We start from the raw sequence: 56,444 nt of genomic DNA, 5'->3' as shown, positions 1-56,444 counted from the left end.
GACAAGACCTTTTGCTTCGAACATCAGCTTGCTTGGTGTCCGAGCCGTCTGGAAATGGAATTCCGGTTGCGGACGTTCTTGTGCAAGCTCGATGACATCCATCTTGTCGAGTTTTTTCTGACGGGACATCGCCATGTTTCGTGTCGAGACACGCGCCTTGTTACGGGCGACGAAATCTTTAAGTTCAGAAATTTCTTGCTGTTGGCGCTTAAAGGCAGACTCCAGCTGTTTCTTTTTCGCTTCATGGACCGTCAAGAAATTATCATAGTCACCAACGTAACGGCTCAAGCCTTGATTTTCCATATGGTAAATCAAGTTGATGACGCTGTTTAAGAATGGAATATCATGCGAAATCAAAATGAACGCGTTCTCGTAATCGTTGAGATACCGTTTCAACCATTCGATGTGTTGCACATCAAGATAGTTGGTCGGCTCATCCAGTAACAAGATATCTGGTTTTTCAAGTAAGAGCTTCGCAAGTAAGATTTTTGTACGCTGACCGCCACTCAATTCATGGACATCACGGTCTAAGCCGATTTCATCGAGCCCAAGTCCGCGGGCGATTTCTTCGACTTTTGCGTCGATCGTATAAAAATCATTATTCGTTAAAATGTCTTGTAAGACACCGACTTCCTCAAGCATCTTTTCGAGTTCTTCGGGCTCGACTTCACCCATCTTCGCATACAGGTCATTGATTTCTTGTTCGATATCGAACAAGTATTGGAATGCCCCTTTTAGCGCATCACGAATCGATAAACCTTTCGCAAGGACGGCATGTTGATCGAGATAACCGACACGAACGTGTTTCGCCCATTCGACTTTCCCTTCATCCGGTTCGAGCTGAGAAGTGATGATGTTCATGAAGGTTGATTTTCCTTCACCGTTTGCTCCGACGAGGCCGATGTGTTCACCCTTTAACAGGCGGAACGAGACATCTTCGAAAATCGCACGATCACCAAAGCCATGGCTTAAGTTTGATACCGTTAAAATACTCATAACTACTCCCTTATTTCATGAATTCAACGCTGTGATTAGACACCTGTACGTTTTTTCTGGTTGTTCGTCTTTTTCGTCTTCTGGCTCGTCATTTGTTTCGTTTCCGTTCCACGAAGACCAGTCGGACGTTTTGTTTGTGATTGTTTTTTTGCTTTCAATTGTTCAATCATCGCTTCTTGAAGTGATAATTTTTTTGGTTGTTCGCTCATGTGTGTTCACCTCGATTAATTCGTTCTTATCTTATAGTATGCCAAAAAAAACGCTTTTTGAAAACGAACTCTACTTAATTCATCCTTTTAACGGACAACCTGACCGAGATAAATGACATAACAATTCCGGTCGATGTCGATTTCGCAGCTGTCACGTTCAAAGGTTCCATGCTCTGGCACAGTCACCTTATCCTTAATTAAATAGCGCATCGCTTGGACGTGGTTCGGGACGGTCATCGTTTTGATAAGTGGTGATGTACTGCTTGGCATGTACCGGCGAAACTCGATGTGAATTTGATGAGGCGGATAAATCCGGTCCTCTGCATCGAGCGGAGAGGCTTCGACGTGATCGACAATCAGCTGATCGTACTCGCCCTCCATTTCGTTGGAGCGTAATTCATACAGTTGGCCTTCGATGATATGAAATTCACATAATTGATGAGCGATGATTTCATCCGGTTCGATTGCGAAACGACTGTATTGATAAATCGACTTATATTCATCTTGATCTTCGACATAATAAGCAAGTGACATCGTGATTCCTCCTTGTAACGGCATGATATGTTCTACTCGGACGATCAGAAAAAAGTTCCGGTACGACAAGGAAACTTTTTTAAGAGAAAAAGCGTATACTTAGAATAACAAATTGTTAAGAAAGGGGTATGAATCGTGAGATGGATGAAACAAGCATCACTTGCGGCGACGCTTTTGATTGGAACGACACTCAGTGGTTGCGGTGCAGACGATGCGCAAGCCGAACGTCCGGATGATCCGGATTGTGACGATTATGAATATGATAATGAAGAAGGCGTCTGGTATTGTGATGATGCAACATCGACCCATTCTGGTTTTTATTACTGGGGAGGCAGTTATTTTGCATCCCGTGCCCTGATGCATAGTGCGATGCGAACGAAAGGCTATACGCCGAAGTCGAACGCAGTCAAAAGTTATAATGCGAAGACAAAAGGATTCGGGACGGGATCGTCGTCTGGTTTCTTTGGCGGATGAGTGAACGAGAGGATTTATATGGTGACATTGAGTCGTTTTGGGATGAGTTGGATGGTGAAATCTATGCGTTGACTGATGTTTTAACGGTTTCGTCGCGGACGCTGGAGCGCTTGCGGGTAGCTGCCCGAGACGTGTATCTGATTTTTGAGAAAGTCGCACCGATTCTACGAACGATGGAAGACGATGCGTTACTCGAGCTCGGGTATCCAAAACAAGCACTTCCCTTTCTCCGTCTAGAGACGATGCGCCCCTTATCAATCATCAGTCGGCTCGACTTCATCGTGACGGATGATCGGATTTCCGTCATGGAGTGGAATGCCGATACGCCGACGTTCATTAAAGAATCGTTTGACGTCAATGACCGGATTGCGCAAAAACGCCATATGATGGCAGTGAACCCGGATGAAGCGGCGAAATTAGCGACAAGCGTCCGTCGCGCCGTCGCAGCAGCGACACATCGAACGAAGCAACGCCCGCATATCGTCTTTACGTCACATGGGGACAATATCGAGGATCGTCTGACGACAGAATACTTGCAAGGGTTCGTGGACGGGGCAGCGTATTGCCCGCTTAACGCCCTTGAAATTCGACCGGAAGATGGATTGTACGACCAGGACGGACGACGGATTGATATTTTATACCGTCAGACCTTTCCGATTGAAATGGCGCTTCTCGATCGCGATGACACGGGACGTGAACTCGGTGTCTTATTGTTACAACTCGTCGAACAAGGATTGCTCGAGATCATCAATCCACCATCGGCATTTCTGATGCAGGCAAAGTCCGTTCTTGCAGTGATTTGGGCACTACATGAAGCAGACCACGCTTATTTAACAGGACGTGATCATCAAATCATAGAACGTTATTTTTTACCAACGTATCTTGAACCAGATGTATTTCTTGAACAGCAGCATGCCTTTGTCGAGAAACCGGTTTTTGGCAGAGAAGGCGATACGGTAACAATCTATCAAGCAGATGGTCGTATCCTGTTATCGAATGAACAGCGTTCCTTTAGTGACCAAGCATCGGTTTATCAGCAGTATCAAGCATTGCCGACGCATGTACTTAGTAATGGAGTGGAAGTGGCCTATATGTTTGGCGTGTTCGTCCTCGGTGGTCGGGCAAGTGCGATTGCTGTCCGAGCAGGCGAGCGAATCACCGGAAATCGTTCTTACTTTTTACCGATTGGACGATTGCAAGATTGAGAGGAGGAGTCAAGATGAAAGCAGCCATTTTAGGAGCAAGCGGTTTAGTTGGACAAGAGTTAGTCGATCAATTATTAGCGAATGATGCGTATGAGGAAGTTCATGTGCTCGTTCGTCGACCCATGAACCGGTTTCATCAAAAGCTGGAAGAATGGGTGATTGATTTTGATCGCGTGACGGAAATCGAGTTGCCGACAGTGGATCACGTCTACTGTGCGCTCGGAACGACGATTAAACAAGCAGGATCGCAAGAGGCATTCCGGCAAGTCGATTACACATATCCGATCGAAGTCGGGCGGGAGCTGCTTGATTTAGGCGCGACACGCTTTGCGCTCATTTCAGCGCTCGGGGCACACCCGAATGCAAAAACGTTCTACAATCGTGTCAAAGGGGACACGGAGAATGGACTACGGGTTCTTGGCTACGAAGCTTTATTGATTTTCCGTCCATCGCTCTTGTTAGGGGAGCGAGAAGAGTTCCGGTTTGGCGAACAGGCGGCGGCTCGTGTCTCGACCATTCTTCGCCCATTATTGAAACGGAGTCCTTATGCACCGATTGAAGCGGGTAAAGTAGCGAAAGCGATGATAGAGCAAACACTCCATGCGCCCCCGGGTATTACCATCGTTGAATCAAAAGACATGCAAAAATGAGCGAACGGATTCCGTTACGCTCTTTTTTTTGCTTAAAATTAATATTTGACTAGTCAAATGATTTACGGTTGAATGATAAGGTGCTGTCTCCTATATAAAAAGAAGTGAGACAATTCAGTTAAAAACGTGTAAATCTTTTAATCGATTACGAGACGCTTATCATTTGGGGAAAGCGGGAAAAAAGGTTTTAGATTATGCACGAATACAATGGTAGACGAAAGGAGCCTTCATTATGGCAGATTTTGATCGCGATCAGGTCTATAAGACTGTTCCGCAAAAAGGGTTCTTCGGAAACCCGAAAGGATTGTTCACACTCTTCTTCACAGAGTTCTGGGAACGATTCTCCTACTACGGGATGCGCGCCATCCTTATATTCTACATGTACGACTCTGTTGCGAACGGTGGACTCGGAATTGATAAAACGACTGCCGCTTCCATCATGGCCGTATATGGTTCACTTGTCTATATGTCGGGAATCATCGGAGGATGGGTCTCCGACCGTCTGTTAGGGACATCACGGACCGTCTTTTATGGTGGTATTCTCATCATGCTCGGACATATTGTGTTAGCTCTACCAGCCGGAATCACGGCATTATTCATCTCGATGGGCTTAATCGTCATCGGGACGGGATTCTTAAAACCGAACGTATCGAACATCGTCGGAGATTTGTACAGCAAAACGGATAACCGCCGTGATGCTGGATTCAGTATCTTCTATATGGGAATCAATGCCGGTGCATTTTTAGCACCACTCGTCGTCGGTAAAGTTTCAGATACGGCAGGATACCATGCTGGTTTCGCACTCGCTGCGGTCGGGATGTTCGCCGGTCTAGTCGTATTCATCCTGACGAAGAAAAAGAATTTAGGTCAAGCCGGAACATACGTCTTGAATCCGCTAGAAGGCGAGGAACGGAAACGTTTCTTTAAAATTGCGACAGTTGTCGTCATTGCGCTAGCAGTTCTCGGAACGATTGCCGCATTGACAGGTTTACTAACGATCGACCGCTTTACGTTGATGGTGACGTTCCTCGGAATCTTGATTCCGATTGCGTATTTCACATTCATGTTACGCAGTCCGAAAATTACAGATGATGAGCGTTCGCGTTTATTCGCCTACATCCCACTCTTTATCGCAGCAGCTGTTTTCTGGGCGATTCAAGAGCAAGGGTCATATGTCTTATCAATCTTTGCAGCTGAACGGACAAATTTATCTTTCTTAGGTTTTGAGATTCAACCGGCTTTCTTCCAGTCATTGAATCCATTGTTCATCATCGTGCTTGCACCAGTCTTTGCAAGCTTTTGGGTTCGACTCGGTGATCGTCAGCCGACGACAATGCAAAAATTCTCGTTCGGTCTGATTTTCGCAGGACTTTCGTTCATCGTCATGATGTTACCTGGACTATTGTTTGGTACAGACACAATCGTTAGTCCGCTCTGGCTCGCACTCAGTTTCTTCCTCGTCGTGATGGGTGAGTTATTACTATCACCAGTCGGTTTATCGGCAACGACGAAACTGGCACCCGCTGCTTTCTCGGCACAAACAATGAGTCTTTGGTTCTTAACGAATGCAACGGGACAGGCCGTCAATGCACAGATCGTTAAATACTACGGGAAAGAAACAGAAGTCGCATACTTCGGAATCACCGGTGTCGTCGCGATTGCACTTGGACTTCTCTTGTTCGCTTTTGCACCAAAACTCCAAAAGTATATGCGTGGTATTCGCTAAGGTCGATTTCACAAAAAAAGACAGGTAACTCGGATTTTTTTTCCGAGTTACCTGTCTTTTTGTTAGTCATTTGTCCGAATATGGCGTAATGATTCTGCGAATAGGGCAACGAGCGTCCCAAGCACCAGTCCGTTCGACATCAGTGTCGTGACGAGTGGAGGGAGATCGGCTGTCGCACCTTTCGGTAAGAGTAAGGCACCAATTCCGACGAGGACCGGTAACCCGACCGTAATCATTGCCGTTTGCCGATTTAAGTCGCGTGCTGCTTCCGTGACGCCGATGATGGCCATTCCGGCAACAATCGGGGCAACCATCGCATAACCGACGGCAACAGGAATTTTTGCAATCAAACCGACGAATGGCGTGACGATACTTAAGAATAAGCAAATGACGTTCGCAATCGCAAACGATTTACGATCCGTGTTATCCGTCGAAGCGATGAATCCGGCTGTTCCGGAAATCGCGACGGGACCGACCGTACCGAACATACCGGCAAAAATCTGTCCGACACCAGCAGTGACACCGGCTGTTCCGACTTGTCCTTTGACGTGTTCGCCACGTTTCGCACTGATGATGCGCTCGATGACTTTGATGTTCGCGAGCACGTTCGTCATCAACAGTAAAGAGATGATTAAGGCTGTCGGGAGAAGGGTCCAGTCCAGATGAATTCCGCCGAACGGGAATAAATCAGGAAGTGTAAAGAATGGACCATCGAAGCTCGGCATCTCGGCGCGTCCAATCAAGGCAAACATGCTCCAACCGACGAGCAGCGTGATGAGTAAGGCATACTGACGCAAACGATCGCTACGTTCGAGATAAAGTGAGATGATGACGGTCAATACGGAAATGACGGCAGGTAACACTTGAATCTTACCGTTTTCCAGGTTGAGTAGCCCTTTCATGACGGAGCCCGACAGTTGGGCAGACAACAGGAGCATATAAACGCCGATGACTTGTGGCGTGAACAAGGGAACGAGTCGTCGTAAAATACCCGTTACTGTCAAAATGATACAGATGATGCCACTTAAGATGAGGAGAAAACCAAGTGATTGGAGTGTGTTCGAGTAACTCCCGTACAATGTAATGCCGATTGAGGAGTAGAGGGCGAAGACACCCCACCAAATCCCGGCCGGCCCTTCCATGATTGGTAGACGGTGACCGAGGAACACTTGGAATAAACTTAAAATCGCAAAAACGAACAGACAACGAGATAGGAAAGCCAATGTGTCCGCGCTCGATAGTTCAAACGATGCGGCAATGGCGAGTGGCGGGGCGATGTTAGTACAGATAATAAACAAAAACCACTGAATCGTGGAGACTACGGTACGTGGCAAAACAAATGATTCCCCTTTCAAAAGAAACGATACTTTTTTCATCTTAAACCAATTATTGAAAAAGCGATAGATACGCTTACATTGACTGAAAATTTAGAAAATAATTTTCATATGTGATTTTTCACATTAGATGGGGTAGGAGTTAAGAGGGAGGAATGAATATGAAAAAGTGGCTCAAGCGAATCAGCATCGGTTTCATCATACTCATCGGGCTTATCATCGGAGCCTTCATGGTCTGGGCGCAATTTGATTATGATCCGTCAAAAGAAGCAAACACATATGTTGAACAACAGATCGGACAGGATTATCAGTTTGGTGATCCGGAGAGTGAAGTCGGATTTGTGTTTTATCAAGGGGCGAAGGTCGATCCGGGTGCCTACAGTTATATCGGGAGTCAGTTAGCGAAGAACGGACATTTTGTCGTCATCCCGAAATTACCGTTTAATATCGCATTACTCGACGCAAACGCGGCCTTATCGATCATCGATGCACATCCGAAAATCAAACGATGGTATGTGATGGGACATTCGTTAGGTGGAAGTGCCGCTTCGACGGTACTTGAGGATAATTCGAAGATTAAAGGAATCATCTTTCTCGCGTCCTATCCGATTGATGCCGTCGATACACCGTCCTTGACGGTCTATGGCGGACGGGATGGCGTCTTACCTGTAGCGGACATCGAAGCAAGTAAAAAAAATCTTCGATCGGACGCGACATTCCATTTCATCGAAGAGGGCAATCACGCGAATTTCGGGATGTACGGCGCACAAAAGGGCGACAACACGAGTCCATTAACACCAAAAGTACAACAAGATGAGGCGATTGAAGCAATTGAGTCATTCCTTTCATCGAATTAAAAAAGCCTTTCCGTCTAGCCATTTTACGAAGCTAGACGGAAAGGTTTTTTACGTTTTAGTCGAGACGACGTGATACCTCGTCGAGTGTCGGTAAAGCAGCCATCGCCCCTTTGACGGACGCGGCAAGCCCGCCGGAAATCGCGGCAAACCGCCCGATGTCCTGCAGTTCATCTTCATCCCAATCGAATGCAAAGGACCGCGTCGCACACTGGTGTAGCAAACCAGACATAAAGGCGTCACCTGCTCCGGTCGTATCGACGGCATCCACCGAAATCGCGTTGATTTCTGCCATCGCACGATTCGTATAGAGTAAGGATCCCTCGCTGCCCCGTGTGACGGCGAGCAACTGAATCGGGTATTCAGCGAGCAGTTCGGCTGCCCCTTCATCCAGGTTCGTTTGGCCGGTCAAGAAGGTCAATTCCTCTTCTGCTAACTTAACGATTTGCGCGTCAGGCAGGACGGACTGAATCGTCGTCCGGGCGACATTGAGATTCGACCATAACGATTCGCGGAGGTTCGGGTCGTAAGAAATCGGGACCTGATGCTCTTTTGCGAGCGCGATGGCACGACGTGTTGCTGCGACGGCATCACCTGAGATTAAGGAAATCGAACCGATGTGAAGTAAATCGGCTTCCGCCAGTGCGTCCGGAACATCTTGTTCATGAAAGCTCATATCGGCACGATACGTGTTGATGAATTCAAAGGACCGTTCGCCGTTTTTAGCATTTGTGACGAGGACAAGCCCCGTTTTATTCGTTGCGTCAAGAACGATGTGATCCGTCTTGACCCCATAGTGGTGGAGTGTATCTTTCAAGAAATGCCCCATCGAGTCATCCCCGACAGCACCGAGAAAATAACTGTCGGCGCCAAGGCGGGCAAGTCCGACGGCGACATTGGCGGGAGCACCGCCGGGATTTTTTTGGAACGTCGTATTGCTGTCGTCGAGTGGAATCAAATCGATTAATGCTTCTCCAAGACTAAAAATTTTCATCATAGTTCGCTCCTTTCTAAATCCGGTCGAATCCGTTCGACATGAAGTGCCATATAGCCGACTTCAGAGTCGGGGACGGTCGTTTTTAATTCCTGTTCGAGCCAAGCGGCCATACTTTCTGCACAACGAAACGCATCCGCGTAACGTGTTTTGACAGCAGATAAAATGACATCATCCATATCGTGGAGTGTCTGCCCCTGCTCAATCCGGGCGAGGACAAGTTTCATATGTGTGAAGAATCGGTAATACGTCATGGAAGTCGTTTCGATCGTTTGACCAAAGAAACTCTCGATTTGTTCACGTAATTCGTTCAACAGAGTAGCAGTTTGTAGTGCCGTCGCCATATTCGGATGTTGTTGGCGGGCGTTAAAGAGGTGAAGTGCGATGTTCGCGGCTTCCTCCTTTGGTAATACAACAGCAAGTGTCTGTTCGATTTGCGCAACCGCCCATTCACCGATTTTGTACTCGGCTGTATATAACAAGCGAATTTCTTCCGCGAGCCGATTGTGGACGACAAGATTTTCACGTGCTAAGCGAACGGCGTGGGCGAGGTGATCCGTCAGACTGACATGGATATAATCATGAAAGGGTGTCTGAAGTTCGCCTTCCGCATAAGAAATGATTTGTTCGGACAAATCAATGATTTCTAATGGGGTCGTCGTTAAGATTTCTTTAAACAGTTCAGCATTTTCGAACGAGGGAATGAACATCTTTTCGATTTTCGAGGGATCGACGGGGTCTTTTTTCTTTTTACCGAAAGCGATCCCCGGTCCCATGATGATGCGTTCTTGTCCTTGTTCTTTTGTGACGATGGCATTGTTGTTGAGTACTTTATGAATAATCAGTCTGACTCCTCCCTTCTCCCTTTATTATACGGGTAACGGTGCTCAGAACAAAACCGACAAATGCGACCCGACGAGTATACTCGAGAGGGTCGCATGTCTTTTTTACTTAAGCGGCTAAATCGGTTTGTTTTTGTTTTCGTGCATCAAGACGCATGAGGATGACAGTCGCGATGAACGCTGTCGCGACAGCAATCGCAAAACCGACAAGGTAGTTGATTAAGTTCGAAGCACCAAGTGGAGCGACGATTGCAATCATCGGTATGCCCGTCAAACCATAAGCGTTTGCAGCGACTTGCGTCAAGACGACGTAGCCACCGCCGATTGCGCCGCCGATCGCACCACCGATGAACGGTTTACCGAGTCGGAGATTCACCCCGTAGATGATCGGTTCCGTAATACCGAGAAATGCCGAGAAGGCAGAGGGTAAAGCGAGCGTTTTTAATTTAACGTTTTTCGTCATGAAGTAGACAGCAAGACCTGCTCCGCCTTGAGCAACGTTCGCCATCGACCAGATGGGTAACAGGAAGTTTTTCCCGATGCTCTTATCAGCAATAAGTCCCGCTTCAATCGCATGGAAACTATGGTGCATTCCTGTGATGACAATCGTTGAGTAGAGACCACCGAACAAGAGACCGGCGACGACCGAGAATTGTTCATAGAAGAAGACGAGTACGAATGAAATTCCTTTACCGAGCAATGTACCAAGTGGTCCGATGACGATGAGGGCAAGGAATCCTGTGACGAGAATCGTCACGAACGGTGTGACTAACAAATCAAGTGTTTCCGGTGTCCGTTTACGTACTTGCTGCTCAATTTTCGCCATGACCCAAACTGTTAAGAGGACAGGGAAGACCGTCCCCTGATAACCAATCAGTTCGATGTTCATCCCAAGGAAGTGCATCACTTCCGGTTCACTGTTTCCGAGTGTCCAAGGGTTGAGCAGAGAAGGGTGCGTCATGATTCCACCGATGACCGCACCGAGATATGGATTGGCACCGAACTCACGCGCGGCAGAGAAACCGATCAAAATCGGTAAGATGATGAAAGCGGAAGACGAGAACATGTCAAGCAGTTGGACGATCGGTGAAGCCCCGTCGACCCAACCGAAGGCTTTAATCATTCCGAGTAAGCCCATCAAAAGACCGGCGGCGACGATTGCCGGAATCAATGGTACGAAGACATTTGAAAGCGACCGGGCAAGGCGCGCGAACGGATTTAATTTTTGGGAAGCTGCTTTCTTCACGTCTACTGAGTCTTCACCATTGACGTTGACACCAGCGAGGGGAGCGAACTCCGCGAATACTTTGTTGACGGTCCCGGTCCCAAAAATGATTTGATATTGACCTGAACTCGAGAAAGCACCACTGACGCCGTCAAGATCTTCGAGTGCCGCCTGGTCGACCTTCGATTCGTCATGAAGGACGAGACGGAGACGTGTCGCACAATGCGCTGCTGTGATGATATTTTCACGACCACCGACAAGGGTAAGGACCTGCGCAGCTGTTTTTTTGTAATCCATTTGAATTCCTCCTTTTAGGAAAGGTGTGCGACTGGTCAGCCCACAAAAAAAGGCAAGACCGAACAACACCTAAACGTTCTAGGTGTTGCATCGGTCTTGCCAGCCGTACTGTCACAATCCGCACTATTTGCTTGTTGGCTTTATCATAAAGCAAAAAAGAAAGCGTTGTCAACAGTCAAATTGGATCTTTTTGAATCGCGATATCGACTTCGACACCGAAGTGATCGGAAACGATTGGCGCCAGTACTCCGTCAAACGTCACACCGACACGCGCGACATCAATTTTGCGATTCGAGAGCACTAAATCAATCCGTAAGCCATGCTGATTCTCTTCCCAACCGTCAATCTTACCTTCGACGGTTTCGACACCAACCGTCTCTTCCGCTAGAAGGAACAGGTCATGGAGACCCCGTTCAACCATATAATCGTAACCGCTCTCCCGTTCGAAGGCATCATTGTTGAAGTCACCTAAGAAGAGGGTCCATTCGAGTGGATCCATCCGAGCAATCAAATGATTGAACTGCTCGCTGAACGGTTCGTCGGCATCTTCCCACCAACCGAGATGACAAGAGTTGAACGTAATTTGGGTTCCATCGACATCAATCGTCGCGCGGACGATTTTGCGTGACTTCCAGTCCATCGTATCTTGGCTTCGGCTGACATAGTACGAATCGGATTTCAAAATCGGATGTTTCGTCAAGAGGGCGAGTCCCTCTTCGTACGCATCGTATCCGATGTGCGAGAAGTCCCAAACGAATTCATAGTCATGCCCACGTTCTTTAAGTGCTTGTTGAATCATGTAGACGAAATTATCTTCACGGATTGCACCATAAACGATTGGTGTATCCATTAATTGGCTTACTTCTTGTAAGGCGACGACATCATAATTCTGTTGGATGATTTGAGCGACGATTTGATTAATTTTTTCAAGCTGGTGTTCTTCTTGCCAGGAATGGCAATTGAGTGTGAGTAGGCGCATCTGTCGTTCCTCCTGAGTGTTGATTCTGAATAAAGAAAGGTGAAACTCACGGATGAGCTCCACCTTTTTTTATTTACCCTAATTCGTCTGGTTTATGCGCCAATCCGGTCTTGGATATCAGACTTCAAGACATCCGCTTTCGGACCATAGATGGCTTGCACGCCGTTATTTTTTAGGATAAGACCAAGTGCGCCATTCGCTTTCCAGTCTTGTTCTTTCGCGACGAGGCTTGGATCTTTGACCGTGACGCGTAAACGTGTCATGCAGGCATCGACGTCTTCGATGTTTTGTTGACCACCGAGCAGTTCGATGATGCGTGCTGCTTGCGAACCGTCAGCGGCGACAGTTGCAGCGACTTCACTTGTCCCGTCCTCTTTGACGACGATGTCATCGAGGTAGTTTCCGTTACGACCTGGTGTCGCGTAGTTAAACTTCTTGATGACAAAGCGGAACGTAAAGAAGTTGAGGAAGAAGAAGAACACGCAGACTCCGATGAAACGTAACAAATCACCGATCAGACCAGCTTTCGCGATCAATGGAATCCGAGTCAAGAGTTCAATTGCCCCGAATGCATGGATCCGAAGGTGCATGACGTCAGCAAGTGCGAACGCAACACCCGTCAAGACAGCGTAGACGACGTACAGGACAGGTGCGATGAACATGAACATGAATTCGATTGGCTCCGTGACGCCTGTCAAGAACACAGCGAGACCGGCAGACAGGAAGACGGGTTTGTATGCTTTCTTTTTATCTTCGTCAACCGACATATACATCGCGACTGCGACACCAATCAAAGAAGCAAGTGACGTGACGACCTGTCCTTCTTTGAAGCGGGCAGGCACGACGCTGTTGAGTAAGTCGTTATAGCCTTGTGTGTTACCGGCTTGCTTTAAGTTGACGAGATCGGTCACCCAGGCGAGCCAAAGTGGATCTTGCCCGGCTACTGTCGAGCCTTGTGCAGCACCCGTCAGAATTTTATACGTTCCGCCGAGTTCCGTATAGTTCATCGGCACAGTCAACATATGGTGAAGACCGAATGGCAGTAGGAGACGTTCGAGCGTTCCGTAAACGAATGGGGCGATGATTGGGGCTGTATCACGTGACGTTGCAATCCAACGACCGAAATCGTTTAGGAGACCTTGGACGAACGGCCAGACGAGCGATAAAACAAATGCTGCGACGACGGAACCACCGATGACAACGAATGGGACGAACCGTTTTCCGTTGAAAAAGGCCAGTGCATCCGGTAATTTGCTGAAGTTATAAAACTTATTAAAAAGAACGGCACCGAGGAAACCAGAAATGATTCCGACGAAAACGCCCATATTAAGAGCGGGTGCACCGAGTACAGAAGTGAAATAATCTTTTACGATTAAGTCTGATCCGAGTAATGAACTGACCGTTGCTTTCGGGTCAGCGAGCATCGTTGAATTGACACCGAAGATTGCACCCGTTACGCGGTTGACTAAAATGAACGCGAGTAATGCGGCAAAGGCACCACCGGCACGTTCTTTAGCCCATGAACCACCGATCGCGACGGCGAAGAGGACGTGGAGATTCGTAATGATGGCCCAACCGAGATCTTCAACGATTCTTGCGATCGTTTGCACAATTGTGATATCGCCGCCGTACATCCCGATTAATTTTCCGATTGAAATCATGATTCCGGCAGCTGGCATAACTGCAATGACAACCATTAAAGCTTTTCCGAGCTTTTGCCAAAAGTCGAATGAAATTGTTTTACGCATGTTTTCTCACTCCTCAGACAAACTATTTTCTCTTTGTTGTGCAAATATGTAAGCGATTAATGCAACCGTTTGCATTTAAAATTGTAAGCGATAACCTTTTAAAAAGCTAGTCTTTTTTAGTGAATAATTTGAAATTATATTTCACATGGTGAAAATCATTAAACTAAAATGTGTTTTGAAAATGAAAAGCGGGAATAAACTAAAAGTAGCATCGGGTAGGAGTAGCTGGGAGACGATAAAGGAGACTGAAAACTCATGAATCAAGCGATGAATCCACTTGCGAATTATGGAGAGCGTATCCAAACATTACGTGAGCGACAGAACATCGACCAAGAAAAACTTGCGCTTATGACGGAAACAACGTTTGAGATGATTCAACGGATTGAGTCAAGTATCGCACATCCGTCCGTTTCGATGATTGATCGCTTAGCGAAGGCGCTAGGCGTTCCTTATGAGCACCTCTTACGACATATTTGGTCAGCAGAAGCGATTCATGCTCAGGCAGAACGACAAAAAATCGTGGATTTACCGTCGAGCTGACGTTCATACACAGTCGATTAGATAGAAGAAAAGCCAAATTCCCGTGAAATGATCACGTCAGGAATTCGGCTTTTTTTGATGGTTTTCGGATTAACGGTTATCGACCGTTTCTGGATAAAGATCATGGTTGAACAAACGGTGTTCTGCCATTCTTTCATATTTTGTACCGGGTTTTCCGTAGTTATAGTACGGATCAATCGAGATGCCACCGCGTGGTGTAAATTTCCCCCAGACTTCAAGGTAGCGCGGCTCCATCAACTTAACGAGGTCTTTTCCGATGACATTGATGCAGTTCTCATGGAAATCCCCGTGATTACGATAGCTGAAGAGATAAAGCTTCAATGATTTCGACTCGACAAGTTTTTCGTCAGGAATGTACGAAATATAAATTGTCGCAAAGTCCGGTTGATTCGTGATCGGGCAAAGGCTCGTGAATTCCGGTGCATTGAACTTAACGAAGTAGTCATTCTCCGGGTGACGGTTCGGGAACGCTTCGAGCACTTCCGGTTGATATTCAAAAATATAAGGGACGGCCTTTTGACCGAGTAGAGATAAGTCGTTTAAATCTTCTGGACGCATGAATAAAACTCCTTTTTAAACGCCACGGTCGTTCGCGAAAACGAGGGCGTGCAGTTGTGGTAGAACACGGGCATGGTTAAAGCGTTCATCTTGCGCGACGCGTTCCCATAAAGTTTTTAAGTCGGACAACATCCGCGGAGCAATCGTACCTTCTTCCGCCGGGTCCGGATTACCGAGTGATAGATACAGTGTTTTTAACGCATATCGTTCAGAAATCGCTGCTGCGAAGTCGAGGTCCGCTTCGTCGAAGATGACGATTTTGACAGCACGTTGCAGTTCAGGAAGTCGTTTGAAGAAGACGTCGAGCCGATCGTAATCGACCGTCATGCCGCTTGACGGCGGCTTCGGACTGATGGTGACGTCTTCGATATCGAGTAACCAGTTTTGCCAATACGAACCCTGTGTTTCGACGGACATCGTGATGCCACGTGCCTTCAAGGCGTCGACGAGCGTACCGATCGATGCGTGGAGCAATGGATTCCCCCCGGAGATCGTCACGTGCCCATACGAACCGAGCGCATCGAGACGCGTCAGGATATCTTCTGCCGTCAGGAGGTCTGGTTTTTCTGATCCGTCCCAGGTAAAGGCAGAATCACACCAGGCACATGAATAGTCGCATCCACCTGTCCGGACGAACATTGTTTTTTGTCCGATCGAACGACCTTCTCCTTGAAACGTTGGACCAAAAATTTCAAGAACGGGAATCTTTGGTATTTTTTTCAGTTGACTCATGCTTCATTCATCCATTCGCGACGGACTTCAGCGAATGCAGTCGGTGTCTCATATAACTTGACGAATTCGACACGGAGACCGCGTTCGTCCGGTAAATGCTGTCCGAGCGTTTCAAAAATCCAGGCCGACATGTTTTCTGCCGTCGTATTCATATAGGGAAGCGATTCGTTTAAATAACGGTGATCGAGCAACGGTTCGAGATGTTCTTTGAAGATCTTTTTCAGGTCACCGAAGTCAAGTGTCATCCCGCGGTGGTCCAGGAATCCGCTGATTCCGAGATCGACGTGATACGTATGACCATGCAAAGCACGACATTTTCCATCGTAGTCATACAGGTGATGGGCAGCATCAAACGTCAATTTTTTGACGATCATGACGCGTGATTTTGTATAGATGAGCGAGTCGCCGGTCGGGCGCTCGACAGTTTCAGGTGCTTCATAGTTGAATTTCATGGGTAGTCCCCTCCTCGATGTAGGCGTCTAAGCCTTTTTTCCGTAATTCACAAGCTGGGCAGTCGCCGCAACCATCTCCGATAATACCGTTGTAACACGTCAGTGTCCGTTCACGGACGAAATCAAAAGCATCTAGCGAATCGGCTAGCGCCCATGTTTCTTTTTTATCGAGCCACATCAGTGGCGTGTGAATGACGAATGGATAATCCATCGCGAGGTTGAGTGTCACGTTAAGTGACTTGATGAAGGAGTCACGACAATCCGGGTATCCGGAGAAATCAGTTTCGCATACACCCGTGATGATATGGCGGATGCCACGTCCCTTAGCAAGGACGGCTGCGAAAGATAAGAACAGATGGTTCCGACCATCTACGAATGTAGAGGGGAGTCCATCTTCGTTCGTCGTGATTGTTTGAGTGTGATCGGTCAACGAATTGCTTGTGAGTTGACTGAGGAGTGAGAGATCGAGCTCATGGTGTTTGACACCAAGTTCGGCTGCGATTGTTCGCGCGACTTCGAGTTCTTCGGCATGACGCTGTCCGTAGTTGAAGGTAACGACTTCGACTTCGGAATAGTTCGCGAGTGCCTGAAACAGACAAGTCGTCGAGTCTTGGCCGCCGCTGAAGACGACAAGAGCACGTTCATTTTTCATAGTTTACACTTCCATTCCTAGTTTTTGTGACGGAGGAGGTTACGAACTCCGGAGACACAGTCTCAACTATTCACACTAGCAGACGGGAGAAAAAAAGTCGACTCTTTCTCGCGTCAATCGTTGCGGGTTTCAAAAGATTCAGCCTCCTGACGCCTGCAGGGAAAAGTGCGCAGAGTCAACGTCGTGCGAATCATTTAATCTACGAAAAAAAACCTCGAACGACGTCGGAGTCGTTTCGAGGTTCTTCATCATAATGGATAGTGGTAATAGCGTTCTTTAACAAGGAGATCCCGGATGTTCGAGTCTTCCGAGATGACCTTCATCAGTCCACCTGTTTGAGAAGCGTGGGCTTCAAGGGCGGCAACTTTTTGATCCGTATATGCACTGACGTCATGAATGAACGTACCTTCGCCAAGTTCGTCTTTTGTGTTGTTCGCAAAAGCGACGGCAAGAAATTCAGGACGATCGGCTTCGTCGATTGCACGAAGGGCACGAACGACAGCACGTGCTGTTGCTTCGTGGTCCGGATGGACGGCATAGCCCGGATAAAATGAAATCACGCGAGTCGGACGTGTTTTTTCAATCAACTGTCCAATCCGTTCAGCGAGTGCTGCTTCATCTTCGAATTCGACCGTCTTATCCCGTAATCCCCACATTTGAAGATCGGTAATCTGCATTTTTTCAGCTGCTGCGATCAATTCACGTTTGCGGATCGTCGCGAGTTGTTCCCGGTTCGTAAAGACGGGACGTCCCATGTTGCGTCCCATTTCGCCGAGCGTCAAACAGGCGTACGTAACAGGTCCGCGGTTCGTTGCATGCTCGATGATTGTCCCGGCTGAGCTGAATGCTTCATCGTCCGGGTGAGGGAAGATGACGAGCAGGTGATCGTGTTCATTATAAGCCATCATTCTACCTCCTCTGCGCCTTGGGCGAATGGTGTCGGGCTGAGCTCAAAAGCAATCGCGAGGCGACCTTCGATATCATGTCCTGCGATCAAGAGTTGTTCTCCCGCGAATTCATAATCGGTTAATCCTTCACCGTACAACCATCCGTGGGCAAGTTTAAGACCAATCCGGTATGGACCGTTTCCTGTGATCAGGCCGCGTTCGTATGTGATTTCCGCGTTGCGGAAGAACATCCCCGCACTATGGAACGTCGGATCTTGGTGCGTCGCATAGGCACCGTTCGTTGTTTCGACGTGGACGTAAAGTGGTGTGTTCGCATGATCGTCAATGTACTGTTGGACGACCTTTAAATCAAGTGTTTGCAATGGTATCTCTCCCTTCGAATACAGAAAGAAGCCCGCGAATCACTGCGCGGACTTCCTGAACGTGTTAAGACTTAACTGTACGATGTGCAGCATGATCAGTCGGGCCGACGTATTCATTCAAACGGAATGAGTTACGAATCGCCGCTGTGATAAACGATTTGGCAGTTCGAACGGCTTCTTCGACTGTAGCGCCTTTAGCGAGTTCTGCTGTAATCGCTGCAGAATACGTACATCCTGCCCCGTGCGTATATGGTGTCTCAATGCGTTCATCCTCAATTAGGATAAACTCTTTTCCATCATAAAGCACGTCAACTGCTCGGGGGTGATCAATCTTGCTGCCACCTTTAACGAGGACATATTGTGCACCTTTTTCGTGAATCCGTGCTGCTGCAAGTTTCATCTCGTCAATCGTCGAAGGTGTTTTTCCAAGACCAGACAATTGTCCCGCTTCGAAAACGTTTGGTGTGACGACTGTCGCGAGCGGTGTCAAAATGTCGCGTAAGGCATTCGCTGTATCCGGATTGAGGACTTCATCTTCACCCTTACAGACCATGACCGGATCGATGACGACGTTTTTAACGCCTGATGCTTTAATTTTTTCAGCAATGACTTCGATGATTTCGACAGTCGGAAGCATCCCCGTCTTCATTGCATCAACACCGATTCCTCCGAGGACCGTATGGATTTGTGTCCGGACGAGTTCTGCATCGATTGGATAGACCGCATGGTGCCAAGCTTGGTCAGGGTCTTGCGCGACGATGACCGTCAGCGCGTTCATGCCATAGACTTCAAGCTCTTGGAACGTTTTTAAGTCTGCTTGAATACCAGCTCCACCACTCGTGTCAGAACCAGCAATCGTTAATGCTTTACGTTTTGTCATTTGGAATTCCTCCTAATAAATTAGCGCTACTTCTTTCCATTATCATAGCGAATTATAGACAAGGCGACAACTGCGGCAACTTATGAAGTGTAAGCAAAACCCCCACCTCAAATGAACGAGTGGGGGATGAGATTATTTAATGAAAAGAAAATCAAGAATCGTATAAATCAGAGCGGCGAATGCCATCGAAATCGGTAACGTGATGACCCATGTAATCAGCATTCGTTTAGCCGTACCCCATTTAACGCCTTTTTTGCGGTGTGATGTTCCGACACCCATGATGGCAGAGGAAATCACATGCGTTGTTGATACAGGAAGATGAATCGCCGTCGCACCAAAGATGATCGCAGCAGACGTCAAGTCAGCCGCTACGCCGTTGACAGGACGAATCTTCATGATTTGACCACCAACTGTTTTGATGATCCGCCATCCACCGACAGATGTCCCGAGTCCCATCGCGATGGCACAAGAGAGTTTTACCCAAAGGGCCACATCATGATCAGTCTGGAAACCAGAAGAAATCAAGGCGAGGGTGATGATCCCCATCGCTTTTTGCGCATCATTCGTTCCGTGTGTATACGATTGAAGGGCTGCAGTCGCAATCTGCATATGACGGAAGCGACGATTCGTCTTCGCCAAATTCCCTTTTTTGAAAACTACTTTAAAAATGCCGTAGACGAGAAAACCGAGCGTAAAAGCAAGGATTGGCGAAATCAATAAGGCTTGGACGATTTTTAAGAAGCCTTTTGTCTCGATTCCACCGAATCCGACTGAAGCAATGGCAGCACCGGCAATCGAACCAATCAACGTATGCGAAGAACTGGACGGAATACCGAAGTACCACGTCAATAGATTCCAAGCAATCGCAGAGAGGAGAGCAGCGATGACGACATAACTTCCGTGTTCTAGTGTCGATGGGTCAACAATGTCCCCGGAAATCGTCTTAGCGACTCCAGTAAATGTGATTGCCCCTAAAAAGTTCATCGTCGCAGCAAGAATGATGGCGTGACGTGGTTTCAATGCACGAGTCGACACCGAAGTCGCAATCGAGTTCGCCGTATCGTGGAAACCATTAATGAAATCGAAGCCAAGTGCGAGAATCACGATTATAGCGGTGATGATAAACAGACTATCCATCTCGTTAGCTCCTCACTTATGCGTTTTTCATGATGATCGTTTCAATGACGTTTGCTGCGTCTTGGCAGTAATCGGCGATTGATTCGAGCGATTCATAGATTTCTTTATATTGAATGATTTTAATTGGATCAGTTTCAGTCGCGAACAATGCTTTGATTGATTTACGACGTAAGTCATCACAAATCGTTTCTTGTTCTTTTACTTTGATGACATGTTCACGCATCGGTTGAAGCTTACGTGCGACAAGAAGGTCCATCGCTAAAGCGAGTTCGTTGACGGCGATATGAATCTCATCGACGAATTTAATCATATGTTCGTCGGCACGGACGATGTTATAAATCTCGAAAATCGCGGAACATTCTTCAAATCCATCGAGTACATCATCCAGTGAGTTCGCGAGTGCAAGCAAGTCTTCGCGATCAATCGGTGTGATGAACGCATTGTTCAAGTCGATGATCAGTTGGTGCATCAAGTCGTCACCAGCCGTTTCAAAGTCTTTGACTTTATGCGCGAATTCTTTAACGTCTGCAATACCATTGATTTTGAAATCAACGAAAAACTGTGACGTCTGTTGCAAGTGCCCTGCAATCTCGGATAATTTCACTGCGAATGGATCTTGTTTTTTACTAAACATTTCTTCTGCCTCCATATTAAGAACAAGAATAGAATAGTGAAGTAACTTCACGAGTTCGATTGTATCAGACGTTATTGTAAAAGAATACAACTATGTACCGCGTTTACGAAAACTTAATAAAACTTAAAGTTAATAGGGTTGATAAATTAATAAATAGTCTGAATAAACATTTTTTAATGTTATTTTCTTTGGATTCAATGGGTTTCATCTGTGTTTTTGTTATTGTAATAGTAGGGAATAGAAGAGAAGCAGGAAAAATGAATAACAGAACGAATAAGTACAAAAGATGAAGAAGTAGGTTACAACACAAAGTGAAATAGAGGAGGACGTTTTGTATGCTCGTGCAAAGTTTATGTATACCAAAACACCAATGTATCAAGATTTCAGAGACGGCAACGCTTCGTGAAGCGTTAAAGACGTTAGAAGATACAGGATATCGTTGCGTACCTGTACTCGACCAGTCAGGTCAAGAATTTAAAGGGAATATCTATAAAATGCATATTTATCGCCATGGGATGAATGGTGGCAGTTTAGATGACAATGTCATGACACTCATTAAGAACACATCAAAATTCATCTATACAGCAAGCAATTTCTTTGAAGTCTTCTTTTCGATCAAAGAATTACCATACATCGCCGTACTAAATGATGACGGTCAATTCTTTGGTATTTTACCGCACGGGAAAATGCTTGGGATGTTAGAAGAGGCATGGAATCGTGATTCAGGAAGCTATGTGTTGACGGTCGCACTGAGTGAACAAAAAGGTGCTCTAGAAAAAATCGCAAAAATCGTTAACAAGTACTCGACGGTTGCTAGTCTTATGACACTTGATGCCAAAAGTAGTGTCATGCGTCGTGTTCTCATTACCCTTCCTCTTGATTGTGATGAGAAAACAAAAAATAAAATCGTGAAGAAATTGAACGAAAAAGGGCTTCGTGTCGTCGCTGTCGAAGACTTGGAACTTCGTGTATAATTAAAAAGGAAAATACGAAAAGGACCTGGCACAACAGGTCCTTTTTTGTTGTGGGAGGAACGGTATGAACATTTTAATGGTTGGTGCAGGATCGATGAGTGAATCGTTGGTCAAAGGATGGATTGATTCAGGAATTGCGCCCGAATCAATTACGATGACGAATCGTGCAGATCGTAAGCGTTTATCAGAGCTCGCTAATGAACATGGTGTTCAAATCATTGAAGAAGAGAATATCGAGTCATTCGATATCGTCGTCTTAGCCATGCAACCTGACGGCGTACTGGAATACGTAGAGCGTCATGAGTGGACGAATCAACTGCTTGTTTCTGTCGCAGCACATATCACACCGGATGAAATTGAACAGATATCAGGTTGCGGTGCGGTCTGTGCGATGCCGAATACACCGGTTGCTTTTCGGACAGGGATGACAGGACTTTGGTTCGGTCATCAAGTAGTGATGGAACACAAACAATTGGCGAAGGAACTTTTTCTACGCGTCGGTGAGGTAGTAGAAACGGATGAAACGACTATGCCGTTTTTAATGGCAGCAGCTGGCTGCAGTCCGGCTTTCTTCTATGAAATTGTGGGCGCAATGACTCCTGTTTTGACGGAAGCCGGATTTGAAACACAACAGGCGCGTCGTATCATCGCCCAAGCAATGAAAGGGTCGGCCGAACTTTTGCTTCAAGACGATCGACCGACTGAGGCATTGATTGATGATGTCGCTGCGGAGGGTGGACCAACTGATCGTGGGGTTCAAGTGTTACGTACGCATGAATTGAAGAAAATAATGCGAGCGGCACTAAGTGAGAGTGCACGCGAAGCGTAAATCGAACGACTTTAGGCATATTCCGTCACGGTTCAGACGAGAATGTGTCTTTTTTCGTAAAAATTGAAAACGTTTCACGTGAAACATGCATTGACGGTTGCATTATCAAATGAAAATTCGTATAGTGAAGAAAGAAACCGTCTGGACGGTACAGTAAAAGGGAGGAGGTAACATATGGTTAGTGCGAAAGCGTTAGAAACGAGACGACGAATCACTGACGCGACTGTTCAAGTCATGATGAGCCGTGGGTTTCCGCAATTGACGTTAGAAGAAGTCGCGAAACAAGCGAATGTTTCTAAGGGTGGCTTATTGTACCATTTTGCTTCTAAAGAAGAGCTGCTGATGGGTGTGATTGAAGAGCAAGAAGCCCGTCAGTTTAAGCAGTATCAAGAATATCTGGATCAAGGTTTAGGTCAGATGGAAGCGTTCGTCACGTTACAAGCGAATCACGAGGAAGAGTTTCACTTGGATATCGATACAGTCTTGTTTTTGTTATCGTTCTTGAAAGAAAATGAAGCGTTTGTCGAAGAACGAAAAAAGCAAGTTAATCAGTTCTTTAATCAATTGATGGAGAGCGCTGATCCGGTCGAAGCGATGATGATTCGATTCGTATTAGATGGATTGAAAATGTCGGAGCACTTTAAGTTCGCTCAGCCGTCAAAAGCAGAGCGTCAACAATTGGTCGAGCGTCTATTAAAGCGGGCGCGCGAAATCGACCAAGCTTCAGATAATGAGTAAACATGAAATAAAAAACAGAGAGAAGGCGAATAATTACCATGAAGCGTATCATTCAATTTTCAGTGAATAATAAATTTGCTCTTTGGTTGCTGACGATCATCATCACCGTCGCTGGGATTTATGCAGGAACGACGATGAAACTCGAAACGCTACCAGACATTACGACACCGACTGTTTCGGTAACGACGATTTATCCAGGGGCGACGCCTGAACAAGTCCTTGATGAAGTCAGTCGAGAACTCGAAAGTAAGGTCGAAAATCTAGGAGGCGTCGAGACGGTCCGATCGACATCTTTCCAAAACGCCTCAAATCTACAAATCGACTACAGCTTCAGTACGGATATGGATGAAGCAGAACAACAAGTCAAAGAAGCATTAGCAAATGTTGAATTACCAGAAGGCGCGCAAGAACCAAATGTCTCACGGATTTCATTCGATGCTTTCCCCGTTGTCGGTTTCGCAGTATCAGATGAAAAACGTTCGCTCTCCGAGTTGACGAAGCTCGTCGAGACAGAACTTCAACCGAAGCTTGAAGGAATCGAAGGCGCTCAAACGGTTCAAATCGCTGGGCAAGAGATTCGTCGGATTGAAATTCGATTCGATGATGAAAAGCTACAGCAATATGGATTGACAGAAGATAACGTCAAGCAACTGATTCAAGCGAATGATTCGCGTTTAGCACTCGGCTTATACGAGCTTGGTGATAAAGAGCAAGCTGTTGTGCTTGATGGAAAAGCTACGACGGTCACAGAATTAAAAAATCTTCGTTTGCCTTATACGCCGCAACAGGCAGCGAGCGATACACCGGCAGCTCCTTCACAAGCACCGACGACGCCTCAAGCGCCAACAGAAGGACAAGCGCCAACAGAAGGACAAGCGCCAACACCAACACAAGTCCCGACTGTTAAATTGTCTGAGCTCGCAAAAGTAGAAGATAAAGGAATCGAAGAATCGATTTCGCGGTCAAACGGTGAACGTTCAATCGGAATTCAAGTGACGAAATCACAGGATGCGAATACCGTCGATGTCGTCACTGCCGTCAAAGAAACGATTCAAGATTTTGAAAAAGAAAACGGATCGGTCAAAACGTCAGTCACACTCGACCAAGGAAAACCGATTGAAGAGTCTGTCTCAACGATGATCAGTAAAGCCTTGATTGGTGCATTATTTGCGATCATCATCATCCTTTTATTCTTACGCAACTTTAAATCGACAATCATCGCAGTCATTTCGATTCCGTTGTCGTTACTGATGGCGATTCTTGTCTTGAAACAGATGGACATCTCGTTGAACATCATGACACTTGGTGCGATGACGGTCGCAATCGGTCGTGTCGTCGATGATTCGATTGTCGTCATCGAAAATATTTACCGTCGCTTAACGGATCCCGGCGAAAAACTTAAAGGTAAAGCCTTAATCATCGATGCAACCCGTGAAGTGTTCATTCCGGTCGCATCATCGACAATCGTGACGATTGCTGTTTTCTTACCACTCGGGTTCGTAACAGGATTTGTTGGTGAATTGTTCCTGCCGTTCGCACTGACAGTTGTCTTTGCATTATTCGCATCGCTGATTGTTGCCGTAACAGTCGTACCGATGTTTGCTGACTCACTGTTCAAACGTGGGAAAGCACCGAAACCGGAAAAAGAAGATGGCGGGAAATTAGCGAGCTGGTACCGTGGCGTGTTGAACTGGTCCTTGAACCATAAATTAATCGTCTTCGGTCTTGCAGTCTTGATGCTTGTCGGAAGCTTTGCTCTCGTACCGGCGATTGGGGTCAACTTCTTGAATCAAGAGAGTGAAAAAACGTTTTATGTGACGTATAATCCGAAACCAGGTCAAACACTTGATGACTCGCTCGAGGCAGCGGATCAAGCAGAAGCTTATTTCGATAAACAAAAGAATATCGACAATCTCCAGTTCACAGTCGGAGGCGAAAATCCACTTAATCCGGGAAATACGAAACAAGCGGTCTTCATCGCCCAGTATGATCCAGATACAGAGGACTTCGCAGACGTGAAGCAACAGGCAGTGAAAGACTTGAATGAAGCCATCCCGACTGGAGAATGGAAAGAACAGGACTTCAGTGGTGGTGCCGGTTCATCGGGTGTTTCGTATTCAGTCTTCGCGAATTCAATCGAAGATCTAGAAACGATCACACCGAAGTTCGTTAAAGCAATAGAAGGTGAATCAAAATACGTTCGGAAGGTAACGACCGACTTAAAAGATTCATATACGCAGTACACGTTTGAAGTCGATCAACAAAAAGCTGCCGAGTTCGGTGTGTCGACAGCTCAGCTCGCGCAAGGAATCGCTAACGTGCAAGGTGTCGAAAAACCACTTTCTACTATAAAAGTAGATGGTAAAGAATTGGACGTCATCGTACCGAACGAACAAACGACGTACGACTCGATTGATGACTTAGAAGCAGCTGATATCACGACGCCGCTCGGTGTTAAAAAGTTATCTGATTTCGTTTCTGCCGAAAAAGGCACGACACCGGACTCGTTAAATGAACGAGACGGGAAACTCGTCACAACCGTGACAGCAGAACTGAAAACAGATAAAGCGACGGAAGCATCACAAGCAATTGACGATGCAGTCAAAAAAATTGACCTTCCGACAGGTGTTTCTTACAAAGTCGGCGGGGTGACGGAACAGATTCAAGAATCGTTCACACAACTTGGTCTTGCGATGGCAGCAGCAGTCGCGATCGTCTATCTCGTTCTTGTCGTGACATTCGGTGGAGCATTGACGCCGCTCGTCATCTTGTTCTCACTTCCGTTCGCAATCATCGGTGGTTTACTCGCCCTCTTGATTACTGGCGAAACGATCTCGGTTTCATCACTAATCGGAGCCTTGATGTTGATCGGAATCGTTGTCACGAATGCAATCGTCTTGATTGACCGTGTCATTCATAAGGAAAATGAAGGTCTGGCGACACGTGAGGCCCTGCTCGATGCAGCAGGCACACGACTTCGTCCTATCTTGATGACGGCACTCGCAACAATTGGTGCCTTATCACCACTCGCCCTCGGTCTAGAAGGAGGCGCGTTGATTTCGAAAGGACTTGGGGTCACGGTCATTGGTGGATTAACGAGTTCGACGTTACTCACACTTCTCATCGTCCCGATTGTCTATGAGTTCTTAGCACGTTTTCGGAAAAAGAAGTCAATCGATTAATTGATTTCAAACAAAAGTCTCTCTGAAACAGGAATTATAGAATGGCTTCATAAAGCCGTTCTATAACCTGTTTTTTTATTTTATTACAAAAGTATTACAGGAGGGTGTTCCTGTCAATAAACTGTAACACGAGCGATGGAATCAAAATGATAGGATAAAAACAGAAATTATCTGACAATTTAATTCGTTTTACATAACCGTCAACTTTACTTAGAAGGGGATTAGTAAAAGATGAAAGTATCGCTCTGGATCCGTTTATTTATACTCGTGACATTAGTCGTTAGCAGTTGGAGTGCCGTCCCACAAGCAACCAAAGCAGCATCGGCAAAAAAAGTAGTCGTCTCAGTCGATGTGTTGAATATCCGTTCGAAAGCCACGGTCAGTGGGAAGAAACTCGGTCAGCTGAAGCTCGGCCAGTCAGTCACTGTCACGAGCAAAACCTCAAACAACTGGTATCGGTTGCGTTATCAAGGTAAGACAGCGTACATCGCTGCGATGTACACGAAGAGCTACAATAAAAAAGCAACAGCGGGACTCTCAAAAACAGGTGCGACGATTGTATCTGTCGCTGAAGGATTGAAAGGACGTCCATATGTCTTTGGTGCAACAGGTCCGACGAGCTTTGATTGTTCTGGATTCACAAGTTACGTTTACCGTGCGCTCGGTAAATCTTTACCACGTACGGCAGCCTCACAATATGCAGCAACGAAACGGACGGCACCAGCAGCCGGAGATCTCGTGTTCTTCACGCATGGCAGTGGCATCCAGCACGTCGGTATTGCAGTCGATGGTTCGACGATGATCAATGCTAACTCGTATTATGGTCAAGTCGTCAAAGAATCATTCCGCGGTGGGTATTGGGGATCGCGTTACGTCGCGGCAGGAACTTTATAAGAACAAGACAAACACCCGCTCTTGTGCGAGACAAGAAGCGGGTGTTTTAGTTCTCATTCTCAATCAGCAAAGGGAAGCTGTTCCGCAGTATTCCCCATCCGAAGGGTTGCCGGGATTTCGATTTGTAACGGTTGATTCATGACATCACGCGTTACGAGCGAAAAAGCTTGTTGACCAATTAACGCATAAGGAATCGCGATCGTTGTCAAATCGAGCACTTCTGCGAGGTCACTGCCATCGAACCCGATAACAGATAGGTCCTCCGGGATACGGTACCCTCGTTTTTTGAGCGCGATGATCAGTCCGGCAGCGACGTGGTCACTCGTCGTCATGATAGCGGAAGGGCGCTGTTTCTGACTGAGCCAATGTTCGGCGACACGGGTGCCATCTTCAATCGTCAACGTTTGCTCATACACCCAATCATTCGAATTAGGTTCGACGAGGTCATGATAGGCTTGCTTGCGGGCGCGGCTATTCGTACTATCAGCCCGTCCAAGGCAAATACCAATCTGGTGGTGACCGAGTTGCTGGAGTGTCGTCAAGCCTTTACAAAACGCAGTGTAATGATTGATATAGACGGATGAGACATATTCATGCAACTCGCAAAAGACAATTGGACCGTATTGTTCGTACGAAAGAATTTCAGAGACGGCAAGACTGTGTGAGACGATGATTAAACCATCGACTTCACGTTGCGCAAGCGCGCGTAAAACAGTTCGTTCATGTTCTTCGAAATAGTTCGTTTGCCACGTTAAAAAACGATAGGCGTCCTCGAAGGCACTTTTAGCGATTCCTTGAAGAATCGCGGCATGATAGGGATGGTCGACGAACGGTAGCATGACGCCAATCGTTTTCGTCCGTCCAGTCGAGAGATGGACAGCTGTCTGATTTCTGATGTAGCCGAGCTTTAAAATGGCTTCTTTGACGGCACGACGCTTTTCTTCAGCGACATAAGGATGATCGTTGAGGACGCGTGAAACCGTCGTCACGGAAACGTTTGCTTCGTAAGCCAAGTCACGAATGTTCGTCATTCAAAATCCCTCCCATCCTTAGCTAGATAGTTGTTGTTCGAGTTGAATCCAGTGTTGCTTCGTGATCGGTCCGGACGACGGATCAGAGCGTTCGATTTGCTCCGTAATTCTTTCGAGAAGCTTCATTTTTTCAGCCGGTGTTAAATGGGGATATTGTTCAATCAAGGTATGTTTGCAAAGGTAATAACCGGTCGGCGTCCCGAGCTGCTCAATCGCAAGTTCGAAGGCGACGTTCCATTTGTAGAGACGTTTTAGTCGTGTATGAAGCGACATATAGAAGACCTCCTTAGTAGTGTATACCATGACGATAGACTATGGAACGCGTTCCACGGCAAGAACAATTTCAAGAGGAAGAAGGCATGGGAATTTCGACCGCAATTGACCAATGTAAAAAAGAGGACTATGATTATTTGCGAATCAAGATAAAGAGGGGCGAACGTAAAATGGAAGCGACAGATTCGAAACTAGCACTAAAATTGCTCGTAGTCTTATCGCGAACGATGCATGCTGTGACGGAACAAGTAAAAGCAGACATCAAGACCCATCAATTGAATCCTTCAGAGTTTGGTGTGCTTGAGTTGTTGTATCATAAAGGCGATACACCGCTCCAGCAAATCGGCGACAAGATTTTATTGACGAGTGGAAGTGTCACTTACGTAGTAGATAAACTTGAAAATCGTGGACTACTAGCACGAAAATCTTGCCCGACAGACCGTCGCGTCACATTCGGTACGTTGACTGAGGCAGGTCAAGCATTGATGGAAGAAACGTTCCCGAAACATGAAGCATTTTTGACGGACTTATTCAGCGACTTGACGGTTAGCGAAAAAGAACAATTGATCGATCAACTCAAACGAATCGGGTACCGGGCAGATAATTATACGCATTCTGAAAAAGCGTAATGCCAGCCGATCCATTCAATCTAGATGGAATGTCACCGAAAGGTGGGATTGCATCTTTTTTGTTTATCTTTGATCCGTTAATACTTTGAAATCAAACTAATTGACAAATGAAAATGATGTTGGTATGTTTAGTTACAGAAATTACTTTAAATAAAAAGGGGAAATAAAAATGACTAAATTACTTTATGTAACTGTAAACCCGAAATCTACGGAACACTCGTTCAGCCTTCAAACAGGTGAAGCGTTCCTTGAAAGCTATAAAGTAGCAAACCCGAATGCAGAAGTAGAAGTACTTAACCTCTACAGCGAAGACGTCCAAGAAATCGATACAGACGTATTAAGCGCATGGGGCAAATTCGCGACAGGCGAAGAGCTTTCAGAAGTTGAAATCGCTAAAGTCGGGACAATGACGAAACACCTCGAGCAGTTCATGGCAGCTGACGAGTATGTTTTCGTTACACCAATGTGGAACTTCTCATTCCCGGCACGACTCAAAATGTACATCGACAGCGTCCTTCTTGCTGGAAAAACATTTGCCTACACAGCTGAAGGTCCAAAAGGATTGATGGAAGGCAAAAAAGCACTCCACATCCAAGCAACAGGCGGCGTTTACACAGGTTCTGGTTTGAACTTCGGCGACGATTATCTCCGTCAAGCACTCGCATTCACAGGTGTGACTGAATATGACGCGCTCTTCATCGAAGGTATGGCGATGAACCCAGAAAAAGCAGAAGAAATCAAAGAAGAAGCAATCGCAAAAGCGAAAGAACTAGGTCGTTCGTTCTCAACGGTCAACGCGTAAGTTTCAAAAAATCCCTTCGTCCGAATGACTGGACGAAGGGATTTTTTTGATTAGATGTGTGATTTTTTACGTAGAACAAGCAATGCAAACAAAACGAGGTCCTTCAGTTTCTCGAAACCGCGAGGGTGTGTCGAAATACGGTAAAGCCATTCTAGTTTTAGTTTGCGGAACACTTTAGGGGCTCGTTTGCTATGACCGGACCAAACATCGAAGGCACCACCGACCCCGATGAAGATGCCGCGATCGACGAGATCATAAACGGAAGCAATCCATTGCTCCTGCTTGGGTGCTCCGAGCGCGACAAGGATTAAATCAGCCTGTGCAGAGCGAATGGCGTCAGCAGCTTCCTGATCCTTACCGAATCCATGAAACGTCCCGACGAACTGGATATTCGGAAAACGAATCGATAATTGTTTAATCAACGATTTCATGACTTCCGGGCGACCTCCGAGTAAGAAGACACGTTTGTGTAAATTGTCAGCCGTTCGCAACAATTCCCGTGCTGTTTCAATTCCAGGAAGCGTCGCCTGCAACGGGTTGCCTAGACGTTTACTGGCTGCAGTCACACCGATGCCGTCTGGTGTGATGAACGTCGCCCTCTTCAGGATGGCGTTGTATTCCGGATCACGCAAAGAGCGGAGAACGAGCTCAGGATTTGCCGTCACAAGAAAAGCTTTTTCATTGTCGTGTAAGACTGTTTTAATATGGGTATACCATGTCGATGGTGTGGCATTGACGAACGGTAACCCGAATAGTTCTGTTGTTTGAATCATTGTTAATCCACCTCATTTTCCATCATAGCAGAACCCATCTAAACAAACAGGGTCCTAAGACCGAAAAAGGAGTGAAGTTGTATGCATCCTGCTTGGCAAACGATTTTAAAAGAAGAAAAAGAAAAAGAATATTTTCAACAACTTTGGTCGTTCGTTCAATCGGCCTATCAAGAGACAACGGTTTATCCGGAGAAGGATCGGATTTTTCATGCGTTTGATGCGGTTGCACCGTCAGCCGTTCGATGCGTCATTTTAGGACAGGACCCTTATCATGGACCTAATCAAGCGAACGGATTAAGCTTTTCCGTGAACGACGGGGTCAAGATTCCACCGTCGTTACGAAACATGTATAAAGAACTTGTAACCGATTTAGGATGCACGCAACCAACGACTGGAAATCTCGAAAAGTGGTCGGATCAAGGGGTGTTCCTCTTGAATACATCGTTGACGGTCGAAGATGGGAAGGCCGGATCTCATGCTAAAAAGGGCTGGGAGGCCTTTACTGACCGAGTGATCGAAGTACTCAGTGCACAGGAGGAACCGATTGCGTTTATTCTTTGGGGAAATCATGCAAAAAGTAAGAAAGTATTAATTGATACCTCGCGTCATCTGATAGTGGAGTCGGTCCATCCGAGCCCGTTATCGGCGAACCGTGGTTTTTTGGGGAGTCGGCCTTACTCGCGTGTCAATCAGTGGCTCGAAGAACAAGGGCGCCAACCGATTGATTGGTGTATCTCATGAAACAGAAAATATCCTAAACAGGATTAGACGGTTGACAAACGAACAGGAAATTCTGTTTTGGGTAGGAGGTTCACTAAAAAAAGCCGAATGATTTCCCCCTTTTAAGTGCGGGAAGACATTCGGCTTTTTTGTAGTTAGCGCATCGTCATCTGAAAACTCAATCCATCATGAATTGTTCGATGACGAGTGCGATGCCGTCTTCATCGTTTGAAGCCGTCATATGCTGAGCACGCTCTTTGACGGTATCGGCAGCATTTGCCATCGCAACACCGAGGCCTGCCCATTCAATCATCGATAAGTCGTTGTTGCCGTCCCCGCAGGCGATGACGTCTGCTTGTTTAATACCGAGGTGACGAGCGAGAAGTTCCAAACTCGTACCTTTCGTCACACCAGCTTCTGTGAACTCAAGGAAGAAGGGTTTAGAACGTGCGACTGCGAGTTGACCCGCAAGTTCGACTTGGAGTTGTTGTTCGACTTCCGCTAAGCGTTGTTCTTCAGCAAGCATCAGACATTTGACGACCGGCTCTGTTACGGAAGCTTTAAAGTCCGGTACCGTAATGACGTCCATTCCCGTCAATTGACCTTCGAGCGTCGTATACTCGTTCGGTGTCTCCGTAAAAATTTCGTGACCGACGTACGTATGGATATAGATGCCTTCACGACGACTTAAATCGTAAAGCCCATGAACCGTTTCCGGGCTGAGTGTGCTCGAAAACAGTGATTCGTTTGTCTGACAGTTGATGATGGATGCACCGTTGAAACTAAGGATAAAACTTCCGTAACGTTCGAGTTCAAGTTCCTTCGCTAAATCAGTCATCGCATAAGTAGGTCGTCCGCTCGCGAGGACGACTTTTTTTCCGCGACGTTGTACGTCGAGTAGTGCCTGTTTCGTTTTTTTGGAAATCGTATGGTCGCTCGTCAACAATGTATCATCAAGATCGAGCACAATCATTTCGTAAGCCATTCAGTGTAAGCCCCTTTCAATTATCTGTTCTATCGTATCAAGTTGCCTCCTATTCGACAATATACTCTCCTTAGGAAGAGTATGATACAGTTTGATTAGAGCACGAATGGAAAGGATTCAACCACTATGAGATATGTTGCCATTATTTTATCGACCCTATATTTAGCAGGATGTGGCCTGAGCCTGCCGCACCCTGCGACCTTACTACAGCATCCGACCCTACCGAAATGGGAGACTGCATTAAAGGAAAAAATTGAGCACGACCTCCCGGAACGAGCAGAAATCATCGCCCCCCGAAACCAGTCGATATCACGGTTATATGAATTGATCGACCTGAATCAGGACGGTCATCAAGAAGCGGTCACCTTTTATCGGACTGAAGTGAACGGAGACTTCCAAATTCATTTATTGGTTCACGAGCGTAAACAAGAGAGTTGGTCATTAAAGGTACGACGACCGATTGCAGAAGGAAAGGCAATCGACCAACTGCATGTTGTGTTGAATCCGATGAAAACGTCTAATCAATTAGTGATTGGTATATCGAATCTTGAGACGAACACGGTTTATCTCTTAAAAAATCTCCTTCAACCAACGGCAGACATTACGAAGGTAGATACATACGATCGAGTCACGATTGCTGACTTAAATCAAGATCAGCAACAAGATATGCTTCTTTTGAAAAAAGGACGACCGGCAAAAGTGATGTACTACAAGGATGTGTTAAATCCATCTGACCGCCAAGCGATGTCTTTGACGACAAAAGAGGGTGACTTGTTCGCGGATCATGATTTGTTTGAAGTTGATTCGATTGATGTGTCTAAAAAAAGAGGATTGCTCATTTCCTTTACACGTGATGCCGCGATGCATGTGGCGCTGTTTCAACTGGACGAAGGTCGGCTTGTGCAGCATACATTCGGCGATCAAGCAGAAATCATCGAACCGATGTATACGTATCCGAAAGACGTCGATAAAGATGGAATCGTAGAGTTTGCACACCAGTACACACCAAAAAACAGCAGTGGTCCGATTGGTGAGGATAAACCGCGTATCACGGCCTATTACACATGGAACGGCTTGGACGTGGCGCCTTTTCTCGAATCGGGATTTGAACTCCGAGAAGAACAATACATCGATTTAGAATACAATTTCGTCATGCGCTTCCCGGCGCGCTGGGCGACGCGAGAGACGATTGATAAAAAAGATAATCGAATCCGCTTCATCAATCAGGAGACGAACGGAATCGATTTCGAAATCGAAGTGATTCCGAAAAATCAGTACATTGCCAGTCCGCAAAAAAAGAAAATCAAAGAAGGCATTGACTACGTTTATGTCGTGGATGTCACAAAATCATATGAAGAGTACGCAGCGAACGTAACGCTCGTCGAATAGAGTCGAAGTAGGAGGAAGCGAACATGACAAAAATATTAGTGGCTGAGGATGAACACGCGATTCGAAGTTTCATCGTCATTAATTTAAAACGGGCAGGGTATGAAGTGAGTGAAGCGGAAAATGGACGAGAAGCGTTAGAACAATTTAAACAAGAGACATTCGATATTATGTTACTCGATATCATGATGCCTGAAGTCGATGGATTTGCTGTATGCGAGCAAGCACGGGCGCAAGATGAAGTCGTCGGGATCATCATGTTGACAGCACGGACACGTGAGGAAGACAAAGTCATGGGGCTCAGTGTCGGGGCGGACGATTACATCGCGAAGCCGTTTAGCCCGGCCGAATTACTGGCTCGGATTCAATCGTTGTTACGACGCGTCGAAACGTTACGTCGTCGGAAGCAACCACGCGAGCTGATTTCAGGACCATTCCGGATTGATCTTGGCGCGAAACGTGTCCAAAAAGGAGGCGTCGATGTCGAAGTGACGCCGACAGAGTACGATTTACTTTGTCATTTCATTAAAAATGAAGATCAAGTCATGTCACGGGATGAATTGCTTGATGCCGTCTGGGGAGAAAACTATTTCGGCGATCGAAAAACCGTCGATGTCAACATTCGTCGTCTTCGTCAAAAAATTGAAGAAAACCCGGCTGAACCACAGTTTATCGAAACGTTGTGGGGACATGGCTACAAGTGGCGTAACGAAAAATGAAACGACAGATATTGATGCGGTTCATGACGATTATTACGGTGACCGTTCTGCTCGTCATCGGGATTTTATCGTTTGTGACCTATAACTATTATTATGTGACGGCGACAGACGTCTTGAAGCGGCATGCGAATGCGAGCGCTGTCCTATTCGCAAATAGTGGCTTGGCATATGACTACATGGATTCAGATGCGACGATTCATGACGTCCTCGATTCCTATGCGTATGAAGATGCTGAGATTGAGGTGCTGGATGCGAAGGGCGTCCCCCGCTATTCGTCGACCGGCTTCATCTCAAAACGAAAATTAGTGAACGAAGAGATTACACAACTCCAAGCTGGGGAAACAATAACGAAGCGTTATGATGATGCTGCAACGGATGAACATCTGCTTGAAGTGACAGAACCCGTCGTCTCGTTCGGACAGACGACAGGGGCGTTACGTTATACGACGTCACTCAATCAAATCGATCAACGGGTGATGGAGATTTGTTTAGCAATCCTTTTGCTCGGAATCCTCATTTGGGGGCTCGCCTATATTTATTCTTCCCGACTCGTCTCCTCGATCGTCCGACCGATTCAAGAAGTCATCGGGGCGTCAGATCAAATCGCGAAGCAACATTACGACGTTAAAGTGAATGAGGCCTACACGTTCGAACTGGGAGAACTTGCGCGGACGATCAACTACATGGGACAACAGATCAAGCAACAAGAAACGTTGAAAGATGAATTTATTTCTGGGATATCACATGAGTTACGGACACCGCTGACTTCAATCAAAGGATGGAGTGAGACATTGCTCGCAGAGAAAGAGCGTCTACCGGAAGAAGCCTCGCTCGGTATGGGCATCATCCACTCGGAGACGGAACGACTGATTTCACTCGTTGAACAGTTACTCGACTTTTCGAAGCTTGAGACGAGTCGCCTCGTCTTATACCGTCAGGAAGTCAACTTGACGGAAATCATCGAAGCCGTCACGGCCCAACTGCGTCAAAAGGTCGAAGAAAAAGAAGTCACCATCGTGCGGAAGTTACCAGCACAAGTCATCGGTCTCTACGACGAGAATCGACTGAAACAAGTCTTCTTGAACCTCTTAGATAATGCGATTCGCTTTTCACCCGTAGGTGGCGAAATTACAATCCGTCTCGTCCGTTCAGAACGCGTGCTCTTTTTATCCTTTAGTGACGAAGGACCAGGAATCCCGAAAGAACATTTACGTCATGTCACGGAGAAATTTTATCAAGTCCAAAAAGGAAAAGGTGGGACCGGGCTGGGTCTATCGATTTGCCGTGAACTCGTTGAAGCACATGAAGGAAAACTATTTATCGATAATCAACCAGAAGGTGGTGCTATCGCGACAATCTTGCTTCCGGTGACGAAAGCATAACGGGGGAGTCGAATGAGAAGCGCTTTCGAAATCGAACTGGTAAAGTAAAATGGGAATAGTATTTATTTTTTTCAAGAAATGAAACGGAGGAATCAGACATGGCACTTGGCGTCTCAAATGGAGCATTAAGTCCGCTAAACGGAAAACCGAACGCGGTATCGACACAAACGGATCAACAAGCGTTAAAGATGGACCCATTACCGTTCAAAGGTACGATGAAAGATTCGAAATTCCAAGTCATGCGGATTTTACAAAGTCTCGACCGAGTTAAAATCGTGAAAGAAACACCAGACTATATCCATGCTGTCTTCTCGAGTAAGTTTTTCCACTTCAAGGATGATGTCGAATTTTATTTGGATCAGTCGACTCATCTCGTCCATTTCCGGTCTGCCTCACGCGTCGGTTACTCCGACTGGGGCGTCAATCGAAAGCGGATGGAAGATATCGCTAACCGTTATCAGAAGGAGGAGACACAATGAAAAGTTATCAACTCGTCGTTATCGGTGGTGGAGCAGCAGGCATGACTATTGCAGCTGGTGCTGCAAGTCTTGGTGCGCACGTCGCTTTGATTGAACGTCATACGCATCTCGGTGGAGATTGTTTACACTACGGGTGTGTCCCGTCAAAAGCGTTGATTGAAGCAGCACACGATGTCTATGTCATGAAGCAGACTGCTGAAAAATATAATGTCACATTAAATGGTGACGCGGTCTACTCGAAAACGAAAGCAAGCGTCGACCGGGCACGAAACATCATTCAATCCCATGACGGAACAAAACGGTTCGAAGACTTAGGCGTAGATGTCTATATCGGTGAAGCGAGTTTCCTCAGTGCAAACGAAGTCGAGGTAGCAGGACAACTTGTTGTCGGGGAAAAATTTGCAATTTCGACAGGCTCGCAACCAATCATTCCGCCAATCGATGGTCTTGATACGGTTCCGTATTTGACGAACGAAACGATTTTTGAACAGACGGAGCGTCCGGAACGTCTGCTCGTCATCGGGGGCGGCGCAATCGGGATGGAGCTGTCACAAGCCTACGCGCATCTCGGAACAGAAGTGACGGTCATTGAAGGTGCAAAATCACTGATGCCGAAAGAAGATAAAGGCATGGTTGAAGTCTTGCAACGCCAAATTGAGCAAGAGCTTGTGTTGCATCTGAACACGACGGTGACGCAAGTTCGAAAAGCGTCAGGTGGGATTGAAGTCACGGTCGAAACGGATGGAGAATCACGTGTCATCGAAACGGATGCCGTACTCGTCGCTGTCGGACGTAAACCGCGGATTGAAGCCTTACGCCTCGATCGCGCCGGTGTTGATGTGCAAAAAGGGTACGTGCAAGTCGACGCATCACTTCGGACGAGTCAACGGCACATCTTTGCTGTCGGTGATACGATTCAATCGTTACCATTCACACACGTCGCAGGTCTTGAAGGTAAGACGGTCGTTACGAACGCCTTGTTCGGTTTACGGACGAAGCCCGATTACCGTGCCGTCCCGTGGGTCACATTCACGACGCCTGAGCTGTTCCATCTTGGATTGACCGAAGAAGAAGCACGCGAAAAATATGACGAAATCAAGGTTTATCAAACAGGCCTCGATGAAGTCGATCGTTTCGTCATCAATGGTCGGACAGAAGGACGCGTCAAATTGATTGCGAACAAACGTGGTAAACTAATTGGTGCTCATGCGATTGGGGAGCAAGCTGGCGAGTGGATGCAAGAAGTCGTTTATGCGATGGCTCGTAAAGATAAAGTCGGTCAATTGTCACGTGTCGTCCACCCGTATCCGATTCGTGGTGCGGCTGTGCAACGTGCGGCTGATCTTTACTGGCGTGAGCGTCTCTTTGATGGTCCATTGCCGAAATGGTTGAAACGATACTTTGACTGGAAACAAGGAGAATGATTCATGCAAGAACCTGCTAAACGGCGTAATTTTGTGCCGGTCGTCATTATTTTGACGCTCGTCATCAACTTACTTGTCGCCTTACTTTTTTTCGCGCCACCGCTTCAGGTGAGTGATGGCTTTGATTGGACGTTGTTACCGTTTTTCAATGCGATTTTTAACAGTTTTACGTTCATGCTCCTACTTGGAGCATGGATTTCGATTCGTCGTGGAAACCGGATCAATCACCGCCGTTTCATCGGTGGTGCCATGACGACGACGACACTCTTTTTAGTTTCTTACGTGACGTATCACGCCGTGAGTGAGTCGACGAAGTTTGGCGGCGAAGGATTCGTTCGCCCGGTCTATTTCTTTATTTTGATTTCGCATATCATTTTGGCAGCAGTCATTGTCCCGCTCGTCTTGATGTCGCTCGCACATGCGCTCAATCAAAATTTTGAGAAACATAAAAAATGGACACGTTTTACGATGCCGCTCTGGCTGTATGTCAGTCTGACGGGTGTCATCGTCTACATCATGATTCGTCCATATTACTAAAAATGAATGTTCGAGTTAAGTGGGTCTTCACGCAGCTTGTCTGTGTTTGGGGACTCACTTTTTTTGTTTCTCACTTAGTGCAATGTGAGTTGCTTCTTTGAAGACAAGGCGAGAAAATTGACATAATTCCTGCAGCATGTTCATGCTTCATAAAAAGGTTTTTACAGTCTAAAGGGATTGCTCATCAATGTTAGATGGCAATCCCTTTAGACTGTAGACAGCGTGCTATCGTGACATTAAGCGTCTTTTTTCGTTGCTTTCCTAGCCATTGCTCCTTGATCCTAGCGGACAACGAGCAGGGTCTTGCCTGCCTCTGAACGTGCGTTTTCAACGCACTTTTTCCCGTAGGAGTCAACGAAACGTGACGCTTTTTAGGTAATACCGTGACGGAAAACCGGGCATGCAGACGATTTAGAGCGTAATCCGTCTCGAATCGTTTTAGAACCGCGAAAAGCAATCGGTCGCGACCCTGCAGCATGTTCACGCTTCATAAAAAGGTTTTTACAGTCTAAAGGGATTGCGCATCAATGTTAGATGGCAATCCCTTCGTGTGTATCTTCATCTTCGAAATTAGTTGTTTCTTACGGTTTGACCGTTGTTTCGTCTAGCAAATTCGCTGCTTTGATATCAAGTAACGGACGGACGAGGACTTCGACGCGCCGATTTTGACTTCGTCCGCTTTCTGTTTGATTCGAAGCGATGGGTTGGTATTCGCCGTATCCTGTGACGGTGAACCGTTTTGGTTCTAACTTTGGATTTTTTTGCAACGCACGCATGAAACTGATGGCGCGTTCCGTACTGAGTTCCCAGTTCGACGGGTATTGTGCCGTACGAATGGGGATGTTATCTGTATGACCAGACACTTGAATTTGTCGTTGTCCAGATTTGACGAGTAAGTTACTCATCCCTTGAGCAATTTGGATGGCGTCGCCTTTGACTTCAGCTTGCGCAGGAGAAAATAGAGCGCGATCTCGAATCGTGAAGACGAGACCTTCATTCGTGATTTCGACTTTAATATCTTTTTCGAGCTTTTCTTTTTTGATATAGTCGGATGCTTGGGCTTTAATTTTTTCGAGCTCTGAGATTTCAAAACTTTGTGCTTTCGTCCGAGCATCCGTCTTTTTTTCGTCCTCTTCTTCTTGTGAAGTCGCGAGCGAGCTATTGGTAATCATGCCGGAGCCACCATTGAAGACGGAACTGAATGATTGAGACATCGCTTTTAGTTTGACGGCATCGACGTTACTCGAAGCAAAAAGGACGATGAAAAGCGCAAGTAACAGAGTCAAAAGATCGGCATACGGAATCAGCCAACCTTCCGAGATGTGTTCATCATGCGGCTTCTTTTTCCGCTTCATAAGTTTCACGCTCCTTCGGCGTCAGATACACGAGTAGCTTATCCTCCAAGTTTTTTGGGGATTCCCCGTTTTGAATCGAAAGAATTCCTTCAATGATCATTTCATAGAGTTGAATTTCACTTGCTGATTTTTGTTTGAGTTTCGTCGCGAATGGAAACCATAAAACATACCCGGTGAAAATCCCGAATAATGTGGCGATGAAGGCACCCGAGATTGCGTGTCCGAGCTTCTCGATATCCGACAGGTCGGATAGGGCGGCGACTAGACCGATGACGGCCCCTAAAACACCGAGGGTCGGAGCATATGTACCAGCTTGTGTGAAAATGTTCGCGTTCGCATGGTGGCGTTCTGTCATGTTTTCGAGGTCGCGTGTCATGACATCTTCCACATATTCAGAAGGTTGACCATCGATGACCATCATGACACCACGTTTCATGAACGCGTTGTCGACTTCTTCAATCGCTGTTTCGAGCGATAAGAGACCTTCTTTACGCGCTTGCGTCGATAGTGTCAAAAATTGAAGCATGAGATTTTGTTTGGTCATTAAATTTTGTTCGAAGAAGATGACTTTGAACAGGGCTGGAATCAATTTGAGCCGTTCCTTCGGGAAGGAAATCATGATGGCTGCTGCTGTACCTGCGAAGATGATGACGAGTGCTGCAGGGTTCAGTAAGGCGATTGGAGGAGCACCTTTTAGAATCATTCCTCCGACGAGCGTGATGAGTCCAAGAATAATACCGATTATCGACACGATATCCATTGTTAATTGTGCCACCTTTCCACATGTTGTTAGGGTCGTGAACGAAAAAATAAAAAGAGCAGAAGACGCATCTTCTGCTCGGAAATCCAAAAACCGAGAATTAAGCGCCGTTTTCGTCGATCAGCAATTGAATGCTTTCGTTTCGTTCGTCACGCTCTATATCGGTTAATACGTCGTATTTTTTTAATACATTATACAATTCATTTAGAATCGGTTGTTCCAGATGTAACGATAATAATTCCTCGAATTGATAATATAACTGTGCGGGCATCCATTGTGATTGTCGTTCTAGCCTTCGCGAGACATCCTCAATCGAATGGTCAGCCGTCCTAGGGTCCACTGTTTCCCTCAACCTCCTTTAAAGTTAACACGTCTGCTTTTATCTATTTTACCAAAAAAAAACGAAAACGTTTAGTTGATTGCAAATTTCGATAGAACTAATGTTTTCGAGAGAGTATGATAGATGCAATTGAGTAATCTCATCTAGGAGGAGTCAACGCATGTTTTCGCATAAAAGACATACACGTTTAGCGAAATTTGGAGATTTTGGAGAACGAACGTATCATCAATTATTTGATAAACCAGCCCGTTTCATCGCGACTGGATTCACATTGACGATTTTGCTCGGAGGATTATTGTTGTGGATCCCCTGGTTTCAACAAAGCGATAGCCACGTTGCATTAATTGATTGTCTGTTCGTCGCGACATCGGCTGCGACGGTGACGGGGCTTTCGCCGATTAACATCGCAGAGTCCTATAATTTGTGGGGGCAACTGATTTTAATGATTTTAATTCAAATCGGTGGTCTCGGATTCATGACGATTGCACTTGTTCTACTTAGTGTCACAGGTCGAAAAATCGGGATTCGTCAGCGGATCATCATTCAAGAGATGTTCAACTTAGATAGTCCGGGAGGAACGATTCGGCTCGTCCGGAACATTCTCTTGACGACCGTCATCCTGGAGTTGATTGGGATGATCTTACTTGCTCTCGATCTGTTCATCCAATACAAATATACGCTCTCAAAATCACTGTATTATGGTCTGTTCCATGCGGTCTCCGCCTTTAATAATGCCGGTTTTGCGTTATGGGGAGACAGTTTGACGTCCTTCCAACAAGATACGACATTCATTTTTACGATTTCTGCTCTATTGATGATTGGGGGATTGGGCTTCACGGTCATCGCTGATGTTTCGGCTAACCGCAGCTTCAAGAAAATTTCATTACACTCGAAATTAATGATTTTATCATTACTCGTCATCAACGGTATCGGGACGGTCGCGATGATGGTGTATGAGTGGGTCTCCCATCTCGGTTCCCTTCAAAATTATTCGTTCTTTCAAGCACTACATATCGTTTTCTTCCAAGTCGTGACGACCCGGACGGCAGGGTTCCAGACGATTGATTTGACGACGATGGTGCCACTTTCGATCGGTTTGATGATGGTTTTGATGTATATCGGAGCGGGGTCGGCATCGACGGGATCAGGCATTAAAGTCACGACAGCAGCCGTCATCTTAAAAAACGTCTGGACGTATCTACGGGGACAACGAGAAACGGTCCTGATGCGTCGGACCGTCCAGGCGCAGGCCGTATCAAAAGCTTATGCGATTGCTATTTTCAGTATTTTATTCATCGGTGTCATCACAACACTCTTGGCACTGTCGCAACCGAATATCTCGTTTACGGGGCTCTTCTTCGAAACGGTTTCCGCATTCGGGACGGTCGGACTTTCATTAAATGTGACATCGGAGTTGAATGGTTTTGGGAAAGGGTTAATCATGTTCATGATGTTGCTTGGACGTGTCGGTTCCTTAACGATTCTCTTCACGGTCGCGACACAACACAATCGCTTGATTCGTTATCCGAAAGAAAATATGCTGATTGGTTGATTGACTGTCAGTAGCAGATGTCTCCTAAAAAGTGCCTCACCGTTCGATAACGTATCGAATGGCGAGGCACTTTTTTTACATAAATGATAATCGGTCTGAGATTGGGGCAATGGTCACCCGATTATCCTTCATTCGATCATCACGCTGGATTGTATTATCTTCTTCGATTTTCCATTTCGAACCGTGGTATACATTTAATGCTGTAGCGATTTCAAAGAAGGGATGGGTCGAATTTCCATTGGCAAGATAAAGGCCAGGTGTTTGAGTCGTCAAGATTGTATAGAGCGTTTGCGCCGTATCTTCCAAAAAAGAGCAAGCAGGATACCAGTTTTTACTTGCCAGAATGGGGCCCGTTGAGGCATGCCGTTCTAAATAATCAATCATATTATTTGATCCAGCAACCTGACCGATTTGCCAGCCGATCCGGACGATGTAGGCGTCAGGATTGACTGCTTGGATAAGTCGTTCGCATGTTCGTTTATAAAAACCGTAGTCATCGTCTGCTTCCGGAAGTACAGATGGATCATGCGGTCCCTGTTGATGATTTGCGTAGACAGAAGCCGTGCTCGTAAAGAGAAAGGGAATGTTACGCTCAAAAGATAGCCGTGCCAACGATTCTGCAAATTCAGCAGAACCCATTCCGATGTGTAAGAGTAGATCAGGTTGGACCTGATCAATAAAAGCTTCCATGATTGCGGAATCAGTCGTCGAGACAACCGATCGATCCCAAGCTGTAACTTCATACTGATGCACGCGTAAGACGTCTGCGAGTACAGGTGCGACTGTACCATTCATACCGGTAACAAGAGCATTCATTGTGTTTTCTCCATTTCAGGATGTTGAATTTTATAGTAATCGACAAGTCGTGGAAGAAACTCAGCAAGATCAGGACACACAATACCAGTTCCGTCTAAATCACGAAGTGTGTTCGTCGTATCGTAGTGAACAGGGTGAACAAAGTAATCAAGCGTCTGCCGCTGCATCTGTAAGCGCGTAGCGATACGCGGGGTCAACAGGGACGTCACGAGGCGAAACGGGACGACTCCCCGCGGAGCGCAATTGTAGTAGGCGCTGTGTAACATTTTATAAATCGTCCGTGCGCCGTGTGGGAATGGATCGGTCAGGTGATACGTTTGACGGACGCCGCTTGGTGCATGACTTAAATAAGACGTCGCAGCGATGACGTAATCGTATGGAACGAGATTGACGAGGGCATTGGCTCTGCCGGCATACGGAAGCGGAGCAACGTTGTTTAGCAGACGCAGCGCATTTAAGACGAAATAGACCCCGTCCCACTTAGGGGTCTCACCCGTCTCGGAATGCCCGACGACGATTCCCGGACGAATGATCGTGTAAGGAAGCGAACCGACTTCTTCGTGCAAGCGAACTTCTGCCAGGTACTTCGTTTCTTCGTACGCATTTTTGAATGATGCGGCATGTTTGAGGTCCTGTTCAAGAACCGTCCCGGTCCGGAGCCCGGATACATAGGCGGTGCTGAAGTAAATATAGCGTTCAAGATAATGCAACGTATGAGCAAACTGCGTCACGTTCGATGTTCCGATGACGTTAATTCGAAAAGCGATATCAAACGGCGTCGCCAAGTCATACAGAGCTGCCAGGTGAAAGAGATGCGTCACTTCAGTCGACAGTCGTTGCTTCATCTCTGTGTTCAATCCTAATCCGGGTGTTGTGATATCACCTTCTAATAAAACGAGTTGTGCTTCTTTGAGACGCGTGTGGTCGAGCAACGATTCCTTTTTTGCTAAGGCACTTGTTCGTTCGCTTGGTAGATGGAGCAAATAAAACCGGTCAATTTGCTCCGGCACAAGAGCGAGACGTTCAATTAATTTGGTGGCAAGGAATCCGGGGAATCCTGTCATGAAATAAGTCCGTTTCATTTTGCGTAATCCTTTCTTGAATCTAAATCGAGTACAACCGTGAAAGTCGACCCTTGATGGAGCTCCGACTCGACGGAAATCGCCCCACCATGTGATTCGATGATTTCTTTACAGATTGCAAGACCGAGGCCGGTTCCGCCAATCTTACGGACGGCTGAATTATCGACACGGTAAAATTTCGTGAAGAGCTTATCGAATGCATTTTGAGGAATTCCGAGACCATGATCGGTCACAGTAATGATGGCTTGCTCGCCTTGTGTGTGTAGACTGACCGTGATGTGGTCGGCGGATGGTGAATATTTGATTGCATTCGAGAGTAAGTTCAAAACGACTTGTTTAATTTTATTTTCATCGGCAACGATCATGACAGGATCTTCCTTTACATCAAGCACGATGCGATGGGTTTCGGCCGTTTCACCAAAAGCGTCCGTTGTATCGAGGAGCAGTTGACGTAAAGAGAATGATTTAAAATCGTACGGTTGTTTGCCGCCTTCCATCCGTTGAATGTCTAAAAATTCATTGAGGAGCGTCGTTAACCGCTTGGCTTCTTCGTGCATGATTTCGACATAGCGTTGTGTTTTTTCAGGTGTGAGCTGACGATAGCGCAACAACTCCAAATAACCGAGGATCGATGAGAGGGGTGTTCGGAGCTCATGCGATACGGTACTGATGAGTTCATCTTTGACTTGGTCCATTTTTTGCTCCTCTGTCCGGTCGCGGAAGACGAACAAAAAACCATGACGGGAGATGCGACTACGTTCCTTCTTAATTGAAGTCGCATAAAACTCGAAGTAAAGATGATTGGATTCATTCGGACGTTGTAGCGTAAACCGAAATGACAGTTCAGAATGCTTGCCGGCAAGGAGTTCTTCGACTTGTTGTAGCATCTCATAGCGGGTCGCGAGATCGAGATTCGGAATCATACTGATCCGCTCTTGAATCTTGCTCGGTGCAATCCCTGGAACATCGAGCAGTTTTCGGGCTTTGACGTTCATGAAGATGAAGCTGCCATCTTCTTCTGTCAGTAAAAACCCTTCGTTTGAAGCTTGCAGAATCGATTGGGTGATATCGCGTTGACGCATGATGGCATTTTTTTCACGTTCTAACATGCTCTCGATTTTTTTACGCTCACTGATATCCCGAATGACGGCCACACGCATCCGTGCTTTTTCGTACATGATTTCGCGCGGGAAAATTTCAATTTCGACAGGTGTCCCGTCTGCCCGTTGCCCGGTGACCTCGTACGGATCATTACGGTGGAGTTCGATACGCCGGCTGACCTCTTCATGAAAGTCAGGATGGATGAAATCCAAGGCATTGCGTCCCTTGATCTGCTCAAGTTTTGTACGGAAAATCACTTCAGCTGCTCGGTTCGCGTCGAGAATGGTACCACGGTCGTGGAAGATGACCGCTTCGACGATTGATTCGGAAAACAGACGGAAACGGCGTTCACTTTTCGTCAGATGTGACTCAATTTGTTTTTGGGCACTCATATCGACGATGAACAAGAAAAATTGTCCGTCTGCTAAACGGGTCATATACAACCGACCATGGAAGGTCGAGCCGTCTTTACGGTGATACACCCATTCGTTTTCCGCATCACGCCCGTGCAACAACAAGACCTCGGCTGGAGACAAGTCTTTTAAATTCAACTGCTCCAAGTGTCGCTTCCGCTCATCAAACTCTGCGTGATCGTGTAAGTCATCAGGACATCTTCCGATTAGCTCGTGTTCTTCGTAACCGAACAAGGTACCCGCTGTTTCATTAAACGCGGTAATATGGAAGTCTGCGTCTGTGACGAGTAGGGCAGCATCTAATGTCGATTCGAGCAAGCGGTCGATCGCGAGCGATTTAACGGAAACGACGAAAAGGGAAGTCTGCGCAATCGGTGAGACGATGAGTTCGTAAGGGATTACCCGGAAGTGGACCGAATCAGATAATGGAAGAGACTGTTCGTCGAGTGAGAAAAGTGAAAACAGTGACTCGGCATTGGAGTGGGTAGGGAATTGGGCGTGAAAGGTATCATTCACAAAGTCAATTCGGCCCATCCGATCCACTAAAGCGAGCGGTTCTGAGACGGCACGTAAGGTCGCACGGATAAGTGCTTCTGCGGATGTGGATGAGTGTTCAGTCATAAGCGACCTCCTTTCAAAAAATAAAGTCCGGTGCATGGTGATTATTAAAAAACGTAATCTGCTCTCAACACTTATTCTCCATCTGCGTTGTTCGTTCCTTTCGAAGAAGCGAACCGAAAGAGAATTTAGTATATTAATTTTAAAGAAACCGATTGAATTCGAGTCAACTCAGAGTGAAGGAGAATCAAGTCATGCAAATACGTACGAAACGCAGAATAATCGCACTACTGTTCGCGGTGCTCGGAGTCGCCGGAACTTATTTTTTTTCGAGTTCCTGGGAACTTTTAATTGTCGGAATCAGTATAGTAGGATGTATCGTTTTTTTATTACTTTCCTTCTTTACCCCGTCACTTGCGAATCGAATTGACCGGATGGAAGGCAGGGAGTTTGAAGAGTGGCTCGTCGAACTATTTGAAGGTGCCGGCTATCGTGTTGAACTGACACCGGCCTCAAGAGATTTTGGGGCGGATTTATTGATTGAAGACGCACAAGGGTATAGAATAGCGATTCAAGCAAAACGTTATGGTGGACCGGTCGGGTTAGAAGCGGTCCAACAAGTCGCCGCGGCAGTACCTTTTTACGACATGGATGAAGGATGGGTCGTGACGAATTCGACGTATACGGACGCCGCATTTCGCTTGGCAGAACCGAATCGGGTGCGCTTGATTGATCGAGAAGAATTGCTTGAGTTTGCACGAGAAATTGGCTTTCGCTGATGTTGTCGAATGATTGTCGACAAAAGGGGGTTGTCAATTTGTTCAAACGGTGCAATAATCATTTTCGTTAACGAAATATCATAGAGATAAAGAAAGTTAAACTATTCAGGATGTCTAAATATACTGGGGACGAAATACCAGCACTTTTTAGCAGTGAGAGGAGAATTTCTGTTGCGCAAAGTTGTCTATGTGCAGGGTTGCGTTTTTTCGCAAGGTCATGCCGCGATTTATGATGAAGCACACCAAATGATTGGTGCGGTTCAACACGACGAGACAGGTCGTGTTCAAGTAATGAATGGTGAAGGTAGAGGGGTAGCGTTTGGAAAGTTCATCCCGACATGTAAGAAATGGGTCGTGATGAACCATGATGGTCAAGAGGTAGGTCAAATGCGTGAGAAGTTTTCACTCTTCTCGAAGAAATGTGAATATAACGTGTACGAACGAGGCACGTATGTCATTTCCTTCGACCTGACAAAAGGGAAATTCTCAGTCCGAAGTGCGGCAGGCGAAGTCGTCGCAGAATTGCTGCAAGACGGCGATGAATATCGTCTCGTAAAAGATGCCGACAAACTCTCGATGTACGAACTGCTGTCCGTCTTAAAAAGCTTGACGAACTCCGTCAACTATAAATCGCTTACAGCTGTATAAAAAAAGATGTCCTTCAGTTTATTCTGGAGGGCATCTTTTTACTTCAAGATTGTAAAACTTGCTGGAGACGCTGTTTTGCTTCATGCGTCAGGTGCGAAATACGACGGGCGTACAGACAGAGCTGTAAAACGTGGACCGTCTCAGGGCGATAGGCATGGATACGTTCTAAAGAGCGTCTCAGACGCTTCTCCGTCAGTTCGATGGGTCCGCTCGTCTCTGCATGCTGTGTATAGACGAGATAAAAGTCGAGCGGACTGATTAAATCATCTTCATCGATATTCGGGTTCTTAAAAACGATCGTCAATAATTCACGTGTTTCTTCTAAAGAAAAGAGATGCTTTAAGTCATCAAGTAAGTAGATGATGGCTGCTTGATTAATCGAATATTTTTTCCCGCGATGCGGAACACCGATGATGTCGCGGACTTCACGCTTCGTCCAATTTTGAATCGTCGTCGCAGACATATGTTCTCCAATCAAGGCATTCGCGAGATGGACGATTTCGTTAATCGATAAACCATTTTTCGTCGCATCAAATTGTTTGAGGCGATGGATGACTTTCGGAAGATCCGATTCATCCTCGGAAACGAGTGTGCCAATCCCTTTTCCTTCTTTCAAATGTGATAGGCAGTTAGATAACGTTTGCACGGCTTGAGCATCATACATTCAGAATACTTCCTCTCTAGGACGTCATTTGACCTTATGTTATCAAATGAAGGTTCGAAAGAGCAAACGGCAATCAGACAAAGTACAATAGAATGGAGCAAAAGAAGGAGGATTCATATGGAATGGGTTGCTGCTGTTGGAACAATCGTCATCATTGGACTCATCTTGTTCTTGTTGGAAGCGATTGGTCGACGCGTGGGAGCAGAGCCGGAAACGGTTCGGAAATGGATTCATATCGCAGTCGGGCATTGGGTCTTTCTGGCGCTTGCCTGGATCGATCATTGGTACATTGCAATCGTCCCGTTATTATTTTTCACGGTCGTTAATCTGCTGACCTTAAAACGCGGGACGGGTCAAATGAATCAAGTGGAACGCATATCTTACGGGACGGTCTACTACCCGATTTCTTTACTGATTCTAGTCGGACTCTTTTTTGAACGAGAACCAATGGCACTCGTCGCCGGCAGCATGGTGCTCGCGTGGGGTGACGGAATGGCTGCTTTAGTAGGGAGACGCTACGGAAAGACGTTTTACACACGTGGGGCGATTAAACGATCATTTGAAGGAAGCATCGCGATGTTTTTATTCTCGTTCCTCGTCCTGACTTCCACATTTCTTATATATGCATTACCGGCTTGGATTGCAATCAGTTACGGTTTTTTGCTTGCGAATATTGCTGCCTTGATTGAAGCCGTGTCCTATCGCGATTTAGATAATGTTTTCATCCCGCTTTCAATCGGTGCACTCGTTGCGTTTGCGCTTTAATAGATGTTGCTACTTGCTTCACCGGTAAGACGCCGCGCGATTCAGGTAAAAACAAAAAAGCAGCGGATTTCTTCTATAAAGAAGAAACCTGCTGCTTTTTTGTTGTTTTCTATTAAGCGTGAAGGTGCAATACATCTTCAACGGATTTATACGTGTAACCGAGGTCGCGCGCGACTGCTTCGTACGTCACGAATCCTTGCGCGACGTTGAGACCTTTTTCAAGCGAAGTATTTTCAGCAAGTGCACGGTGTGTGCCTTTGTTCGCGAGTTCGAGAACGTAAGGAAGTGTTGCGTTCGTAAGCGCGAGTGTCGACGTCCGTGGAACAGCACCCGGCATATTCGCGACGGCATAGTGAACGACACCGAATTTTTCATACGTTGGATCATCATGTGTCGAAATACGGTCAACGGTTTCGAAAATTCCGCCTTGGTCAATCGCGACATCGACGATGACAGCACCTGGTTTCATTCGTTCAACCATCTCTGCTGTCACGAGCTTCGGTGCTTTCGCTCCTGGAATCAAGACGGCACCAATAACGAGGTCACTTTCAGCGACGGCTTCTGCAATCGTATACGGATTCGAAATCAACGTGTTGATTGAGTTACCGAAAATATCATCAAGTTGACGAAGGCGCTCAGGACTGACGTCGATGATCGTCACGTCAGCACCAAGACCGACTGCGAGTTTTGCTGCGTTCGTCCCAACGACACCACCACCGATGACAGTAACTTTTCCGCGGCGAACACCAGGGACGCCTGCAAGTAGAATCCCCATTCCACCATGCGGTTTTTCAAGGAACTGTGCACCGATTTGTGAAGCCATCCGACCAGCGACTTCACTCATTGGTGTCAGAAGTGGCAATGTCCGATTTTTTTCGACCGTTTCATAAGCGATTGCCGTAATCTTCGAGTCAACAAGTGCCCGTGTGAGTTCTGGCTCCGCTGCAAGGTGTAGATAAGTGAACAAGGTTAAGTCAGGACGGAAGTATTGATATTCTGAAGCGATGGGTTCTTTGACCTTCAACGCAAGCTCAGCAGTCGCCCAAACTTCTGCCGCTGTTTCGATGATTTGTGCACCAACTTCGATATACTCTTCGTTTGTAAAGCCGCTCCCCATACCAGCAGATGTTTCGACGATGACTTGATGTCCATGAATCGTTAACGCTGCTACCCCGGCAGGTGTTAACGCAACACGGTTTTCGTTGTTTTTAATTTCTTTTAATACTCCAATGATCATAAGAGCGATCCCCTTTCGCAAATGAACAACCAATAACCCTTTAACTACTTACTTCTCCCTCAGTATACGAGAAATGAAAGCGTACGACTTTATCGGTGTTTTCAAAAAATAAGAGGATTGTTTGTGAGAAATCACAAAAGGTAACGGTCGGCTTTCAAGTAAAGATAAAGTAACGAACGTTCAGGTAATGATTCCATCCGAATGCCGGCTTCTTCTTCGATGCGCCGCATGCGGTATAAGATCGTATTCGGATGGACGTGAAGGTGGGCGGCGACTTGTTTGACGTTTCCGTCGTAATGCAAAAACCACTCGAGCGTTTCGCATAAAGAAGCTGTGTGTTTCAAGTCGTAAGCGCGAAGACGTTCGATTTCTTCCAGTCGAACCGTCCGTCTCCGTAAGCGTTCTGAAAAGATGGGTAATAACTGGAATAGTCCGAGTCGCTCGTATCGTGTCACATTTTGAAGTTCGAAAGGATAGGCGTCTTTGAGACGTAAGACGATACCTGCTTCTTCGTAACGCTCTGGAATCGACTGCACGCCGGTGAAAACTTCACTGCTCGATACAACAAATTCTGTATAAGAAAACCGTTCGGCGAGTAGTTGGCGGAATGACTGGATGAAAGCATCGAACTGAATGCGTTCATGCTGAATGTCACGATCGTTTGTGCTGATCCACAAAATAAAATCTGTCGTGTCGTATGCATACAGTAGGGGACGTACCGTCTGTTGAATCGTCAATAAATAACGGAGGCGATCGGCTAGACGCGGCGTAATGGCTTCCGGGAAACGGATGACCATTAAGCGACTGATTCCCGGCGGAGCGAGATGAAGTTTTGAGAACGTCTTTAGGATTTCGCTTTCGGGTAACTCTTCATGGAGTAACTCAAAAAAGAATTGCTCCGTCTGTTCTTCTTGCCGTTTTTTTTGCATGTCGATTGCAAGCAACTGTCGTTGTGCAAGCATGGCACCTTTCTTTAAATCGCCTAGCTCTGAAGCCGTGAAGGGAGTGTTGCGAGCGATTGACCAAATGTAACCGAGAATCTCCATATCTTGTTTAATGGCAATGGCGACGCGGTCGTTCAAACCAACGCTCGTCCGGGCAGTGATGACGAGTGGATCATCTTGAGCCGCTAAGCTTTGGATGACCTCATCTTTCCAAAGTTGATCGATGACGGATTCAGGGACACGGCGGCCGATGATGGTAGCGACACGGGCAGGATCTGTATCAGTCGTATGCGTACTGTAGGCGAGCAGACGATGATTGCGGTCTTCAATCGTTATCGGTGCATTGAGTGCGAGGCCGATCGCTTCTGCTAAATCATCGAGGGAATGGTACGTTGCTTCTAACATAAATGAAGTTCCTTCTTTCTCTATCGTATTCCTTATATTTAGTATACAACCGTTTGTGTATAACCACAAAAACAATCGATTCATATTGTAGGAATAAACAAAAATATGCTAAGGTGAGCGGCAGAGTCAACTGAGATAGAGATAGAGATAGAGAGGATTTGGAGTGCGATGGAAGTGTTACAAATGATTTCATCATGGATTTGGGGAATCCCGAGCATGGTGTTATTGGTCGGGACGGGCTTATATTTTACGGTTCGTCTTCGAGGATTACAGTTTCGCCGGTTAAAACAAGCGTTTCAACTTGCATTGACGAAAACGGGGCATGGTGAAGGGGAAATCAGTAGCTTTCAAATGCTGATGACGTCACTTGCTGCGACAATCGGGAATGGGAACATCGCCGGAATTGCCGTCGCTTTGACGATGGGGGGGCCAGGTGCAATCTTTTGGATGTGGGTGATTGGTCTCGTCGGGATGGCGACGAAGTATGCCGAGAGTCTGTTAGCGATTTTATTTCGTCAGCGAAACGATCGTGGTGAAATTGTCAGTGGACCGATGTACTACATCGAGAAAGGTCTTGGAAAAAGTTTTAAGCCGTTAGCGGTTGCGTTTGCCTTGTTTGGTCTGATTGCTTCTTTTGGCGTCGGAAATACGGTCCAGGCGAATGCGATGTCGACGGTATTGAAGCAGACGTTTCACATTCCGTTACTTGCTTTTGGAGTTGTACTAGCCGTCGCTGTCTATTTCTCGATTCGTGGTGGGCTTGAGCGTGTCAGTTCAATCTCGACGATTTTTGTACCTGTGATGAGTTTGCTCTACATCGTGGCGGCACTCATTATTTTAGTTCTTCAAGCGAACCAAATCATTCCCGCGTTAGGGCTGATTGTACAATATGCGTTTCAGCCGCTGGCACCAGTCGGCGCATTTGCGGGTGTTTCCATCATGGTTGCCATGCAGGTTGGTGTCGCACGTGGTATTTTTACGAACGAAGCCGGACTGGGAACAGCTGCTTTAATTGCCGGGTCTGCTAAAAGTGAACGACCTGCAGAACAAGGATTGATTTCGATGACGAGTACGTTTATCGTGACGTTAATCGTTTGTACGATGACGGCACTCGTTTTAATGACGACTGGATTTTGGGATCCGACGGGAGGGACGTTATCAGGTGTCACACATGACGGCTCATTGACAGGGGCGGCACTTACATCGGCCGCATTTGCCAGTGTACTTGGACCACTGGGTCAATGGACGGTTGCCTTCTCAGTTTTCTTCTTTGGGTATTCGACGATTATCGGGTGGTATGTCTATGGTGAGAAATGTCTTGAATATTTAAGTGGTGCGACGAAATTCAATCGCCTCTACCAAGTCATCTTTGCATTAGCAGCCTGTTATGGAGCAATCGCAAATTTAGAATTGTTGTGGCTGGTCGCTGATATTGCGAACGGTCTGATGATGATTCCGAATTTAATCGGGATGTTATTATTATCGAAAATCGTCATTGATCATACAAAAGAGTACGAAGCCGGTACGATTCGAAAAGTTGCTTAACAAGAAATAGAAAAAAATAGCCGTCCCCTTTTTTACGGGGGACGGCTATTACAGACTGTAGACAACGTGCTGTCGGGAGAGAAAGCGTCTTTTTTCGTTGCTTTCCTAGGGCGAGGCGCAAGCCGTTACTCCTTGGTCCTCACGGACAACGAGCAGGGTCTTGCCTGCCTCTGAAAGTCGCGTTAAAAACGCACTTTTTCCCGTAGGAGTCAACGAAACGTGACGCTTTTTAGGTGATATCGTGACAGAAATCCGCGCATGCAGGCGGTTTAGAGCACAATCCGTCTCGATATCACATGTGTACGCTTCGTAAGAGTGTGTCTACACGCCGAGATAGCCGTCTCCTTTAGCAAGGGACGGCTATTAATATGAGAAACAGTTAAGAGGATGCTGAACGTTTACGGCTGTACACGAGTAACGTCACTAAGAAGACGAGGCTAAGGGTCACTAAGACGATTAACGAAGCTGTATTAAAGCCTAACACTTCAAGCAGCACGCTTGTCGCGACCGTTAAGTAAAAGATTCCTAAATACTTTTTGACGAACGGACTTTCGAAGTGTCCCAATTGTTTGGCGCCGATCGGTGCACCGAGTAAGGCGCCGATAATTAACATGACACCGACGAGCAAATCGACATCCGTACTCGCCACCGTATAATTGACGAGTCCAGATAGGACAATCAATAAGGCAGAGGCGATACTTGTCCCGACCGCTCGTTTCAGTTCATAACCGACGATTCCGACGAGTAGTGGCGTGATGATGAAGCCCCCGCTGACACCGAGTAGCGACGATACGAAACCAGCGAACAGACCGGTAAAGGCGAGAGCGACGTAACGATTACGCCATCCGTCTTGCGAACCGTTCGTCGACTTTGGACGAAGGAACTTATTCGCGAAATAGAGTAATAAAGCAATGTAAACAATCGAGATGACGAGGTGTGCCCCGTTGACTTCTTCGAGTCGAAGGACGAGGGGCGTTGCAATCGTCGAACCGATAATCCCGACACCACCGATGACGAGGCTATCACGCCAAACAACGTTTTTTAGACGAAGATGAGAGAGTGTTCCGGAAACGGTTGAACCAAGTGTCAACATGAGGCTTGTCGCGATGGCGACACTCGGGGTAAATCCAAGAATCAACAAGAGGGGCGTCAAAATGATTCCGCCCCCGATTCCGAAGAAGCCAGAGATAATGCCAATAAAAAATCCAAGCGGTAAAAAATAATAAAATTCCATGCAGGTCCATCCCTTCACAATCCATAGTACGTTAAGTATCGCAAGGGCGGAGCGGAAAGTAAAAGGGAACGGCTCCTTCAAGGGGGTTGAAGGAGCCGTTAAGGGGATTATTCTTTTGATGGAGTGACAGGTGCCGCTCCATCGATTCCGGTACAAAAATTACGTACGCTCAATGATACCGGTGACATTGAACGAGGGCGCAAGAGAGACGATGCTCGGACTTGCTGACGAGAGGAATACTCGTCTTAGGGAGTCGATGAATCGTAAATATAGATTCATTATAGGAATGAAGAAGTTGGAAAATCCATCCTATTTTATTGAGTCGAAACGTGAACATTATTCTGATATTGGTCTTACCAATTAAATGTAAGCGTTATCAATAATGTCTAATGTGTGAACGGTATTTTTATATAATTATAGCAAATGAAAATGATTCAAAAGACCTATTCTTAATCGTAAGTCGATTTAGGCGTAGTTCAGGTATCGTTCTTTCATGAACTAAAATAACATCTGATTCATAAAGAAGGGTGGCATAACCAAAAAAAGATGGAACATCACATGTAAGCGATCTTCCATCCGGATAGTGAAATAAATTAAACACTTGGGTAAGTCATGTGTTTTTGAGAGAATTGTTTATTTGTTCTTACCTTCAATTACATTTTCTAGTTCACGTAAGTTTTTCGTACGACGTGCGAGTGCCCGGCGTTTAATCCATTCTTCCATACCGCGACTGATTCCCCAAATCGCAAGTAGGATCAGGAAAAGAAACAGTAGACGAACAGGTCTTTCTAAAAAACTTGACCACTCTTTGCCGATCAAAGAAAACAAAATGACGACAATCAGGCGTCCGGCGCCAGCTGCGATTAAATACGTCCGGAGTGATAACTGAATCATCGCCGAGATGGATGTAATGATAAAGGCCGGCATGAACGGGAGCGAAAAGAAAAATCCGAGTGAAATCGGACTCATGTGACGAACGCGTTCAATCCAGTGTTGTGCTGCCTTATGATTTTCAAGCCACCGGGTGACTGGACGGCGAAATAAATAGCGGATACAAGCAAACACGACGAGTGAACCTAACATGCTGCCGACCCAAGATACGAGCACTCCCATCCAAAAACCATAGGTCGCCGCGTTCGCGGAGATGATCAGGACGAGTGGGAGGAATGGGAATAGTGATTCTAAGAAGGGTGCAATCAATCCGGTCGAAGCTCCACCCGGAAGATCTTGTAGAAATACAATCATGTGCTCGATCCATTGACGGATAGTTTGGAGCATTCGGAATCCTCCTTACAAATTAAACTGCTAATTTCTATTTTACCTCTTTCCTCATCAGAAAGGGAATTGAATTACGACGTAAGTGTCATGGATTTGTCGATTGTACAATTGAATCGGAGTTGGTATTATACTTAAATGGGTGCGTTTTGCAGGCGTTCCCAGCTAGCTATTAGCTATGACGCTTCGTTCGCCAACGTTCGTTTTACTGCAAAAAACTGACATGGGGGCCAATGAGGATTATGAAACCTTATCGCGTACTATTATTTTA

General features: G+C 46.4%; 59 protein-coding genes (2 of these 59 only partly in view). 26 read left to right on the top strand and 33 right to left on the bottom strand.

What is annotated here, in order from left to right:
- The 3 genes from AC0VYQ_RS14855 to AC0VYQ_RS14845 all read right to left on the bottom strand — a co-directional run.
- A protein-coding gene (locus AC0VYQ_RS14855; protein ID WP_029332048.1) for an ABC-F family ATP-binding cassette domain-containing protein crosses the window boundary here: on the bottom strand, nt 1–996 show its 5' portion. The gene continues 561 nt to the left of window position 1, outside the view; 996 of the gene's 1,557 nt are visible here — the first part of the coding sequence; the start codon lies at nt 994–996; its stop codon lies beyond the left edge, outside the window.
- A 35-nt stretch (nt 997–1,031) separates the two neighbouring features.
- A complete protein-coding gene (locus AC0VYQ_RS14850; protein ID WP_012371785.1) occupies nt 1,032–1,205 on the bottom strand; it encodes a hypothetical protein in 174 nt (57 codons plus the stop codon).
- Between the two features lie 87 nt (nt 1,206–1,292).
- Complete coding sequence (locus AC0VYQ_RS14845) at nt 1,293–1,739, bottom strand: hypothetical protein (protein WP_214766360.1); 447 nt, start codon at nt 1,737–1,739, stop codon at nt 1,293–1,295.
- A gap of 144 nt (nt 1,740–1,883) precedes the next feature.
- Between AC0VYQ_RS14845 and AC0VYQ_RS14840 the strand changes: the two genes are divergently transcribed.
- From AC0VYQ_RS14840 to AC0VYQ_RS14825, 4 genes are all read left to right on the top strand, one after another.
- Nucleotides 1,884–2,213, top strand: coding sequence for a hypothetical protein (locus AC0VYQ_RS14840; protein WP_029332046.1), 330 nt, complete (start codon nt 1,884–1,886; stop codon nt 2,211–2,213).
- Entirely contained in the window at nt 2,210–3,418 is a 1,209-nt protein-coding gene (locus tag AC0VYQ_RS14835) for a glutathionylspermidine synthase family protein (protein WP_475403897.1), read from the top strand. The genes AC0VYQ_RS14840 and AC0VYQ_RS14835 overlap by 4 nt, the downstream gene beginning before the upstream one ends.
- A 14-nt stretch (nt 3,419–3,432) precedes the next feature.
- A complete protein-coding gene (locus tag AC0VYQ_RS14830; protein ID WP_029332044.1) occupies nt 3,433–4,068 on the top strand; it encodes an NAD-dependent epimerase/dehydratase family protein in 636 nt (211 codons plus the stop codon).
- 232 nt (nt 4,069–4,300) lie between these two features.
- Entirely contained in the window at nt 4,301–5,794 is a 1,494-nt protein-coding gene (locus AC0VYQ_RS14825) for a peptide MFS transporter (RefSeq protein ID WP_475403896.1), read from the top strand.
- A 62-nt stretch (nt 5,795–5,856) separates the two neighbouring features.
- On the opposite strand, the gene AC0VYQ_RS14820 is transcribed toward AC0VYQ_RS14825, so the two are convergent.
- Nucleotides 5,857–7,128, bottom strand: coding sequence for a purine/pyrimidine permease (locus tag AC0VYQ_RS14820; RefSeq protein ID WP_029332042.1), 1,272 nt, complete (start codon nt 7,126–7,128; stop codon nt 5,857–5,859).
- Nucleotides 7,129–7,289: 161 nt separating this feature from the next.
- Here AC0VYQ_RS14820 and AC0VYQ_RS14815 point away from each other — a divergent pair, with 161 nt between their 5' ends.
- A complete protein-coding gene (locus AC0VYQ_RS14815; protein WP_475403895.1) occupies nt 7,290–7,985 on the top strand; it encodes an alpha/beta hydrolase in 696 nt (231 codons plus the stop codon).
- Between the two features lie 55 nt (nt 7,986–8,040).
- On the opposite strand, the gene AC0VYQ_RS14810 is transcribed toward AC0VYQ_RS14815, so the two are convergent.
- The 5 genes from AC0VYQ_RS14810 to AC0VYQ_RS14790 all read right to left on the bottom strand — a co-directional run bounded on the left by AC0VYQ_RS14810 (nt 8,041) and on the right by AC0VYQ_RS14790 (nt 14,067).
- On the bottom strand, nt 8,041–8,976 hold the full coding sequence (locus AC0VYQ_RS14810; protein WP_475403894.1) for a carbohydrate kinase family protein: 936 nt from the start codon (nt 8,974–8,976) through the stop codon (nt 8,041–8,043).
- Complete coding sequence (locus AC0VYQ_RS14805) at nt 8,976–9,815, bottom strand: PRD domain-containing protein (RefSeq protein WP_475404762.1); 840 nt, start codon at nt 9,813–9,815, stop codon at nt 8,976–8,978. The genes AC0VYQ_RS14810 and AC0VYQ_RS14805 overlap by 1 nt, the downstream gene beginning before the upstream one ends.
- A 112-nt stretch (nt 9,816–9,927) precedes the next feature.
- A complete protein-coding gene (locus tag AC0VYQ_RS14800) occupies nt 9,928–11,340 on the bottom strand; it encodes a sucrose-specific PTS transporter subunit IIBC (protein ID WP_475403893.1) in 1,413 nt (470 codons plus the stop codon).
- Nucleotides 11,341–11,515: 175 nt separating this feature from the next.
- Nucleotides 11,516–12,319, bottom strand: a complete 804-nt coding sequence (locus AC0VYQ_RS14795) for an endonuclease/exonuclease/phosphatase family protein (protein ID WP_475403892.1) — start codon at nt 12,317–12,319, stop codon at nt 11,516–11,518.
- Nucleotides 12,320–12,411: 92 nt separating this feature from the next.
- Nucleotides 12,412–14,067, bottom strand: a complete 1,656-nt coding sequence (locus tag AC0VYQ_RS14790) for a PTS transporter subunit IIBC (protein WP_214766371.1) — start codon at nt 14,065–14,067, stop codon at nt 12,412–12,414.
- 255 nt (nt 14,068–14,322) lie between these two features.
- On the opposite strand from AC0VYQ_RS14790, the gene AC0VYQ_RS14785 reads away from it, so the two are divergent.
- Complete coding sequence (locus AC0VYQ_RS14785) at nt 14,323–14,607, top strand: helix-turn-helix domain-containing protein (protein WP_214802259.1); 285 nt, start codon at nt 14,323–14,325, stop codon at nt 14,605–14,607.
- 90 nt (nt 14,608–14,697) lie between these two features.
- Here the strand turns inward: AC0VYQ_RS14785 and queF are convergent, their stop codons facing one another.
- The 9 genes from queF to AC0VYQ_RS14740 form a co-directional block, all read right to left on the bottom strand.
- Nucleotides 14,698–15,186, bottom strand: a complete 489-nt coding sequence (gene queF / locus AC0VYQ_RS14780) for a preQ(1) synthase (RefSeq protein ID WP_029332033.1) — start codon at nt 15,184–15,186, stop codon at nt 14,698–14,700.
- A gap of 15 nt (nt 15,187–15,201) precedes the next feature.
- Nucleotides 15,202–15,918: a 7-carboxy-7-deazaguanine synthase QueE gene (gene queE, locus AC0VYQ_RS14775; protein ID WP_034801026.1), complete on the bottom strand. Its 717-nt coding sequence runs from the start codon at nt 15,916–15,918 to the stop codon at nt 15,202–15,204.
- Nucleotides 15,915–16,370 (bottom strand): 6-carboxytetrahydropterin synthase QueD, encoded by a 456-nt coding sequence (queD, locus tag AC0VYQ_RS14770; RefSeq protein ID WP_029332031.1) that lies wholly within the window; start codon nt 16,368–16,370, stop codon nt 15,915–15,917. Before queD ends, queE begins: the two co-directional genes overlap by 4 nt.
- Entirely contained in the window at nt 16,354–17,022 is a 669-nt protein-coding gene (gene queC / locus AC0VYQ_RS14765; protein WP_088838180.1) for a 7-cyano-7-deazaguanine synthase QueC, read from the bottom strand. Before queC ends, queD begins: the two co-directional genes overlap by 17 nt.
- A gap of 248 nt (nt 17,023–17,270) precedes the next feature.
- Entirely contained in the window at nt 17,271–17,927 is a 657-nt protein-coding gene (gene bshB2, locus AC0VYQ_RS14760; protein ID WP_251136920.1) for a bacillithiol biosynthesis deacetylase BshB2, read from the bottom strand.
- Complete coding sequence (locus tag AC0VYQ_RS14755; RefSeq protein ID WP_029332027.1) at nt 17,927–18,292, bottom strand: YojF family protein; 366 nt, start codon at nt 18,290–18,292, stop codon at nt 17,927–17,929. The genes bshB2 and AC0VYQ_RS14755 overlap by 1 nt, the downstream gene beginning before the upstream one ends.
- A gap of 64 nt (nt 18,293–18,356) precedes the next feature.
- Nucleotides 18,357–19,172: a bifunctional hydroxymethylpyrimidine kinase/phosphomethylpyrimidine kinase gene (locus AC0VYQ_RS14750; protein ID WP_159173246.1), complete on the bottom strand. Its 816-nt coding sequence runs from the start codon at nt 19,170–19,172 to the stop codon at nt 18,357–18,359.
- Between the two features lie 132 nt (nt 19,173–19,304).
- Entirely contained in the window at nt 19,305–20,309 is a 1,005-nt protein-coding gene (locus AC0VYQ_RS14745) for an inorganic phosphate transporter (RefSeq protein ID WP_029332024.1), read from the bottom strand.
- Between the two features lie 16 nt (nt 20,310–20,325).
- A complete protein-coding gene (locus AC0VYQ_RS14740; RefSeq protein WP_029332023.1) occupies nt 20,326–20,943 on the bottom strand; it encodes a DUF47 domain-containing protein in 618 nt (205 codons plus the stop codon).
- Between the two features lie 335 nt (nt 20,944–21,278).
- On the opposite strand from AC0VYQ_RS14740, the gene cbpA reads away from it, so the two are divergent.
- The 5 genes from cbpA (at nt 21,279) to AC0VYQ_RS14715 (ending at nt 27,560) form a co-directional block, all read left to right on the top strand.
- On the top strand, nt 21,279–21,917 hold the full coding sequence (gene cbpA, locus AC0VYQ_RS14735; protein ID WP_214893317.1) for a cyclic di-AMP binding protein CbpA: 639 nt from the start codon (nt 21,279–21,281) through the stop codon (nt 21,915–21,917).
- A 64-nt stretch (nt 21,918–21,981) separates the two neighbouring features.
- Nucleotides 21,982–22,746: a pyrroline-5-carboxylate reductase family protein gene (locus tag AC0VYQ_RS14730; protein ID WP_214893319.1), complete on the top strand. Its 765-nt coding sequence runs from the start codon at nt 21,982–21,984 to the stop codon at nt 22,744–22,746.
- 174 nt (nt 22,747–22,920) lie between these two features.
- Nucleotides 22,921–23,484 carry a TetR/AcrR family transcriptional regulator gene (locus AC0VYQ_RS14725; RefSeq protein ID WP_475403891.1) on the top strand — a complete coding sequence of 188 codons (564 nt, stop codon included), beginning with the start codon at nt 22,921–22,923 and terminating at the stop codon, nt 23,482–23,484.
- Nucleotides 23,485–23,522: 38 nt separating this feature from the next.
- A complete protein-coding gene (locus AC0VYQ_RS14720; RefSeq protein WP_475403890.1) occupies nt 23,523–26,666 on the top strand; it encodes an efflux RND transporter permease subunit in 3,144 nt (1,047 codons plus the stop codon).
- A gap of 231 nt (nt 26,667–26,897) precedes the next feature.
- A complete protein-coding gene (locus AC0VYQ_RS14715) occupies nt 26,898–27,560 on the top strand; it encodes a C40 family peptidase (RefSeq protein WP_475403889.1) in 663 nt (220 codons plus the stop codon).
- Nucleotides 27,561–27,619: 59 nt separating this feature from the next.
- On the opposite strand, the gene AC0VYQ_RS14710 is transcribed toward AC0VYQ_RS14715, so the two are convergent.
- Together AC0VYQ_RS14710 and AC0VYQ_RS14705 are read right to left on the bottom strand one after the other, a co-directional pair.
- Complete coding sequence (locus tag AC0VYQ_RS14710; RefSeq protein ID WP_475403888.1) at nt 27,620–28,591, bottom strand: LacI family DNA-binding transcriptional regulator; 972 nt, start codon at nt 28,589–28,591, stop codon at nt 27,620–27,622.
- A gap of 18 nt (nt 28,592–28,609) precedes the next feature.
- A complete protein-coding gene (locus AC0VYQ_RS14705) occupies nt 28,610–28,864 on the bottom strand; it encodes a hypothetical protein (RefSeq protein ID WP_475403887.1) in 255 nt (84 codons plus the stop codon).
- Nucleotides 28,865–29,034: 170 nt separating this feature from the next.
- Between AC0VYQ_RS14705 and AC0VYQ_RS14700 the strand changes: the two genes are divergently transcribed.
- Both AC0VYQ_RS14700 and AC0VYQ_RS14695 read left to right on the top strand, forming a co-directional pair.
- Nucleotides 29,035–29,493, top strand: a complete 459-nt coding sequence (locus tag AC0VYQ_RS14700; protein ID WP_214893399.1) for a MarR family winged helix-turn-helix transcriptional regulator — start codon at nt 29,035–29,037, stop codon at nt 29,491–29,493.
- Nucleotides 29,494–29,662: 169 nt separating this feature from the next.
- The gene (locus AC0VYQ_RS14695; protein ID WP_475403886.1) at nt 29,663–30,295 is read left to right on the top strand and encodes an NAD(P)H-dependent oxidoreductase; all 633 of its coding nucleotides are present in this window, start codon (nt 29,663–29,665) and stop codon (nt 30,293–30,295) included.
- 50 nt (nt 30,296–30,345) lie between these two features.
- On the opposite strand, the gene AC0VYQ_RS14690 is transcribed toward AC0VYQ_RS14695, so the two are convergent.
- A complete protein-coding gene (locus tag AC0VYQ_RS14690; RefSeq protein ID WP_214805283.1) occupies nt 30,346–31,068 on the bottom strand; it encodes a WecB/TagA/CpsF family glycosyltransferase in 723 nt (240 codons plus the stop codon).
- Nucleotides 31,069–31,149: 81 nt separating this feature from the next.
- Here AC0VYQ_RS14690 and AC0VYQ_RS14685 point away from each other — a divergent pair, with 81 nt between their 5' ends.
- Nucleotides 31,150–31,809 (top strand): uracil-DNA glycosylase, encoded by a 660-nt coding sequence (locus AC0VYQ_RS14685; RefSeq protein ID WP_475403885.1) that lies wholly within the window; start codon nt 31,150–31,152, stop codon nt 31,807–31,809.
- 157 nt (nt 31,810–31,966) lie between these two features.
- Here AC0VYQ_RS14685 and AC0VYQ_RS14680 read toward each other — a convergent pair whose 3' ends face one another.
- Entirely contained in the window at nt 31,967–32,773 is an 807-nt protein-coding gene (locus AC0VYQ_RS14680; RefSeq protein WP_214766381.1) for a Cof-type HAD-IIB family hydrolase, read from the bottom strand.
- Between the two features lie 126 nt (nt 32,774–32,899).
- On the opposite strand from AC0VYQ_RS14680, the gene AC0VYQ_RS14675 reads away from it, so the two are divergent.
- The 6 genes from AC0VYQ_RS14675 (at nt 32,900) to AC0VYQ_RS14650 (ending at nt 38,700) form a co-directional block, all read left to right on the top strand.
- On the top strand, nt 32,900–34,162 hold the full coding sequence (locus AC0VYQ_RS14675) for a hypothetical protein (protein WP_475403884.1): 1,263 nt from the start codon (nt 32,900–32,902) through the stop codon (nt 34,160–34,162).
- A 23-nt stretch (nt 34,163–34,185) separates the two neighbouring features.
- The gene (locus AC0VYQ_RS14670; RefSeq protein WP_088838164.1) at nt 34,186–34,878 is read left to right on the top strand and encodes a response regulator transcription factor; all 693 of its coding nucleotides are present in this window, start codon (nt 34,186–34,188) and stop codon (nt 34,876–34,878) included.
- Nucleotides 34,875–36,260 carry a sensor histidine kinase gene (locus AC0VYQ_RS14665; protein WP_088838163.1) on the top strand — a complete coding sequence of 462 codons (1,386 nt, stop codon included), beginning with the start codon at nt 34,875–34,877 and terminating at the stop codon, nt 36,258–36,260. Before AC0VYQ_RS14670 ends, AC0VYQ_RS14665 begins: the two co-directional genes overlap by 4 nt.
- A gap of 98 nt (nt 36,261–36,358) precedes the next feature.
- A complete protein-coding gene (locus tag AC0VYQ_RS14660; RefSeq protein WP_214893335.1) occupies nt 36,359–36,739 on the top strand; it encodes a DUF1499 domain-containing protein in 381 nt (126 codons plus the stop codon).
- Nucleotides 36,736–38,163, top strand: a complete 1,428-nt coding sequence (locus AC0VYQ_RS14655; protein WP_029332004.1) for a dihydrolipoyl dehydrogenase family protein — start codon at nt 36,736–36,738, stop codon at nt 38,161–38,163. The genes AC0VYQ_RS14660 and AC0VYQ_RS14655 overlap by 4 nt, the downstream gene beginning before the upstream one ends.
- 3 nt (nt 38,164–38,166) lie before the next feature.
- Entirely contained in the window at nt 38,167–38,700 is a 534-nt protein-coding gene (locus tag AC0VYQ_RS14650) for a DUF420 domain-containing protein (protein ID WP_088838161.1), read from the top strand.
- 581 nt (nt 38,701–39,281) lie between these two features.
- Here AC0VYQ_RS14650 and AC0VYQ_RS14645 read toward each other — a convergent pair.
- From AC0VYQ_RS14645 to AC0VYQ_RS14635, 3 genes are all read right to left on the bottom strand, one after another.
- Nucleotides 39,282–40,055: a flagellar motor protein MotB gene (locus AC0VYQ_RS14645; protein WP_029332000.1), complete on the bottom strand. Its 774-nt coding sequence runs from the start codon at nt 40,053–40,055 to the stop codon at nt 39,282–39,284.
- Nucleotides 40,030–40,815, bottom strand: coding sequence for a flagellar motor stator protein MotA (motA, locus tag AC0VYQ_RS14640; protein WP_214893401.1), 786 nt, complete (start codon nt 40,813–40,815; stop codon nt 40,030–40,032). Before motA ends, AC0VYQ_RS14645 begins: the two co-directional genes overlap by 26 nt.
- Nucleotides 40,816–40,915: 100 nt before the next feature.
- Nucleotides 40,916–41,155, bottom strand: a complete 240-nt coding sequence (locus AC0VYQ_RS14635) for a hypothetical protein (RefSeq protein ID WP_029331998.1) — start codon at nt 41,153–41,155, stop codon at nt 40,916–40,918.
- Nucleotides 41,156–41,315: 160 nt separating this feature from the next.
- Here AC0VYQ_RS14635 and AC0VYQ_RS14630 point away from each other — a divergent pair, with 160 nt between their 5' ends.
- Nucleotides 41,316–42,707: a TrkH family potassium uptake protein gene (locus tag AC0VYQ_RS14630; protein WP_214893337.1), complete on the top strand. Its 1,392-nt coding sequence runs from the start codon at nt 41,316–41,318 to the stop codon at nt 42,705–42,707.
- 75 nt (nt 42,708–42,782) lie between these two features.
- Here AC0VYQ_RS14630 and AC0VYQ_RS14625 read toward each other — a convergent pair whose 3' ends face one another.
- The 3 genes from AC0VYQ_RS14625 to AC0VYQ_RS14615 are packed head-to-tail and all read right to left on the bottom strand — an operon-like array spanning nt 42,783 to nt 46,740.
- Nucleotides 42,783–43,523 carry a sugar nucleotide-binding protein gene (locus tag AC0VYQ_RS14625; protein ID WP_475403883.1) on the bottom strand — a complete coding sequence of 247 codons (741 nt, stop codon included), beginning with the start codon at nt 43,521–43,523 and terminating at the stop codon, nt 42,783–42,785.
- Complete coding sequence (locus AC0VYQ_RS14620; protein ID WP_475403882.1) at nt 43,520–44,605, bottom strand: SDR family oxidoreductase; 1,086 nt, start codon at nt 44,603–44,605, stop codon at nt 43,520–43,522. Before AC0VYQ_RS14620 ends, AC0VYQ_RS14625 begins: the two co-directional genes overlap by 4 nt.
- A complete protein-coding gene (locus AC0VYQ_RS14615; protein WP_475403881.1) occupies nt 44,602–46,740 on the bottom strand; it encodes a PAS domain-containing sensor histidine kinase in 2,139 nt (712 codons plus the stop codon). Before AC0VYQ_RS14615 ends, AC0VYQ_RS14620 begins: the two co-directional genes overlap by 4 nt.
- Before the next feature lie 191 nt (nt 46,741–46,931).
- Between AC0VYQ_RS14615 and AC0VYQ_RS14610 the strand changes: the two genes are divergently transcribed.
- Both AC0VYQ_RS14610 and AC0VYQ_RS14605 read left to right on the top strand, forming a co-directional pair.
- Complete coding sequence (locus AC0VYQ_RS14610; RefSeq protein WP_475403880.1) at nt 46,932–47,456, top strand: restriction endonuclease; 525 nt, start codon at nt 46,932–46,934, stop codon at nt 47,454–47,456.
- 171 nt (nt 47,457–47,627) lie between these two features.
- Complete coding sequence (locus AC0VYQ_RS14605; RefSeq protein WP_029331989.1) at nt 47,628–48,104, top strand: LURP-one-related family protein; 477 nt, start codon at nt 47,628–47,630, stop codon at nt 48,102–48,104.
- A gap of 43 nt (nt 48,105–48,147) precedes the next feature.
- Here the strand turns inward: AC0VYQ_RS14605 and AC0VYQ_RS14600 are convergent, their stop codons facing one another.
- A complete protein-coding gene (locus AC0VYQ_RS14600) occupies nt 48,148–48,768 on the bottom strand; it encodes a DUF1836 domain-containing protein (protein ID WP_088838149.1) in 621 nt (206 codons plus the stop codon).
- A gap of 117 nt (nt 48,769–48,885) precedes the next feature.
- Here AC0VYQ_RS14600 and AC0VYQ_RS14595 point away from each other — a divergent pair, with 117 nt between their 5' ends.
- Nucleotides 48,886–49,533 carry a diacylglycerol/polyprenol kinase family protein gene (locus tag AC0VYQ_RS14595; protein ID WP_214766390.1) on the top strand — a complete coding sequence of 216 codons (648 nt, stop codon included), beginning with the start codon at nt 48,886–48,888 and terminating at the stop codon, nt 49,531–49,533.
- A gap of 112 nt (nt 49,534–49,645) precedes the next feature.
- Here AC0VYQ_RS14595 and ald read toward each other — a convergent pair whose 3' ends face one another.
- Nucleotides 49,646–50,770 carry an alanine dehydrogenase gene (gene ald, locus AC0VYQ_RS14590; protein ID WP_088838147.1) on the bottom strand — a complete coding sequence of 375 codons (1,125 nt, stop codon included), beginning with the start codon at nt 50,768–50,770 and terminating at the stop codon, nt 49,646–49,648.
- 131 nt (nt 50,771–50,901) lie between these two features.
- Complete coding sequence (locus tag AC0VYQ_RS14585) at nt 50,902–52,119, bottom strand: PucR family transcriptional regulator (protein WP_029331984.1); 1,218 nt, start codon at nt 52,117–52,119, stop codon at nt 50,902–50,904.
- A 168-nt stretch (nt 52,120–52,287) separates the two neighbouring features.
- On the opposite strand from AC0VYQ_RS14585, the gene AC0VYQ_RS14580 reads away from it, so the two are divergent.
- A complete protein-coding gene (locus AC0VYQ_RS14580; RefSeq protein ID WP_214893347.1) occupies nt 52,288–53,664 on the top strand; it encodes an alanine/glycine:cation symporter family protein in 1,377 nt (458 codons plus the stop codon).
- Nucleotides 53,665–54,043: 379 nt separating this feature from the next.
- Here the strand turns inward: AC0VYQ_RS14580 and AC0VYQ_RS14575 are convergent, their stop codons facing one another.
- Both AC0VYQ_RS14575 and AC0VYQ_RS14570 read right to left on the bottom strand, forming a co-directional pair.
- Nucleotides 54,044–54,898 (bottom strand): sulfite exporter TauE/SafE family protein, encoded by an 855-nt coding sequence (locus tag AC0VYQ_RS14575; RefSeq protein ID WP_214893349.1) that lies wholly within the window; start codon nt 54,896–54,898, stop codon nt 54,044–54,046.
- A gap of 633 nt (nt 54,899–55,531) precedes the next feature.
- Complete coding sequence (locus AC0VYQ_RS14570) at nt 55,532–56,176, bottom strand: TVP38/TMEM64 family protein (RefSeq protein WP_475403879.1); 645 nt, start codon at nt 56,174–56,176, stop codon at nt 55,532–55,534.
- A 239-nt stretch (nt 56,177–56,415) separates the two neighbouring features.
- On the opposite strand from AC0VYQ_RS14570, the gene trhO reads away from it, so the two are divergent.
- Nucleotides 56,416–56,444, top strand: partial view of an oxygen-dependent tRNA uridine(34) hydroxylase TrhO gene (gene trhO / locus AC0VYQ_RS14565; protein ID WP_475403878.1) — the 5' end (the start) only. Its footprint extends 889 nt past the window's final position; the window shows 29 of its 918 coding nt (coding positions 1–29); its start codon is at nt 56,416–56,418; its stop codon lies off the right edge, out of view.

The sequence above is a fragment of the Exiguobacterium sp. QJM3NY_9 genome (genome assembly GCF_056173545.1).
This window is presented reverse-complemented; position numbering and strand designations above follow the sequence as displayed.

Excerpts from the sequence above, each read along its gene's own strand:
- AC0VYQ_RS14850 (WP_012371785.1), bottom strand. The coding sequence starts at position 1,205 with ATGAGCGAACAACCAAAAAAATTATCACTTCAAGAAGCGATGATTGAA.
- AC0VYQ_RS14845 (WP_214766360.1), bottom strand. The coding sequence starts at position 1,739 with ATGTCACTTGCTTATTATGTCGAAGATCAAGATGAATATAAGTCGATT.
- AC0VYQ_RS14840 (WP_029332046.1), top strand. The coding sequence starts at position 1,884 with ATGAAACAAGCATCACTTGCGGCGACGCTTTTGATTGGAACGACACTC.
- AC0VYQ_RS14835 (WP_475403897.1), top strand. The coding sequence starts at position 2,210 with ATGAGTGAACGAGAGGATTTATATGGTGACATTGAGTCGTTTTGGGAT.
- AC0VYQ_RS14830 (WP_029332044.1), top strand. The coding sequence starts at position 3,433 with ATGAAAGCAGCCATTTTAGGAGCAAGCGGTTTAGTTGGACAAGAGTTA.
- AC0VYQ_RS14825 (WP_475403896.1), top strand. The coding sequence starts at position 4,301 with ATGGCAGATTTTGATCGCGATCAGGTCTATAAGACTGTTCCGCAAAAA.
- AC0VYQ_RS14815 (WP_475403895.1), top strand. The coding sequence starts at position 7,290 with ATGAAAAAGTGGCTCAAGCGAATCAGCATCGGTTTCATCATACTCATC.
- AC0VYQ_RS14810 (WP_475403894.1), bottom strand. The coding sequence starts at position 8,976 with ATGAAAATTTTTAGTCTTGGAGAAGCATTAATCGATTTGATTCCACTC.
- AC0VYQ_RS14800 (WP_475403893.1), bottom strand. The coding sequence starts at position 11,340 with ATGGATTACAAAAAAACAGCTGCGCAGGTCCTTACCCTTGTCGGTGGT.
- AC0VYQ_RS14795 (WP_475403892.1), bottom strand. The coding sequence starts at position 12,319 with ATGCGCCTACTCACACTCAATTGCCATTCCTGGCAAGAAGAACACCAG.
- AC0VYQ_RS14790 (WP_214766371.1), bottom strand. The coding sequence starts at position 14,067 with ATGCGTAAAACAATTTCATTCGACTTTTGGCAAAAGCTCGGAAAAGCT.
- AC0VYQ_RS14785 (WP_214802259.1), top strand. The coding sequence starts at position 14,323 with ATGAATCAAGCGATGAATCCACTTGCGAATTATGGAGAGCGTATCCAA.
- queF (WP_029332033.1), bottom strand. The coding sequence starts at position 15,186 with ATGCGTCCAGAAGATTTAAACGACTTATCTCTACTCGGTCAAAAGGCC.
- queE (WP_034801026.1), bottom strand. The coding sequence starts at position 15,918 with ATGAGTCAACTGAAAAAAATACCAAAGATTCCCGTTCTTGAAATTTTT.
- queD (WP_029332031.1), bottom strand. The coding sequence starts at position 16,370 with ATGAAATTCAACTATGAAGCACCTGAAACTGTCGAGCGCCCGACCGGC.
- queC (WP_088838180.1), bottom strand. The coding sequence starts at position 17,022 with ATGAAAAATGAACGTGCTCTTGTCGTCTTCAGCGGCGGCCAAGACTCG.
- bshB2 (WP_251136920.1), bottom strand. The coding sequence starts at position 17,927 with ATGGCTTATAATGAACACGATCACCTGCTCGTCATCTTCCCTCACCCG.
- AC0VYQ_RS14750 (WP_159173246.1), bottom strand. The coding sequence starts at position 19,172 with ATGACAAAACGTAAAGCATTAACGATTGCTGGTTCTGACACGAGTGGT.
- AC0VYQ_RS14745 (WP_029332024.1), bottom strand. The coding sequence starts at position 20,309 with ATGGATAGTCTGTTTATCATCACCGCTATAATCGTGATTCTCGCACTT.
- AC0VYQ_RS14740 (WP_029332023.1), bottom strand. The coding sequence starts at position 20,943 with ATGTTTAGTAAAAAACAAGATCCATTCGCAGTGAAATTATCCGAGATT.
- cbpA (WP_214893317.1), top strand. The coding sequence starts at position 21,279 with ATGCTCGTGCAAAGTTTATGTATACCAAAACACCAATGTATCAAGATT.
- AC0VYQ_RS14730 (WP_214893319.1), top strand. The coding sequence starts at position 21,982 with ATGAACATTTTAATGGTTGGTGCAGGATCGATGAGTGAATCGTTGGTC.
- AC0VYQ_RS14725 (WP_475403891.1), top strand. The coding sequence starts at position 22,921 with ATGGTTAGTGCGAAAGCGTTAGAAACGAGACGACGAATCACTGACGCG.
- AC0VYQ_RS14720 (WP_475403890.1), top strand. The coding sequence starts at position 23,523 with ATGAAGCGTATCATTCAATTTTCAGTGAATAATAAATTTGCTCTTTGG.
- AC0VYQ_RS14715 (WP_475403889.1), top strand. The coding sequence starts at position 26,898 with ATGAAAGTATCGCTCTGGATCCGTTTATTTATACTCGTGACATTAGTC.
- AC0VYQ_RS14710 (WP_475403888.1), bottom strand. The coding sequence starts at position 28,591 with ATGACGAACATTCGTGACTTGGCTTACGAAGCAAACGTTTCCGTGACG.
- AC0VYQ_RS14705 (WP_475403887.1), bottom strand. The coding sequence starts at position 28,864 with ATGTCGCTTCATACACGACTAAAACGTCTCTACAAATGGAACGTCGCC.
- AC0VYQ_RS14700 (WP_214893399.1), top strand. The coding sequence starts at position 29,035 with ATGGAAGCGACAGATTCGAAACTAGCACTAAAATTGCTCGTAGTCTTA.
- AC0VYQ_RS14695 (WP_475403886.1), top strand. The coding sequence starts at position 29,663 with ATGACTAAATTACTTTATGTAACTGTAAACCCGAAATCTACGGAACAC.
- AC0VYQ_RS14690 (WP_214805283.1), bottom strand. The coding sequence starts at position 31,068 with ATGATTCAAACAACAGAACTATTCGGGTTACCGTTCGTCAATGCCACA.
- AC0VYQ_RS14685 (WP_475403885.1), top strand. The coding sequence starts at position 31,150 with ATGCATCCTGCTTGGCAAACGATTTTAAAAGAAGAAAAAGAAAAAGAA.
- AC0VYQ_RS14680 (WP_214766381.1), bottom strand. The coding sequence starts at position 32,773 with ATGGCTTACGAAATGATTGTGCTCGATCTTGATGATACATTGTTGACG.
- AC0VYQ_RS14675 (WP_475403884.1), top strand. The coding sequence starts at position 32,900 with ATGAGATATGTTGCCATTATTTTATCGACCCTATATTTAGCAGGATGT.
- AC0VYQ_RS14670 (WP_088838164.1), top strand. The coding sequence starts at position 34,186 with ATGACAAAAATATTAGTGGCTGAGGATGAACACGCGATTCGAAGTTTC.
- AC0VYQ_RS14665 (WP_088838163.1), top strand. The coding sequence starts at position 34,875 with ATGAAACGACAGATATTGATGCGGTTCATGACGATTATTACGGTGACC.
- AC0VYQ_RS14660 (WP_214893335.1), top strand. The coding sequence starts at position 36,359 with ATGGCACTTGGCGTCTCAAATGGAGCATTAAGTCCGCTAAACGGAAAA.
- AC0VYQ_RS14655 (WP_029332004.1), top strand. The coding sequence starts at position 36,736 with ATGAAAAGTTATCAACTCGTCGTTATCGGTGGTGGAGCAGCAGGCATG.
- AC0VYQ_RS14650 (WP_088838161.1), top strand. The coding sequence starts at position 38,167 with ATGCAAGAACCTGCTAAACGGCGTAATTTTGTGCCGGTCGTCATTATT.
- AC0VYQ_RS14645 (WP_029332000.1), bottom strand. The coding sequence starts at position 40,055 with ATGAAGCGGAAAAAGAAGCCGCATGATGAACACATCTCGGAAGGTTGG.
- motA (WP_214893401.1), bottom strand. The coding sequence starts at position 40,815 with ATGGATATCGTGTCGATAATCGGTATTATTCTTGGACTCATCACGCTC.
- AC0VYQ_RS14630 (WP_214893337.1), top strand. The coding sequence starts at position 41,316 with ATGTTTTCGCATAAAAGACATACACGTTTAGCGAAATTTGGAGATTTT.
- AC0VYQ_RS14625 (WP_475403883.1), bottom strand. The coding sequence starts at position 43,523 with ATGAATGCTCTTGTTACCGGTATGAATGGTACAGTCGCACCTGTACTC.
- AC0VYQ_RS14620 (WP_475403882.1), bottom strand. The coding sequence starts at position 44,605 with ATGAAACGGACTTATTTCATGACAGGATTCCCCGGATTCCTTGCCACC.
- AC0VYQ_RS14615 (WP_475403881.1), bottom strand. The coding sequence starts at position 46,740 with ATGACTGAACACTCATCCACATCCGCAGAAGCACTTATCCGTGCGACC.
- AC0VYQ_RS14610 (WP_475403880.1), top strand. The coding sequence starts at position 46,932 with ATGCAAATACGTACGAAACGCAGAATAATCGCACTACTGTTCGCGGTG.
- AC0VYQ_RS14600 (WP_088838149.1), bottom strand. The coding sequence starts at position 48,768 with ATGTATGATGCTCAAGCCGTGCAAACGTTATCTAACTGCCTATCACAT.
- AC0VYQ_RS14595 (WP_214766390.1), top strand. The coding sequence starts at position 48,886 with ATGGAATGGGTTGCTGCTGTTGGAACAATCGTCATCATTGGACTCATC.
- ald (WP_088838147.1), bottom strand. The coding sequence starts at position 50,770 with ATGATCATTGGAGTATTAAAAGAAATTAAAAACAACGAAAACCGTGTT.
- AC0VYQ_RS14585 (WP_029331984.1), bottom strand. The coding sequence starts at position 52,119 with ATGTTAGAAGCAACGTACCATTCCCTCGATGATTTAGCAGAAGCGATC.
- AC0VYQ_RS14580 (WP_214893347.1), top strand. The coding sequence starts at position 52,288 with ATGGAAGTGTTACAAATGATTTCATCATGGATTTGGGGAATCCCGAGC.
- AC0VYQ_RS14575 (WP_214893349.1), bottom strand. The coding sequence starts at position 54,898 with ATGGAATTTTATTATTTTTTACCGCTTGGATTTTTTATTGGCATTATC.
- AC0VYQ_RS14570 (WP_475403879.1), bottom strand. The coding sequence starts at position 56,176 with ATGCTCCAAACTATCCGTCAATGGATCGAGCACATGATTGTATTTCTA.